Below are 50,092 nucleotides of genomic sequence, written 5' to 3'. Positions count from 1 at the left end.
GACCTTAAGGTGGTTATTGCGGCGGGGCTCACCTCTTCCCATCCCGAACAGAGTAGTTAAGCCCGCCTGCGCAGATGGTACTGCAGTTATGTGGGAGAGTATGTCGTCGCCTTTCTTTGAAAACCCTGTTTCTAACGAAACGGGGTTTTTTGTTTTACAACGATTTTGATAATTTTTGAATTAAAAATTGAATAATTCTAGTATAAACTAGTTGACCAAAAATATTAATATTCAGTCATAAAGTTTTTTTTAGGGTATTTGCAACAGGAATTTATAGGACATTCGAAACATTTAGGTATCGGTCGGCAGATTTCTCTTCCCAGAAATGAAATTGCCATACCAATTTCATTCCAGATTTCTCTAGGCAAAATAGTCATTAATTGTTTTTCAGCTTTTATTCCATCTTTTGTTGGACTTATTATTCCTATTCTTGGAGCTACCCGGAGGACATGTAAATCAGTAATTATTCCTTCTGATGGAATATTTGATTCTCTCATGATTACGTTGGCTGATTTTCTACCAATTCCTTTTATATCTGTTAATTCTCTTATTGTTAGAGGAATATTTTCGTCTTTTTTAATGGTTTTTGCCAGGTTGATAATCCATTCTGCTTTATTTTCATAGAATTTTACTTTATGGATATATGGAATTATTGCTTCAACTTTTGATTTGGCTAAACTTTTGATTTCAGGAAATGCATCAAAGAAATTTGGTGTTATTTTATTGATGTTTTCATCAGAATCTTGAGCAGATAAAATGACCATAATTACCAATTCGTATAAATTACGGTATTTTAGCGGGTGTTTGCTTGATTTGTATTTCTTCAGGATTGGATTTAATTCTTCTTTCCAATCTATTGCATCACTAAATAAGTCCATCTTCAAATTTAGTAAATTGTTTTATCGTTATCAAATTATTATCATTTGCTTTGTCCTGCTGATTTTAGAATTATAATTATATAATTTTAAGCAATAAATTATAAGAAAATAATGATTTTATAGCGGCTTTATTTTTGAATTATCAATTTCTATAATTTCAACAAAAAACAGGCATTTTTGAAAGGTTTTAATTATAAAAAAAGTTAATTTTAAAGGATAATATTTTTTAATTTTTGCTGTTATTGTTACTGTTTTTTACTATATTTAGAAAAAGTTAAAATGATATCATTAATGATTTTAATAGTGTTTGTGTTTATTTGATGATAATTTAACTAATCTTTTTTATTTTATATTTTTTTAACCCTAATTAAACTTAAATCAATAAATGGAAATATTTCATATTAGTGCAGAGTGCTATCCAGTAGCTAAAGTAGGTGGTTTAGCTGACGTAGTTGGAGCTTTGCCAAAATACCAAAGTAATACTGGTCATAAATTAAGGGTTGTAATGCCTTGTTATGAAACTAAATTCAGGGATGAAAATGATTTTGAGTGTGTGCATTGGGGAACGGTTCAATTAGGGAATTTTAGTTTTCCTTTTAGTGTTCTTAAAGAAAAGACAGATAAGCTTGGTTTTGAATTGTATTTAATGGAAATACCAGAGCTTTTTGATAGAAAAGATGTTTATGGGTATGAGGATGATATAGAGCGTTTTATGTCTTTTCAAATAGCAACTCTGGATTGGATTATTGGTAGAGAGGCAATGCCTGATGTTATTAATTGTCATGATCATCATACAGGTTTGATTCCTTTTATGATTCAATATTGTCATAAGTATCATAAGTTGCTTAATACACCTTCAATGATTACTATTCATAATGGATTGTATCAAGGGCAGTTTAGTTTTGAGAAATTGAATTATTTTCCAGAATTTGATTTGAGTCATGTTAAAATATTAGAATGGAGTAATTGTATTAATTCATTAGCTGTAGGAGTTAAATGTGCTTCGGCAGTTACTACTGTTTCTCCAAGTTATTTGGATGAAATAAATTATTCAGCTAATGGTTTAGAATCATTGTTTAACCTTGTTCGCTACAAATCAAGGGGTATTTTAAACGGAATTGATACGCAGGTTTGGGATCCGGCTAAAGATAAAATGCTGGAAAAAAACTATTCTATTCAAAATTTCGAAAAAGGAAAACAACAGAATAAAGAAATACTTAGTACTCTTTTTAATCTCGACCCTACAAAACCGCTGTTTAGTTTTATAGGTAGGTTATGGGATGAAAAAGGAGGAGATTTATTGCCACAAGCTTCGGCTTTAGCACTTTCTGAAAATTATAAAGAGATTAATATTTTAATATTAGGCTCAGGAAATTCAAATATTGAGAATCAATTGAATAGTTTATTGGTTGATTACAAAGGGAATTACAATACTTTTATTGGTTACAATGAAGAATTAGCCCATTTAATTTATGCCGGAGCCGATTTTTTAATGATGCCTTCAAGAGTAGAACCTTGCGGATTAAATCAAATGTACTCTTTGAGATATGGAACTATTCCTATTGTTAGGAGAACAGGAGGATTGAAAGATACTGTAATTGATTTTGGGGACAATGGAAATGGAATTTGCCATGATCAATCTTCGGTAGGAGATATATGTTATTCAATTCAAAGAGCAGTTAGCTTGTACAAGGATAAAGAGCATTTAAATCAAATTAGAAAAAAAGGAATGAGCACCGATCATTCTTGGGAAAAAGCAAGTCAGGAATATATAGAAATGTACAACTTAATACTTAACAAAATATGAAGGCAAAAAGAAAAAACGTTATTGCTATTATCCTAGGAGGAGGACAGGGATCCAGATTGTATCCATTGACTGAAACTAGATCTAAACCAGCTGTGCCGGTTGGTGGAAAATATAGATTGGTAGATATTCCTATTTCAAATTGTATGAATTCAGATATTTATAGAATGTTTGTATTGACACAATTTAATTCGGCTTCACTTAATGCACACATCAAAAACACTTATGTTTTTAGTGCATTTAGTCAGGCTTTTGTAGATATCTTAGCAGCTGAACAAACTCCTGATAATCCAACATGGTTTCAAGGAACTGCCGATGCAGTAAGACAATGTATGCCTCATTTTTTGAATCATAATTTTGATTACGCTTTAATTCTGTCGGGTGACCAATTGTATCAAATGGACTTTAATGATATGATTGAAGAGCATATGAGAAAAGAAGCCGATATTACAATTGCGACATTGCCTGTTAATGCTAAAGATGCTCCTGAATTTGGAATCTTAAAAACCAATAGTGATAGTTGTATTGAATCTTTTATAGAAAAACCAGCCAAAGAACTTTTACCTGACTGGGAATCAGATGTGAGTGATCAAATGAAAGCAGAAGGGAAAAATTATTTAGCCTCTATGGGTATTTATATTTTCAATAAGAAGCTTTTGGTAGATTTAATGGAGAATCCTGACACAAAAGATTTTGGTAAAGAAATTATTCCACAGGCTGTTGGAAATAAAAAAATCCTAAGTTACCAATACGAAGGATATTGGACTGATATTGGAAATATTGATTCTTTCTTTGAAGCTAATATTGGACTAACAGAGGATGTGCCTAAATTTAATTTGTTTGATAACGATAACAAAATTTACACAAGACCCCGAATGTTACCGCCATCTAAGTTTCAAAATACAATGATGGATAAATCATTAATTTCTGAAGGATGTATTTTGAATGCAAAAGAGATTGTACACTCCGTTATTGGAATCCGATCCAGAGTAGGTAAAGATTCAATTATCCATAATACTTATGTCATGGGTAACGATTTTTATCAAAGTATCGAAGACATGGAAGAAGATACTAAAAATAACAAAATATTAGTTGGAATAGGTGAAGGCTGTTATATCAATAATGCTTTAGTGGATAAGAACTGCCGAATAGGGAATAATGTTTACATTAATGGTGGTTCCCATTTAGAAAATGCTACAACCGATTTGTATGCTATAAAAGATGGAATTGTAGTAATAAAGAAAGGTGTGACTTTGCCTGATAATTTTAGAATTGAATAAAAGTTAGACAAACTGTTTTTTTATATCAATATTCTATTTTTTAAAATTTAGAATTATACCAATAATACTATGAGTAAAGTTATTTCGCACTCCCTTTTTACTGATTTTGATATTAACTTATTCAAAGCTGGAAAACATTTTAGATTGTATGAAAAGTTAGGGGCTCATTTAATTGAATTAAATGGTGTCCAGGGTGTTTATTTTGCTGTTTGGGCTCCTACGGCGCATTCGGTTTCTGTTGTTGGAGATTTTAATTTTTGGACACAAGGTGAACACGAACTTTATGTACGTTGGGATTCTTCAGGTATTTGGGAAGGTTTTATTCCTAATATTCAAAAAGGGACTAATTATAAATATAAAATTCTATCTAATAATGATGGTTTAGTGACTGAAAAGGCTGATCCATTTGCTTTTTATTGTGAGAAACCACCTCATACAGCTTCGGTAGTCTGGGATTTAAATCATGATTGGGATGATTCCAAATGGATGAAAACCCGAAAAGAACACAATGATTTGGATAAACCTTATTCTGTTTACGAAGTACATTTAGGTTCTTGGAAACGTGGTGAAGGAAATCGGTTTTTAACTTATCTGGAATTAGCTGAAGATTTGGTGAGTTATGTAAAAGAAATGGGGTTTACTCATGTTGAGTTTATGCCAGTGATGGAATATCCTTATGATCCTTCTTGGGGGTATCAATTAGTAGGCTATTTTGCTCCAACTTCCCGTTTTGGAAATCCACAAGATTTTATGGTCTTGGTAGATAAACTGCATCAGGCAGGTATTGGTGTTATTCTGGATTGGGTACCCTCTCATTTTCCAGATGACGCACACGGATTAGGCTATTTTGATGGTTCTCATCTTTATGAGCACCCTGATAGAAGAAAAGGTTATCACCCTGATTGGAAAAGCCTAGTGTTTAATTACGGAAGAAACGAAGTGCGTTCTTTCCTGATTAGTAATGCTTTATTTTGGTTGCATCATTATCATGTTGATGGTTTAAGGGTTGACGCTGTCGCATCAATGCTTTATTTAGATTATTCCAGAAATGACGGAGAATGGGAACCAAATATTTTTGGAGGAAATGAAAATCTGGATACCATTAGTTTTCTAAAAGAATTCAATGAGGTAGTTTATTCTAATTATGAAGGAGTTCAGACAATTGCAGAAGAAAGTACTTCGTTCTCAATGGTTTCCCGACCTACATCAGTAGGTGGACTTGGATTTGGGATGAAGTGGATGATGGGATGGATGCACGATACCTTAAAATATTTCCAAAAAGCAACTGTGTATAGAAAATACCATCAAAATGATTTGACTTTTTCTATGACTTATGCTTTTACCGAAAACTTTATGTTGCCGTTGTCTCATGACGAAGTAGTATATGGTAAAAAATCTATTGCTGATCGTATGCCGGGTGATGAATGGCAGAAGTTTGCCAATTTACGTTTGCTTTACGGTTATATGTTCACGCATCCGGGAGGGAATTTACTTTTTATGGGAGGCGAATTTGGTCAAATGGCCGAATGGAATTTTCAAGAAAGCCTAGACTGGCATTTATTGCAATATCCGGTGCATAATGGTGTGAAAGAGTTGATTAAAGATTTAAATAAATTATACAAATCAGAACCTGCTTTATACCAAAAACAATTTAGTCATGAAGGTTTTGAATGGATTAATTATTCAGATCATCAAAATGCGGTGCTTTCCTATATTCGAAAAGGGAATGATCCAAAAGACGATTTGATTGTTGTGTGTAATTTTACTCAAATCGTTCGTAAGAATTACAGAATTGGAGTTCCTAGAAAAGGAAAACTTACTGAAATTTTTAATAGCGATTTAGAAAAATATCAAGGAAGTAACTTACAGAATATAACCGAATTAAAGATAGAATCTTTCCCTTATGGCGGAAGAGATTATTCAGTTGAATTGCTTTTACCACCGTTGAGTGTGACTGTTTTTAAAATTTCTTAAGCATCATTTTTTTTATTTAAAAAATCGAGCTTCATAAAATTTAATTTTTTTGACTAAGAAGTATTAATATTATTGTTAATACTTCTTTTTTTTGATAATTAGTCAACTATTACGATTTCGTTAATAAAAATGCTATTGTTTATTTATAAAAAATATTTTTTGTATGTTTGAGAAAGAGCATAATAATTAACCAAAATGAATTGAGATGATTACAAATACAGAATTAGAATATAAAGGAGATTTATATCCATCAAAAATAGTTTCTTTCATGCATGATGTTGATTCTGTATATTTTTATACCGATAATAATGTCATATTAAAACTTACTGTTTTAAGAGATAGTTTGCTTCGTTTCCGATTTACAACTAAAGGTTATTTTAGCAATGACTTTTCGTATGCAATTGATGAAAGTCATTCTCATGGGTATAATCGTTTAGTAGTTAATGAAGAAGAAAGTTATTATCAAATAACCACAAATAAGCTTATTTGTAAAATTCAAAAAGCCGATTTAAGAGCTTCTATATACGATTTGAAAGGAAATGTATTATTAGAAGATGAATTAGGTTTTCATTGGGAAGAATGTTACGAATTTGGAGGGAATATCGTCAAGATGAGTAAGGCTTCAAAAGACGGAGAATGTTTTTATGGTTTAGGGGACAAGGCCACTCAAATGAACCTTAAAGGGAAAAGGGTAGAAAACTTTGCTACTGATCAATATGCTTTTCAAAAAGAACAAGAGCCTTTATACAAGGTGGTTCCTTTTTATATTGGATTGCATAATAAGCAGGCTTATGGAATTTTCTTTGACAATACTTTTAGAACATTTTTTGATTTTTGTCACGAAAGAAGAAATGTAACCAGCTTCTGGTCAGATGGGGGGGAAATGAATTATTATTTCTTTTACGGTCCTAATATGCAGGATGTAGTTACTTCATATACTGATTTAACCGGAAAGCCCGAATTACCTCCTTTATGGGCTTTAGGATATCATCAATGTAAATGGAGTTATTATCCGGAGAGCAATGTGAAAGAGGTAGCGGCTAAATTTAGAGAATTACAAATTCCTTGTGATGCTATTTATTTAGATATTGATTATATGGAAGGTTTTAGGTGTTTTACCTGGAACAAGGAATATTTCCCTGATCCTAAACGAATGGTTTCTGAATTAGCCGAAGACGGTTTTAAAACCATTGTTATTATTGATCCTGGGATTAAAATAGACAAAGAATACTGGGTTTATAAAGAAGCTTTAGCAAAGGATTATTTTTGCAAAAGAGCCGATGGTCCTTACATGAAAGGAAAGGTGTGGCCTGGAGAATGTAATTTTCCGGATTATACAAATCCCGAAGTAAGAGAATGGTGGGCTGGATTATTTAAAGAATTAATTTCAGATATTGGGGTAAAAGGAGTGTGGAACGACATGAACGAACCTGCGGTAATGGAAGTTCCTAACAAAACTTTCCCGAATGACGTGCGTCATAATTACGATGGAAATCCATGTAGCCATAGAAAAGCCCATAATATTTATGGAACGCAAATGGCAAGAGCTACTTATAATGGGGTAAAACGTTTTGCTTATCCTAAAAGACCATTTATCATTACAAGATCGGCTTATTCAGGAGCACAACGTTACACATCTTCATGGACAGGAGATAATGTGGCAACCTGGGAACATCTTTGGATAGCTAATATTCAGGTTCAAAGAATGTCTATATCGGGAATGGGCTTTACGGGTTCAGATATTGGAGGTTTTGCAGAGCAACCTACAGGCGAATTGTATGCAAGATGGATTCAGCTTGGTGTTTTTCATCCTTTTTGTAGAACACACTCTTCAGGAGATCATGGTAATCAAGAGCCTTGGGCTTTTGATGAAGAGGTTATTGATATCACTCGAAAATTTGTTAACCTTCGTTATCAGTTATTACCGTATTTGTATACCATGTTTTGGCAATATATCGAAGAAGGTGTACCTATGTTAAAACCTTTGGTATATTATGATCAAGAAGATATTCAGACTCATTATCGAAATGATGAATTTGTGTTTGGTAATCAAATTTTAGTGTGTCCAATTTTAGAACCTAACGCTTTAGGACGAAGAATGTATATTCTTAAAGGACAATGGTATAATTACTGGACTAATTGTTTGGTTAAAGGAGGGAAAGAAATGTGGGTTGATACTAAATTTGATGAAATCCCTATTTTTGTTAAGGCGGGATCTATTATTCCAAAGTATCCTGTACAGCAATATGTAGGCGAATTAGAATTTGATGAATTAACTCTGGATGTGTATTACAAAGAGGGGAAAGAAAAATCGGTGGTGTATGAAGATGGGCAAGATGGTTATGATTATAAAAAAGGACGATTTAGTTTTGTGTCTTTTCAATTGACAGGAAAAGAGAAAGAGTTAAATATCCATGTACACAAAGAAGGGAAATACGATACCAATTATACGAAATACAAAATCAATTTTATTGGATTGCCATTTGAAATTAAAATTTTAGAAATTGACAATGAAGAAGTGGCTTTTGATGCCAAAAGTTTTAAAGAAAATCAATATTTAATTGTTCCTAAGGGGTTTAATGTTTTGCATATTATAGGAGAATAATTGTACTTTTGTTAGTAAAAAAATAACTATCATGAAAAAGAATTTATTATTTGTAGGTATTGCAGTTTTAGGACTTATTAGTTCTTGTGCGACAAATCCGCTCACAGGAAAAAAAACATTAAATTTTGTTTCTAATAGCGAATTGTTTCCTTCTTCTTTTCAGGAATACGGAACTTTTTTGAAAGCAAACAAAGTGATTTCAGGTACTGCTGATGCTAAAAAAGTAGAAACTGTTGGAATCAAAATTAAAGTTGCTGCCGAGCGTTATTTGGCTTCTTTAGGTCAGAACGATTATTTGAAAGACTATCAGTGGGAATACAAATTAGTTGACAATAAAGAAGTAAATGCCTGGTGTATGCCAGGGGGTAAAATTGTAGTTTATTCAGGAATTTTACCAATAACAAAAAACGACGCCGGTTTAGCTACGGTAATGGGACACGAAGTTTCACATGCACTTGCTAATCATGGAGCTCAACGTATGAGTGCTTCTCAATTGCAAACCCTTGGAGCTGCTGGTGTTGCAGCTGCAACAGGAAGTCAAAGTGCCGAAAAACAACAAATGTGGCAACAGTATTACGGAATTGGTTCTCAGGTAGGAGTGATGTTGCCATTTAGCAGAAGTCACGAAACGGAAGCTGATAAAATTGGATTAATATTAATGGCTATTGCAGGTTACAATCCAGACGAAGCGATTAATTTTTGGACAAGAATGTCTGCAAATTCAGGAGGTCAGGCTCCAGCTGAGATGTTAAGCACACACCCGTCTGATGCTACCAGAATTGCTAATTTAAAAGCGATGGTTCCGGAAGCTAAAGCAGTTGCAGCTAAATTTGGAGTAGTATTTAAATAAAAAAAAAGGAAAAACTTATTTATAGCCAATTCTAACGAATTGGCTTTTTTTTGTGCTGATTAAAAAGATATTTTTAATTGATTTAAGTAGAAACTGTTTAAAAAACTATAAATTCGTTCCCAAAAAAGAGAGATATGATTCCATTGCAAAAAGGAGATAAAAAATTATTGAATGCTTGGGCATTTTACGATTGGGCAAATTCAGTTTATCCATTGGTAATTACATCAGCTGTTTTTCCTATATTTTATGAAGCTTTATTTTCAAAAACAGGACATTATATTGATGTGCTTGGTTTCAGTGTGAAAAATTCGGCGCTTATTAGTTTTGTTACTGCTTTTGCATTTTTAATGGTTGCTTTTTTGTCTCCACTATTGTCTGGAATTGCAGATTATGTAGGTAATAAGAGGTTCTTTATGAAGTTTTTTTGCTATTTGGGAGCCTTATCCTGCATGGGACTATATTGGTTTGATTTAGATAACATTTATTTAAGCTTATTGTTTTATTTATTAGGATTAATTGGTTTTTGGGGCAGTTTAGTTTTTTATAATTCCTATTTACCTGATATTGCTTTTGAGGAACAACAAGATGCGATAAGCGCTAAAGGTTATTCATTAGGATATTTTGGCAGTGTAATTTTGTTAGTTGTCAATTTATCGATGGTTATGAAACCGGAATGGTTTAATATAACTGGTGTCGATGGTATGCCTTCGGCTATGAAAGCTATGCGTTATTCCTTTGTAATGGTGGGTGCCTGGTGGATTTTATTTAGTCAGTACACTTATTATTATTTGCCAAAAGGGAATAATAATTCTGGAGAAGTTACACGGACTGTTATTTTTAATGGATTTAGCGAACTCAAAAAAGTTTGGTTCTTGCTTGAGGAGAATGTCCGTTTGAAGAAATATTTGGGGAGTTTTTTTGTGTACAGTATGGCTGTACAAACCGTAATGCTTGTTGCTACTTATTTTGGAGCACAGGAAATTGCCTGGGAATCTAAAGATCAAAGTACACTAGGATTGATTATTTGTATTTTGTTGATTCAAATAGTGGCTATTTTTGGAGCTTATACTACTTCGAAAGCATCTGAAAAATATGGAAATATTCCTGTATTAATCGTTATCAATAGTATTTGGATGGTGTTATGTATTGCCGCTTATTTTATCATTTTACCGATTCATTTTTATGTTATGGCAGCCTTAGTTGGTTTGGTAATGGGAGGAATTCAGTCTTTGTCCCGTTCAACTTACTCCAAGTTTTTACCGGAAACTCAGGATACGGCTTCTTTTTTTAGTTTTTATGATGTTGCTGAAAAAATTGGAATTGTGATTGGGATGCTAGTTTATGGAATTATAGATCAAAGAACAGGAAGTCCCCGATACGCAATTGTATTTTTAGCTGTTTTCTTTTTCATTGGAATTGTTTTGTTAAGAAAAGTACCTAAAAAATAGTAGGAAAAATAAAATAAAAAATTATATTTGGAGATAAATAAAAGCTCCAGACTATGAGGATATTTAAATATAAGTCACAATTTTTAGTTTTATTTTTGCTAACACTTTTAACAGCTTGTGTCTATGAGCCAATAGACGGAACGGTTGAACCAGATCCTGGTTCAAATTCAGGAGTTTTTAAAGCCGACTTTGGCGGAAAGACATGGACAGCGAGTAAAACTCAAGCTATAGTTTCGGGACATCTTATCGAAATCTCAGCAACTAATTCTAAAGGGGAAGGTTTTGCTATTATGATTGAAGGGGCTGCTGTGGGAACTTATGCTGCTAATGAGAACTTTGTTATTTATTCGCCAGCAGGAACTGAGTATGGTTTTTGGAGTGTTAATGAGGATAATCCAACGGAGGATACAGGCTCGGTTACTATAACAAGTATTAATACAGAAACTAAAACTATATCAGGGACTTTTCATTTTAAAGGTTATTGGTCAAATACGAATGATCCTAAAGTGGCAATTCAGTTTACAAATGGAACTTTTACAATACCTTATATTACTCAAGAAGAAACGGGTGATGTTTTTACTGCAAAAGTAGGTGGAACTAACTTTGTTTCTACTGATATTTTTACTGCTACAATCGGTTCCGGAACTGATGAATTTATAACTATAGGAGCTGAAGATGTAAATATGAATAGTATTTCAATTGGAGTAAGAAGTAGTTTGACTACAGGGACTTATTCAATTACAGCTAATACTTTATCAGATAAAGTTCAAGGGAGTTATGAGGATGTGAACGGAGAATACAAAGCTGTTTCAGGAAGTGTTACGATAACTTCAATTACAGCTGATCGAATTAAAGGGACTTTTAAGTTTACTACCAATGGTACAACGCCGTTTAATATAACCGAAGGTACTTTTGATGTAGAATATTAAATTTAAATAAAATAGATAAATCTTAGCCCTCAGTAGAAGTTTCTTTTGAGGGCTTTGTTTTGTTGTTTTATGGCACAATGATTGACTTATAAATACTAATAAATGCAATTTGTTTTTGTTATTGTTTGATTTTCAATAATGTAAAACACATAAATACTAACTTTGTTATTAGATGGGTAAAATATTTAATGACAAAAAGACTTAAATTACACTATGTCAAAACATAAAATACTTACTATTGACAATCTGTCACAACAAGAATTCGATTCAGAAGCTGAATTAATACCTTTATTGACACCAGAAGACGAAGAGGAAATGATGAAGGAAGAATTACCGGAATCTTTGCCAATTCTACCATTGCGCAATATGGTTTTGTTTCCTGGGGTTGTTATTCCTATTACTGCAGGGAGAGATAAATCGATTAAACTGATTGATGACACTAATGCCGGTGGGAAAATAATAGGTGTTGTTGCCCAAAAAGATGAAGAAATTGAAGATCCTACTAAAGAAGATATCAATTCCGTAGGTACAGTTGCGCGTATTTTGCGTGTTCTTAAAATGCCTGACGGAACTACAACAGTAATTCTTCAGGGTAAAAAACGTTTTGAAATCGAATCGGTAACTTCTGAAGATCCATATATTTCAGCGGTAATCAAAGATTTTTCAGAAGAACGTCCGGATAAAGACGATTCTGAATTTTTGGCAATTCTTGATTCAATCAGAGAATTGGCTATTCAGATTATTAAAGTAAGCCCTAATATTCCAAGTGAAGCTACTTTTGCTATAAAAAACATTGAGAGTCAGTCTTTTTTAATCAATTTTGTTACTTCTAACATGAATTTATCAGTTAAAGAAAAACAGGATTTATTAGCTATCAATAGTTTAAAAGACAGAGCTTTAGAGACTCTTAAGTATATGAATGTTGAGTTGCAGAAACTCGAACTTAAAAATGACATTCAATCTAAAGTGCGTTTTGATTTAGACCAACAACAAAGAGAATATTTTCTTCATCAACAGATGAAAACCATACAGGAAGAATTAGGTGGTTCGACTCAGGAAGAAGAAATGGACGAAATGTTAGTAAAGTCTAAGTCGAAAAAATGGGATGAAAAAACGCAGGCTATTTTTGAAAAGGAATTGGCAAAAATGCGCCGAATGAATCCGCAAGCTCCTGATTTTGGTATCCAAAGAAATTACATGGAATTGCTATTGGATTTGCCATGGAATGAATTTTCGAAAGATAATTTTGATTTAAAAAATGCTCAAAAAATTCTTGACAGAGACCATTTTGGATTGGAAGAAGTAAAGAAAAGAATGATAGAGCATTTAGCTGTTTTGAAGTTGAGAAACGACATGAAATCGCCTATTATTTGCTTAACAGGGCCTCCGGGAGTTGGTAAAACATCTATTGGTCGTTCGGTTGCAGAGGCTTTAGGGAGAGAGTATGTTCGTATTTCTTTAGGAGGTTTGCGTGATGAAGCCGAAATTCGTGGACATAGAAAAACTTATATTGGGGCTATGCCTGGTAGAATTATTCAAAGTTTAAAAAAGGCAGGAACATCAAATCCTGTGTTTGTTTTGGATGAAATTGATAAATTATCTAACAGTAATCATGGGGATCCGTCTTCAGCTTTGTTAGAGGTTTTAGATCCGGAACAAAATAGCTCTTTCTATGATAATTTTGTCGAATTAGGATATGATTTGTCTAAGGTGATGTTTATTGCTACATCCAACAATATGAGTGCTATTCAGCCGGCTTTGAAAGATCGTATGGAGATCATCAAAATGTCAGGTTATACAATTGAGGAAAAAGTAGAAATTGCCAAACAACATTTGTTTCCTCGTCAATTGAAAGAACACGGATTGACTTCGAAAGATTTGACTATTGGAAAAAAACAATTAGAAAAAATTGTTGAAGGCTACACCCGTGAATCTGGAGTTCGTGGACTGGAAGCTAAAATTGCCCAGGTAATTAGAAATGCAGCAAAATCGGTTGCAATGGAGGAGGAGTACAATAAAAAAGTAACTGATGAAGATATTGTAAAAGTTTTAGGTGTCCCAAGATTAGAGCGCGATAAATACGAAAGTAATGATGTTGCTGGAGTGGTTACAGGACTGGCTTGGACCAGTGTTGGAGGAGATATTCTTTTTATTGAATCCTTGCTTTCACCAGGAAAAGGCGGTATGAGTATTACCGGGAATTTAGGTACTGTGATGAAAGAATCGGCTACGATTGCTTTGGAATATATAAAAGCAAATGTGGATCAATTAGGTTTGAATTCTGAATTGTTATCCAAATACAATATTCATTTGCATGTTCCGGAAGGAGCTACACCAAAAGACGGACCAAGTGCAGGAATTGCGATGTTAACTTCGTTAGTATCTCTTTTTACGCAAAAAAGAGTGAAGAAAAATATTGCCATGACGGGCGAAATTACACTTAGAGGAAAAGTATTGCCTGTAGGTGGAATTAAAGAAAAAATATTAGCCGCTAAAAGAGCAAATATTAAAGAAATTATCTTGTGTCATGAGAACAAAAGTGATGTTGATGAAATAAAACCGGAATATCTAACGGGAGTTACTTTTCATTATGTAAAAGAAATGAGTGAAGTTCTGGCTATTGCCATCACCGACCAAAAGGTGAAAAATGCTAAGAAATTATAAAAACACAGATTTCAATAAGTGTGCAAAACAATATTTACCGCAAATTCACAAATTATTTAATTTGAGAATTTGCGGTTTATTTTTTCTAAAAATCTTGTGTTATTTCGGAATTAAATCACAATACCAAAAACCATAATCATAAGCAGTAGTGTCGTTTGTATCGCAAGCGGTGTTGGAAGATTCTTGTTTTGGCTTTTCATATTTTCGATACACAATTTCGCCTATTTCAAAATCGATCGGTTTTTGAAAAATAGGCCCATCAAAACTAAAAGTATGGAATTCGCCATTTTCTCCGCACACATCAACATTTTCGGGTAAATCATCAATAAATTGCTGGTCAATTATTCTTCCCACAAAACTTTTGTCTAAAAAGCGTTCGTTGACACATACCACAATTGTTTTAAAACCTAAAGAAATGAATTCCTGAATCAAATCATGAGTTGGTATTTTCCAAATAGGAAAAACACCTTCAAATCCCATGGTTGCTAATTTATCTTCACGGTATTTACGTAAATCTTCCAGAAAAATATCTCCAAAAACTGAATGGGTAATTCCTTTGGTTTTTAGTTTTTCCAATGTTTGCTGCATCACATTTTCATATACTTCCATCGTAGGCATTTCATGAATTTGCATAATATCTAATGGAATTCCGATACTTTGGGCTTGTTGTTCCAGTAATTCGACTCTCACGCCATGCATGGAAATACGCTGATATTGCTGATTGACACTGGTTAACAAACAGTTGATTTCAAATTCAGAATCTTGCAGGATTTTGTATAAGGCTAAAGCAGAATCTTTTCCGCTGCTCCAGTTAAAAAGGGCTTTCTTCAACTTAATTTTATTAAAAGTTTAAGAGGTAAACATACAAAATACTTCCAATAGTTTACTAAAGCTTTGTAACTTTGGATTTCCAGCTTAATTTGCTTTAAATGAAATACCTTTTTCTTTTTATTTCTTCTTTTGTTTTTGCCCAACAAACAAAAAAAGTCGATTTCACTTCGGTTTCAGCTCATTTGAGTTTAAATGCTGTCGAAAAATCGATTACCGGTAACGTAAATTATTCTTTTGAAATTTTGAAGCCTACAGATACTTTAAAAATTGATGCGCAAAACATGAATTTTTCTAGGGTAATGCTGAATCAAAAGAATGTTCAGTTCATAAATTCAGGGAAACAGTTGCTTGTTGTTTATCCGTTTCAAAAAGGGAAAAACGAACTGGTTTTTGATTACACAGTGACACCAAAACAAAGCCTGTATTTTGTAGGTTCTGCAAATTCAGAAGATACGCAAATCTGGACACAGGGACAGGGAAAATATACCAGTAATTGGTTTCCTAGTTTTGAAGATGTGAATGAAAAAGTAATTTTCAATCTTGAGATTAAATTCGATTCTGCTTATCAGGTCATTTCTAATGGTGTTTTAAATTATAAAAACAGCAATGGTCAAGAAAGTGTTTGGCAATATCAAATGAAAAAACCGATGAGTTCTTATTTATTAATGCTCGCCATTGGCAATTTCGAAAAGCGAACCCAATTTTCCAAAAGCAAGATACCTCTCGATTTATATATAGAAAAAAAGGATAGACCCCGATTTGAACCTACTTATCGCTATTCGACACAAATATTTAATTTTTTAGAGAAAGAAATTGGCGTAAAATACCCTTGGCAAGTGTACAAGCAAGTTCCTGTACGTGATTTTTTGTATGCCGGAATGGAAAATACTTCGGCTACTTTGTTTGCGACACGCTATGTTGTAGATTCAATTGGGTTTGAAGACCGCAATTATACTAATGTAGAAGCGCATGAGTTGGCGCATCAATGGTTTGGTAATTTAATTACAGCAGCGAGTGGAAAACACCATTGGTTGCAGGAAGGTTTTGCTACTTATTTCGCTTTATTGGCTGAAAAATCGATTTACGGAGAAGATTATTTTTATTCTAAAATGTACGAATCCATTCAGCAAATAAAATATGCCTCCAGAACGGATACCATTCCTGTTTTGAACGAAAAAGCGAGTTCATTGAGTTATTATCAAAAAGGAGCTTGGGCGTTGTTTGCGTTGCATCAGGAAATAGGAGATAAGGCATTTAAAAAAATCATTAAGAACTATTTAAAAAAGTATGCTTTTCAGGCTGTAACAACGGAAGATTTCTTAGCAGAAGTAAAAAAAGTAAGTCGTTTTGATACGGATACTTTTTCTGAAGAATGGCTGGAATCAACGGCAATTAATACTCAAAAAGTCAATGCGTTATTGGTTAAAAATAAAATAACTAAGATATTATTAGAACTGGATAAAATGAAGTCGAAACCTTTAGCTGAAAAAGAAGGTTTTTTTAGGCTAATTCTAATGTCAGATGCTTTTCATACAGCGAAAGAAATGGTTGTTGACCAACTTAGAAATGAAACTTTTGAAGCTAAAAAACAGTTTTTACAATTGGCTTTGGAAACTAATGATCTTCAGGTTCGTCAGGCAGTGGCTTATTCATTGCCTAAAATCCCTGAAGAGTTTAGAACTGATTACGAAAGTCTTTTGGATGATGACTCTTATCAAACACAGGAAATTGCATTGCTGTATTTATGGAGAAACTTTCCAAAACAGCGATTGGATTATTTAGAAAAATCAAAAAAATGGATTGGTTTCAACGACTATAACCTTAGAACTTTATGGCTGTCATTGGCTTTAATGACTCCTGAATATTCAAATAAAAAACAGCAGCTGATTGATGAACTAATCAATTATTCATCTGAAAAATATGAAGCTACAACCAGGCAAAATGCTTTAGAAAAACTAATTGGATTTCAGCTGATTAATGATGTGGTTTTGACTAATTTAGTAAAAGCAACCACGCATCATATGTGGCAATTTTCTAAATTTGGACGCGATACGATTCGAACTTTATTGAAAAATCAAGAACATAAAGATTCCTTTATTCGAATTTTACCAAGTTTGGACGAAAAAGAGCAGTTTCAGTTGAATCGATTATTAAATGAAAAAATATGAGAGCATTGGTTATTTCGGGAGGAGGAAGCAAAGGAGCATTTGCAGGCGGTGTTGCCCAATTTTTATTGGAAAACAAGAAAATCAAATACAATTTGTTGATTGGAACTTCTACCGGAAGTTTACTCATTCCTCATTTAGCTCTGGGAAATATCGAAAAAATACATCGTATTTACACCAATGTGGATATGCGGAAAATTTTCAATATCAATCCGTTTATCGTTAAAAAAAAGAATGGAATAGATACAGTCAGTATTAATCATTTTAATGTGTTATTGCAGTTTTTTAGAGGAAAAAGAACCTTTGGCGAAAGCAAAAAATTACGTTCTTACATTAAGAGAAATTTGTCTATTGTTGAATTTAACCAATTAAAAGCCTTAGAAACAGAAGTTGTGGTTACCGTTACGAATCTTACCACGAATCAATCAGAATACAAATCCATTAAAGACTGTACTTATGATGAATTCTGCGATTGGATTTGGATTTCAAGTAATTATATTCCTTTTATGAGTTTAGTCACTAAAAAAGGATTTGATTATGCCGATGGAGGTTTTTCCAGTTTGGTGCCTATTCAGGAAGCAATTAATCGGGGAGCAACTGAAATTGATGTTGTTATTTTAGAAACCGAAAAATCAACTCCCAGAGCAGCCATTGGAAGAAACCCTTTTTCACTATTGATTGATTTGTTTCAAATTGAGTTAGACCAAATTGAAAAACACGATATTTTATTAGGAACCTTGTCGGCTTCTTATAATAATGTTAAGTTGAACCTTTATTACACGCCAATTGATTTAACTAACAATGCTTTGATTTTTAATAAAGTAAAGATGAAGCAATGGTGGCAAGAAGGATTTCAATATGCTTTGAAAAAAAGCGAATCTATGGAGGCTGTTAAATAATTTACCACAATTCGGCTACTTCATTTTTTATAAAAGCCAAGGCGGTGTTGCTTGGTGATGTTTTGTCAAACAATTCTTTGATGACAAAAGTTCTCAATTCATCAGCATTGGTAACTTTTTCGTTTTTAGCTGCTGTGCGAATCATTTGTACAATTGCATTTTTAGCAGTTAAAATAACTGTCCAACATTTATCAGAAACATAAATTTGCTGCGCTATATTGTGATCAAATTCCTGTTCAATTTGGGCAATTACATAATTTTCGTAATCGTTTTTGTCATTAGAAATAGGATTGATACGCACCATCAATTGTGATGGATTAATGCGTTCCATCAATAATGTCAACCTTTCATAAGCCTGTAATCGCAAAGGCAAAGCAATTTTTTGATTGTCTTTTTGCAATAACCAACTTCGGGTGTTTTGTTGGTCTTTAAAATGTGATTGGAATAAAAAATAAGCAACTCCGCCTGTTATTAATGATGGGATTGTATAAGCCAGTATTTCTATGATATTTGTTGAATCCATTTTTTAAAATTTGAAAGCAAAAATAGAATTTTTGTTGGGAATTCCATTTTATTTATAAAGCAATAAACAAAATGGAATGGTATTTTTGCAAAAAATAAAACACCAATGGAATCATATATTCTTATCCTGTTATGTTTGGCGGCTTTTGCAGCTGGTTTTATAGATGCCATTGTGGGAGGCGGTGGACTGATTCAAACTCCGGTGGGTTTAATTTTATTGCCTAATTTACCGGTTGCAACAATTATCGGAACCCTGAAAATTCCAGCTTTTAGTGGTACTTCTTTTGCAGCTTTTCAATATCTGAAAAGAGTGAAGATGAACTGGAAATTATTATTCATCATGATGGGAGTAGCTTTGCCTTCTGCCTTTTTAGGTTCGACGGTATTGACTTACATGAGTAATGATTTCATGAAACCTTTATTGCTGTTCATCCTTTCGTTATTGGCTATTTACACCTATGTCAAGAAAAATTTCGGCCAGCATGTCGAAAACAATAACTCCGAAAAACAACAGATAGGCTATGCTATTTTAATCAGTTTTGTGGTTGGTTTTTATGATGGATTCATAGGGCCGGGTACAGGAAGTTTTTTTGTGGTGGCTTTTATCGCTTTGCTGGGATTTGATTTTCTTCATGCTTCCGCAAATGCTAAAATGGTGAATCTGTCGACTAATTTTGGTTCTATTTGTCTTTTTATATTAAAAGGAAAAATCATCTGGGCTCTTGCTATTCCTATGGCAATCAGCAATGCGTTGGGGGGCTGGGTTGGTGCCAAACTGGCTATTCATAAAGGAAACGGATTTATTCGTGTATTCTTTTTGGTCGTGGTCATCGGAACCTTGATTCGGTTTGCCTATGATGTGTTTTATAAATAGGAAAGCACTCTTTTTTTAATTCTTAAATTCTTATTTTTGCTTCATATAGAATAGCTCCATGCAAAATTACATCAATCAACTCAACGAAGCACAACGCGCACCAGTACTACAAAAAGAAGGCCCAATGATTATTATTGCCGGTGCCGGTTCTGGAAAAACCCGTGTGTTAACCATCAGAATTGCCTATTTGATGCATCAGGGAATTGATGCTTTTAATATTTTGTCGCTTACGTTTACCAATAAAGCGGCACGTGAGATGAAAAATCGTATCGCTGATATTGTAGGTGCCAGCGAAGCCAAAAATCTTTGGATGGGAACTTTTCACTCTATTTTTGCTAAAATTTTACGTTCGGAAGCGGACAAATTAGGATATCCTTCCAATTTTACTATTTACGATTCCCAGGATTCGCTTCGCGCCATTTCGGGAATCATCAAAGAAATGCAATTGGATAGGGATATCTATAAACCTAAGCAGGTTTTAAGCCGAATTTCGACGTTTAAAAATAGTTTGATTACCGTAAAAGCTTATTTTAACGATCCTGAATTGCAAGAAGCCGATGCGATGTCTAAGAAGCCCAGAATGGGAGAAATTTATCAGGCTTATGTAGACCGTTGTTTCAAGTCCGGAGCTATGGATTTTGATGATTTGTTGTTGAAAACTAATGAATTATTGACTCGTTTTCCAGAGGTTTTGGCCAAATATCAAAACCGTTTCCGTTATATTTTGGTTGATGAGTACCAGGATACTAATCATTCGCAGTATTTGATTGTTCGCGCCTTATCGGATAAATTCCAGAATATTTGTGTGGTAGGAGATGATGCGCAGAGTATTTATGCTTTTCGAGGAGCGAACATCAATAATATTTTAAACTTCCAAAAAGATTACCAGGGAGTAAACACTTACCGATTAGAGCAAAATTATCGTTCGACACGAAATATTGTTGAAGCGGCTAATACGGTTATGGATCACAATAAAACCAAATTGGATAAGGTAGTTTGGACCGCCAATGATTTTGGTCCAAAGATAAAAGTACACCGTAGCTTAACCGATGCTGAAGAGGGACGATTTGTTGCCAGTACCATTTTCGAACAAAAAATGCAGCACCAAATGACTAATGGTCAATTTGCTATTTTGTATCGAACCAATGCACAATCCCGTGCTATGGAGGATGCGTTGCGTAAAAGAGATATTCCGTATCGAATTTATGGAGGCTTGTCTTTTTACCAAAGAAAAGAGATAAAAGACGTTTTGTGTTATCTGCGATTAGTTCTTAATCCAAAAGATGAGGAAGCTTTAATGCGTGTTATCAATTATCCGGCGCGTGGAATAGGGGATACTACTGTTGAAAAACTGACTGTGGCGGCTAATCATTATAAAAGATCAATATTTGAAGTGATGCAGAATATTGATCGTATCGATTTGAAACTGAATTCGGGAACTAAACAGAAATTACAGGATTTTGTAACGATGATTCAGAGTTTTCAGGTAATCAACGAAAATCAGGATGCTTTTTATATTACCGACCATGTTTCTAAAAAAACAGGATTGGTTCAGGAATTAAAAAAAGATGCCACGCCAGAAGGAATGGCAAAAATCCAGAATATCGAAGAACTATTAAACGGTATTAAAGATTTTACTGAAGGACAAAGAGAAATTGACGGTGCTAGAGGTTCATTGGCTGAATTTATGGAAGATGTGGCTTTGGCTACTGATTTGGATAAAGATACCAGCGATGAAGATCGTGTCGCTTTGATGACGATTCACCTGGCAAAAGGATTGGAATTTCCTCATGTTTTTGTAGTGGGAATGGAAGAAGATTTGTTTCCGTCGGCTATGAGTATGAGTACCCGTTCTGAATTAGAAGAAGAACGCCGTTTATTTTATGTGGCTTTAACAAGAGCGGAACATCAGGCGTATTTGACATATGCACAATCGCGTTACCGTTGGGGAAAACTGACAGATAGTGAACCTTCGCGTTTTATTGAAGAAATCGATGCACAATTTTTAGAATATCTAACGTCAGCCGAAACCAATTATCGTTTTAAACCAATGATTGATAAGGATGTTTTTGGTGATGTGGACAAGTCTAAATTGCGATTGGCTAAACCTACTAATGCGACACCACCAAAATACATTACTGATAATCAACCCAAACCAGAAGCACAAATTAGAAAACTAAAACCGGTTTCGTCTAATGCGCCTTCAGGAGCGGCGAACTTATTCGATAATAAATTGGCTGCCGGAAATATTGTGATGCACGAGCGTTTTGGTCGTGGACAAGTATTGAACTTAGAAGGTGTTGGTGCCGATAAAAAAGCAGAAATCAAATTTGAAGTGGGAGGGATTAAAAAGCTTTTGCTAAGATTTGCTAAGTTGGATGTGATTGGGTAGAATAGAGACAGCAGAAAGAAAGCAGAAATTAGAAGGTACCTGAATTATTCAATAGATTTTCTTAACTTTAATAATGGTTCTAAGAAATAAAAACAACAAATGGCAGAATTTATAAAAATATACGAAGACAAACCCTCTGAAGCAGCTATTGCCAAAGTAGTTAAGATCTTAAGAGATGGCGGTTTGGTGATTTACCCAACGGACACTGTTTACGGTTTAGGTTGTGATATTACCAATTCGAGAGCTTTGGAACGAATTGCAAAAATTAAAGGAGTAAAGCTTGATAAAGCTAAATTCTCATTCATTTGTCATGATTTGAGTAATCTGTCGGATTATGTGAAGCAAATTGACACGGCTACTTTTAAAATTTTAAAAAGAGCTTTGCCAGGACCTTATACTTTTATTTTGCCAGGGAATAATAATTTGCCAAAAGAATTCAAAAAGAAAACAACAGTAGGTATTCGTGTGCCTGAAAACAATATTACTTTGGAAATTGTAAGAGTACTTGGAAATCCCATTGTTACAACCTCTATTCGTGATGAGGATGATGTAGTGGAATATACTACCGATCCGGAATTAATTTTCGAAAAATGGCAAAATTTAGTTGATGCTGTTATCGATGGTGGCTATGGAGACAATGTAGCTTCTACTATTATTGACTTATCAGGACATGAACCTGAAGTTATCAGAGAAGGAAAAGGGGATTTGGATATACTATAGTTCAGTTTTTAGAAAGCAGAAAGCAGCAATCAGTTTAAAACATAAAAAAAACGTCCCGATTTCTCAGGACGTTTTTTTTGTAAAGTGTAAACTAATCCCGATAACTATCGGGACTGTTTACTGCCTACTATTTTTGTTGTTTTTTCATTTCTTTTTCAACCATATCATAGAATTGGTCAATTTTAGGTAAAACAACAATACGGGTTCTTCTGTTTCTAGCTCTGTTTTCAGCAGAACTGTTGTCAACTAAAGGAACATAAGAACTTCTACCTGCAGCGATTAATTGCTCTGGTTTAACTCCTAATTCGTTAGTTAACACACGAACAATTGAAGTGGAACGTTTCACACTTAAATCCCAGTTGTCTAACAAGATATTGTTTCCAATGTAAGGTACATTATCAGTATGTCCTTCTACCATACATTCAAAATCAGGTTTGTCATTTACCACTTTAGCTACCTTAGCTAAAACTGCTTTTGCTCTATCAGTTACATTATAGCTTCCAGATTTGAATAATAATTTGTCAGCGATAGAAATAAATACCACTCCTTTTTCAACATTGATTTCGATATCCGGGTCGTTTAAACCAACAGCACTTTTTAAACTGGTAACAACAGCAAGTGTAACACTGTCTTTCTTAGTTAAAGCGTCTTGCATTCTGCTGATTTTCAAATCTTTTTCTTTGATAGATTCTAAAGCTTTTTCAATGTTTTCAGCACCTTTTGTAGTCAAAATTGTCATTTCCTTAGAAGTATTGATCAATGTTTGATTGTGCTCTTTTAAACCTTCAACTCTGGCTGATAATCCTGCTTTTTCTTCAAGACAAGCATTTAATTTAACAGTAGCAGTATTTAATAAATCTTGAGTCTCTTTGTTTTTGGCTTCTAAAGCAGTGTATTTCTTTTTAGATACACATGAAGTTAAAAGAGCGAGTACCGAAAGGGCAATTACAACTTTTTTCATAAATTTTATTAGTTTTTAAGTTTTGAGTTTTGACAAATTTAGTTTTTAATGTTTAGAATGTAAATATAAATTAATGTTAAAATTATTTTACAAAGACCTTGCCATTCTTCACATAGTAATCAATAACGATGCTTTTGAGTGTATAGTATTGTTTTGATTGAAAATTGTCTCTCTTTTTATAAGTTTTTGAAAATAAGGAGTAAAAAGCAAAATGAGCTTTTATAATTGCCCAACAATGGCTGAATTTTCCTTGAAAAACAAAATGAATTCCGGCCACTCCATCTAACAACATTCGAGTAAGTAAAACCCAATACAAACTTTCTTTGGGTAAATTTTTAACCAACATTAATAATGAATTTCGGAAATTCAGAAAAGTTTTTTTCGGATTTCCCTGTTTCAAAGTGGCACCACCCACATGATATACTACCGAATCAGGGTTGTATTTGATCTGGTGTCCTTTGTTTTTGGCACGCCAGCATACATCAATTTCTTCCTGATGTGCAAAAAAATCAGCATCGAAGCCTTTTAATTCATGGTAAACTTTGCTTCGAATAAAAAAACAGGCTCCTGAAGCCCAAGTTATTTCACGGGCATCATTATATTGTCCGTTATCTTTTTCGATAGTTTCAAAAATACGTCCGCGACAATAAGGATAGCCATATTTGTCAATGAAACCACCGGCAGCACCGGCATATTCAAAGTATTCCTTGTTTTTTAAATCCAATAATTTAGGCTGGATAATAGCTGTTTTGGGTTCGTTTTCAAAAGTTTCTAAAATAGGGTTCAGCCAATTTTCGGTTACTTCAATATCTGAATTTACCAATGCATAAATTTCGGCATCAATGTGTTGTAAAGCTTCGTTATAACCTTTGGCAAAACCATAATTACCAGTATTTTTTACAATTTTTATAGTTGGAAAATGTTTTTCAACAAAGGAAACAGAATCATCGGTTGAAGCGTTATCGGCAACATAAATACTGGCTTCAGGCGAATATTGAACCACAGAAGGTAAAAATTGTTCTAATAACTGGATTCCATTCCAATTGAGGATAACAACGGCTATTTTTTTCAAAGTATCTTTTTTGTTTTCTTAGTTATAATCTGGAAGTTCAGCTTGAAATTGGTATTTTTCATTCTCATAATCCATTTGGCAAAAATAATGATTCAATCCATTGCTTACCATCAAAAAACTGGATTTCATTGTCATATTGTAGCGGGCAATTTGGTCAAAAGTCCCCTGGGTGATTTTTACTTCGGGTGCTTTGCATTCGACTAAAATATGGATGGAGCCATCAGGGTTAAAAACAACCACATCATATCTTTTTCTTAATCCGTTGACCAATAATACTTTTTCGACATTGATTAAGGATTTTGGATATTTCTTTTCTTCCAATAAAAACCGAACCACATGCTGACGAACCCATTCTTCGGGAGTAAGAATGATGAATTTTTTCCTGATTTCATCAAAAATTGCCGTTTTATTTTCGCTATTTTTGAAACGAAAAGTATAAGCTTGAAAATTGAGTTTTTGCATGAGGCAAAAGTATTAAATAAGTTTAAAGATTGAAGTTTTCAAATCTGAAATCTGAAATCTAAAATCTGCAATCTAAAAAATGGACGAAGTCATAAAAATTGTAAACGATATAAAATCCGGAAACATCAAACCTATTTATTTTTTGATGGGAGAGGAACCTTATTATATAGATAAGTTATCGGATTATATTGAAGAAAATGTTTTATCTGAAGACGAAAAAGGATTTAATCAGACGGTGATGTATGGCAGGGATGTTTCGGTTGAAGATATTGTTTCGACAGCTAAGCGTTACCCAATGATGGCCGAACGTCAGGTGGTGATTGTAAAAGAAGCTCAGGATTTGACTAAAACCATCGATAAATTAGAAGCCTATGTCGAAAACCCAATGCTTTCTACCGTTTTAGTTTTTTGTTACAAATACAAAACCTTGGACAAACGTAAAAAAGTAACTAAGGCTATAGCTAAAAACGGAGTCGTTTATGAGAGTAAAAAACTCTATGAAAATCAGGTAGGCGATTGGATAAAACGAGTTTTGTCAGGAAAAAAATATGCAATCGAACCCAAGGCTTCAGCTATGTTAGTCGAGTTTTTAGGAACTGATTTGAGTAAGATAAATAATGAACTCGAAAAATTACAGATTATTTTACCCAAAGGGAGCACTATTTCTCCAAAAGATATTGAAGAAAACATTGGATTCAGCAAAGATTTTAATGTATTTGAATTACGAAAAGCCATTGGAGAACGCAATCAATTAAAAGCATACACGATTGCCGAAAATTTTGCCAGTAATCCTAAAGAAAACCCGATGGTTGTTACCACAAGTCTGGTTTTTGGATTCTTTGTGCAATTATTAAAATACCACGGATTAAAAGACAAAAATCCTAAGAATGTAGCGACTGTTTTAGGGGTAAATCCCTTTTTCTTAAAGGAGTATGATCTGGCTTTGAAAAATTATCCGATGCGAAAAGTAAGTCAAATTGTAGCTGCATTAAGAGAAATTGATGTTAAAAGCAAAGGAGTAGGAGCTAACGTCTTGTCTAATGCCGATTTATTAAAAGAAATGCTGTATCATATTTTTAATTAGCATTATAAATTAACGATATTTGCATTTTAAAAACTACCACAATAATGGGAATGAATAAGAATACCATCTTAGGATGGGCTACTTTTATAATGATTGTAATGGGATTAATCTTAATTGCTTTAGGTATCTTCAAATACCGGGATGTTTCAGGTATTGGATTTGCTGCCGTGGGAATAGGATTTTTTGCCATTGCATGGGTCTTTAGTTCATTAAAAGGAAGAGTTTAAAAAATATCAATTGCAAAATTCAATTGCAATTTCAATAAAATAATAAGTAATAAAATTAAATAATAAAAAATGTCAGACGATAAGAAAGTAATATTCTCAATGCAAAAATTGAGTAAAACCTATCAGGGAGCAGATAAGCCAGTGTTGAAAAACATCTATTTGAGTTTCTTTTACGGGGCTAAGATTGGTATTCTGGGTTTAAATGGTTCAGGTAAATCTTCTCTTTTAAAAATTATTGCCGGAGTTGATAAAAACTATCAGGGAGATGTTGTTTTTCAACCAGGTTACACTGTTGGATATTTGGAACAGGAACCTATTTTGGATGATTCTAAAACTGTTTTAGAAATTGTTCAGGAAGGTGTTGCCGAAACGATGGCTGTATTAGATGAATACAACAAAATCAATGATTTATTTGGTCTTGAAGAAAACTATTCCGATCCGGATAAAATGGATAAGTTAATGGAGCGTCAAGCTGCTTTACAGGATAAAATTGATGCTTTAGGTGCTTGGGAAATCGATACAAAATTAGAAATCGCAATGGATGCTTTGCGTACTCCGGATGGAGATACGCCTATTAAGAATCTTTCAGGAGGAGAGCGTCGTCGTGTAGCTTTATGTCGTTTGTTGTTGCAACAGCCTGATGTATTGTTATTAGATGAACCTACGAATCACTTGGATGCTGAGTCTGTACTTTGGTTAGAGCAGCATTTAGCACAATATTCAGGAACTGTAATTGCTGTAACGCACGACCGTTATTTCCTGGATAATGTTGCAGGCTGGATTTTGGAATTGGATAGAGGAGAAGGTATTCCTTGGAAAGGGAATTATTCTTCTTGGTTAGACCAAAAATCAAACCGTTTGGCACAAGAAGAAAAAGTAGCTTCGAAAAGAAGAAAAACCTTGGAGCGTGAGTTGGACTGGGTTCGTCAAGGAGCTAAAGGTCGTCAAACCAAACAAAAAGCGCGTTTGCAGAACTACGATAAGTTGTTAAATGAAGACCAAAAACAATTGGATGAGAAGTTAGAAATCTATATTCCAAATGGTCCACGTTTAGGAACTAATGTTATTGAAGCTAAAAATGTTGCCAAAGCCTTTGGAGATAAATTATTGTATGATAATTTGAACTTCACTTTGCCACAAGCTGGAATTGTTGGAATTATAGGGCCAAACGGTGCCGGTAAATCGACTATTTTCAAAATGATTATGGGCGAACAACAAACGGATAGCGGAGAATTTTCTGTTGGTGATACCGTAAAAATTGCTTACGTAGATCAGGCGCATTCTAATATTGATCCAAATAAATCCATTTGGGAAAACTTTGCTGATGGACAGGAGTTGATTATGATGGGAGGAAAACAAGTGAATTCAAGAGCTTATTTATCCCGTTTTAACTTTGGTGGTGGTGAACAAAACAAGAAAGTATCAATGCTTTCTGGTGGTGAGCGTAACCGTTTGCACTTGGCAATGACTTTGAAAGAAGAAGGAAACGTATTGTTGCTGGATGAGCCAACGAATGATTTGGATGTAAATACACTTCGTGCACTTGAAGAAGGTTTAGAAAATTTCGCCGGATGTGCCGTAGTTATTTCGCACGACAGATGGTTCTTAGACCGTATTTGTACCCACATTTTAGCTTTCGAAGGAAACTCTGATGTTTATTTCTTCGAAGGAAGTTTTACCGAATATGAAGAAAATAAAAAGAAACGTCTTGGTGGTGATTTAACTCCAAAACGTTTGAAATACAGAAAATTAATTAGAGGTTAATTTTTTATTAAAAAAGCTAAAACCGCAAATTTTAATAGAATTTGCGGTTTTTTTTATGATTTTTTCAGAGTTAATCTTACGATCTTTTGTTATTCAAATTTTTTGTAAGTAATAGTGCGAATGGATGTTATGGTATCATTTTTTAGGTCACATATTTTCACAATGTTATTATTTTTATCATATTCATATTTGGTTTTATACACATCTAATGATTTAAAACCACTTTCTGTTTGATTATTATTTTTATCATAAGAATAAAAATGAGTTGTACTCTTTTTACCATTAAATATTAGATAATTACCAATTAAATTTCCAATCTTATTATATTGGTATATTTCTTCTTCAAATAATTTTTCATTTGAAGAATAAGTCTTTGTCTTTATTAATTTGTTTTTCTTTGAATAAAAATATTCTTGTGTAAGCGAAAAATCTGTTTTATCTGACCGTTTGGTATATAGTGCTTTTTTAAAATTATTATTGTCATATTCGATTCTTCTATAAACTATATTCTTATTTAGATCAATTTGTTTGGTTTCAATGTTATTTCCCTTTTCATCATATTTGTAATTCGTAGTATAGTTAAAATCAAATGCTTTCCCTCTCTTTAACCAAATATTTGATTCTATTAATTGATCACTTTCATATCGATTACTTAAATAATTTATAGTGTCTTGTTCTGAAGAAAAGACCACACTAGTGAGTAAAAGTCCATTTCTACTGTATGTTTTATGAGATTTTAATATACTGTCTTTACTACTATTTACTTGATGAGTATATTCGAAACTTTCACTAATATTATTTTTACTTCTAATATTTATTTCCTTTTCTAAATATTCCGGATCACTCTTTTTGGTATTGTATGTTTTATATATTTGAGCAAACAGATTACTGTTAAGTGATAAAAGTAATACCAATAGAAATTTTGTTATTTTCATTTGTGTTTTGTTAGACTTTTTTGATAAATGTAATAAATTACTACTTAGTAAGAAAATATCTATTTCAATTGTTTTTTGAGATACTAAAAAAGGGATGATTTACAAGAAATCATCCCTTTTTTTATGTGTCCTTATTTAGTTATGAATGACTAAATTGTAGATTACTCAGGTTTTTATAAATTCCATTTTCTAAGGCAATTAATTCAGAGTGTGTGCCTTGTTCGCTAATAACACCATTATCAATTACTAAAATTTGGTCGGCTGAGCGAATCGTAGATAAACGGTGGGCAATAATAATGCTTGTTCTTCCTTCCATCAAAATTTCTAAAGCTTCCTGAACTAATTTTTCGCTTTCACTGTCTAACGAAGAAGTAGCTTCGTCTAATATTAAAATACTTGGATTTTTAAGTAAAGCACGGGCAATGGCAATACGCTGCCTTTGGCCACCTGACAATTTGATTCCTCTTTCGCCAACAACAGTTTCCATTTTTTCAGGAAAACTTTCGATAAAATTGTAAGCATTGGCTTGTTTGGCTGCCAGTAGAATTTCTTCGTCCGTGGCATTTGGTTTTCCGTAAGCGATGTTTTCTTTTATGGTTCCACCAAATAAAATCACATCCTGAGGCACAATACTCATGTTCCCACGAAGATTTTCCAAATCAAAATCATAGATATTTTTATCATCAATTAAAATTTCACCGCTATCAATATCATAAAAACGCAATAATAAAGAAGCAATGGTTGATTTTCCAACACCACTAGGGCCTACAATGGCAATTTTTTGACCAAAATTAGCCGTGAAATTGACATCTTTCAACACCTTAATTTCTTTTCTGGATGGATAACTAAAAGCAACATTTTTGAAAGTCACATTTCCTTTTATTTTTTCAATCGAAGCTGTATGTGGAGTAGCATTGATTTTTTCAGGAGTTTCTTCTAATAATTCGAAAACACGTTCTGTCGCTCCAATTGCTTTTTGAACCTGAGCATACAATTCGGCAATTCCTCCCGAAGAAGCTCCAACATAACTGGAATATAAAATGAAAGTAAACAATTCGCCCACAGTGATTTCACCACCAATACTTAATTGAACACCGTACCAAACCACAGCCACGATAGTTCCAAACAAACAAATGATGATGAAAGAAGCAAAATAACCTCTTAATTGCCCACCTTTGATAGCAATTTTGACTACTTCTTTAATTTTTCCTTGATAGCGGGCAATTTCGTACCATTCGTTAGCGAAAGCTTTTACAATACTAATTCCCTGCATGGTCTCTTCAACAACCACCTGACTTTCGGCAACCTGATCTTGCACTTTTTTGGAATATTTTCGAATAAATCGACCAAAAAGTACTGCAGCAACTCCCACCAAAGGCACCACAGAAACCATCATAATTGTCAACTTGATATTGATACTGGCAAGCATAATAAAACTACCAATAATCAATATAAACTGACGAAGAAATTCAGCAATTGTTGAGGTTAAAGTATCCTGAATTTGGGTGATATCATTACTGATTCTACTGTTCAATTCTCCAACTCTTTTTTGTGAAAAGAATGTCATAGGGAGTTTTACTAAATTAGTGTATAATGCCAATCGAACGTTGGCCAGGGTATTTTCGGTAAAATTGACAAACAAAGACAATCTGAAAAAAGAAAACACCGATTGTAATATTAAAACCAATCCTAATCCTAAGGCAATTTGGTTTGCTAAACCGGAATCTTTTTTATTAACGCAGTCTACAAGCATTCCCATGAATTTTGGGAAAGCCAATGCAGTGACACTGGTAAGCAGTAAAAAAATCAAACCTATGTAAAATTTCCAACTGTTGTTGCCTGCATATTTAAAGATAATTTTTGCCTTATTAAGCGAGCTTGCCGTTATTTTTGATTTTGGTAAATCATTCTCTTTGTATCTAGCCATTCTTAATTTTATTTTAGAATGCAAATGTACTACTATAAGGCAGTGTTAGCAAAAAAATATGCCAAGCCTTAGTTTGTTTAAAAGACTGGATTTGAGACTTAAAGAAAATAAGCCTGATTTTTTATTGATTTATTTTCAAATTTTGCTTGCAAATATAAAATCTAGCTGTATATTTGCACTCGCAATCAACAATGATAGCAAAACAAAATAGGGCGATTAGCTCAGCTGGTTCAGAGCACCTCGTTTACACCGAGGGGGTCGGGGGTTCGAACCCCTCATCGCCCACAAGTTTAATAACAAATGGTTTCAAAAGCCGATAAATCTTATGATTTATCGGCTTTTTTCTTTGTGGCATATACCAAATTATTCATTCAATCTTAATCGGAAAGGGATAAAATCGAGACCCTGAAAAAAACACAATTCAGGGTCTCGCTAAATCTTCTCAATCCTTGCAAACAGTCGTACTAACAACCAGTTCAATGCTTGTTCAGAATATGTACATCTTGTTTGTTATCCTTTAGAAAATTAAATTGAATACTAATTAAAAGGTCACCACCATGAAAGCTAAAATCACTTTACACATTTATGCGAAAACCACAAAAGCTAATGCAGCCGGACAATTACCAATTTATATTCGATTAACCGTTGATGGACAACGCTTCGAATTTAGTTCCAAGAAATTTATTGAAAAATCCAAATGGTCTCCAGAACTATCCAAAATGAAAGGTAACTCGGAAGAAGCCAGAACAATAAATAATTATCTTGATTTAATGAAATCTAAGGTTTTTGACATTCAAATGGAGCTAATTCATAAAAACGAAGAATTATCCCTGGAGAATTTCAAGTCAAGAATATTAGGAACTCACCAACGTGAGCGAATGATAATTCCAATTTATCAAAATCACAATGACAAAATTGAGGAACTTATAGGAAATGGATATGCTTATGGAACTTTAGAACGCTTCAAAATATCTTTGAAACATCTGCAAGAATTCATTTTGTGGAAATATAATATTACTGATATAAGTATCAATAAGATTGATTTTGCCTTTGTAACCGAATTTGAATTCTATTTGCGAAGCGTTAAAAAATGCAACAACAATACAGCTGTAAAATATGTTAGAAATTTCAGGAAAATAATAAAGATTTGTTTGGATAACGATTGGTTAGATAAAAATCCTTGTAGCCGATATGAAGGAAAAATGAAAGAAGTGGAACGAGATTTTCTTACTGAACAAGAACTAAGTAGAATTTACAACAAACGGTTTTCATCAGAGCGATTAACACTAGTTAAGGATATTTTTATATTCTCGTGTTACACCGGTTTAGCTTATGTAGATGTAAAAGGATTAAAGAAAGATCATATCGGAATTGGAATTGATGGCCAGAAATGGATATTCAAAAACCGCCAGAAAACAGATACCAAGTCCAAAATACCTATACTACCAATCGCAGAAGAATTGATTCAAAAGTATTCCAATCATCCAAAATGTTTAAATGAAGATAGTATTTTCCCAATTTTGACTAACCAAAAGATGAATGCTTACCTAAAAGAAGTTGGAGATCTATGTGATATTTCAAAAGAAATAACTTTTCATATGGCTCGACATACATTCGCAACATCAGTAACACTTACAAATGGTGTTCCCATTGAAACTGTAAGCAAAATGCTAGGACATAAAAATATACAGACTACACAGCATTATGCCAAAATATTAGATAAAAAAGTAAGTGAGGATATGAAAATTCTTCGAGATAAATTTAATCCTAGAAAAATTGTAGATGGAACTAACTTATAAGAATTTACAATTTAACATCAGATTTCAAGACGACACTATTCTAAAATTAAATGATAATTAGCATTAACTAAAAAACCTCGTTTAAAATAACTTAAACGAGGTCTTTATTTTATTTAAAATTTATATTGAAATCATTTAAGTTTTCAATATTGTAAACTGTTATAACCAAAATTTTAACCCCACCATTCAATATAAATCCGTCTATTGGTGTGTAAACTTCTCTAAATTGAGTTTTTTGAACTGTACCTTACATATTCTCTCATTTTGATTGTAAGTTTACAAAGCAAAAAATTAGGATTACAATAACCCTGATTTTTTGTTTCATTTTATTTATAACCGTCTGTTAGCGTTTTCATAAAAGCTACAATATCTTTTTCTTCTTGAAGCGTCAATCCTAGATTTCCCAACTCGTCATGATTCACTGTTTCTGGAATTTCTGCTGTGGGGAAAGTTTCAACATCCCTACGATTATAAAAATGTACTACCTCTTCCAATGTGTTGTAAAATCCATTGTGAAAATAAGGAGCTGAAATTGCCACGTTTCTCAAAGAAGGAACTTTAAATTTCCCATTATGGCTGGCATCATTTACAATCGCTCCAAGACCATAGTCTACTGCATTTGCACCTAATGGATTATTTGAGGCTGGAATAGTATAAAACGGATTGTTTGGGTTCTTGGGAACTCCAATGTTATCATAGGTAAAATCGGTAAACAATACTTTTCCGCTATCTTCATCAGGATCGGAAATATGACAAGCTGCACAATTTCCTTTATCTGCTGTATTAAATAGTTGCAATCCTCTAAGTTCCTGCTGAGTGAGTGTTGCCTGATCTTTGAGATAATAATCGTATTTGGAAGAAAAAGGATTCACTTCCTTTGATTTTTCAAAAGTAGCAATAGCATCTGCAATATTGTCGAAAATCGTTTGTACATTCTCACTATTTCCATATACCTTTTGGTAGAGTGCATAGTAAGGTGCCTGTCTTAGTTTTGTAACCAGCATCTCAACACTTATAAGGTTCATTTCCAACGGATTCATAAACGGCTTTTTAGCTTGTTCTTCAAGTGTGTTTACTCGACCGTCCAAAAAGAAACCTCCAATATATGTTCCATCCACTGCGTCATAATGCAAGGTTGGTGCAAACATAGTGTAGGCTACATTGGGAGCATTTCGGTTGCCAAAAAGACCATCTAGCGCTCCTTCTGAAACAATGTTGTGGTTTAGATCAGAAAAACCCGTCTGCGGATTATGGCAGGTAGCACAGGATTGTCCTCCAGGATTAGATAAGTTCTTGTCAAAAAAAAGTTCTTTTCCTAAGGCAACTTTATCAATAGGGGTAACAAAAGTATAATCCCTGTCGTCCTCACAAGATAGTAGCATTGTTGTACCTAATATTGCAATAAATAATCTCAGGTAATGGTTGGCATTTCTCATTATACTAAAAGATTATGTGAATTAAAAATGAGCATTAAAACCGACATAGAAACTTCTTCCTACAGCAGGGATAATTCCAGGTCCAGGATATTCATCGGTTCTTCTTGTAAAATAAGCTTTATCGGCAATATTGTTAACTCCAAATTTAAGTCCGAAATTATTAAACTTGTAATTACCACTAAAGTCCAATACAGTATAAGAAGGAATACGTCCCGCAATAGGGTCATCACTTTTTTCAACATTGGAAGCGTCACCATAAGCATCTCCTATAAAGTTTGCCTGAAGAGTACCTGATAATTTTTTACTGTTAAAAATAAGACCTATTCTGTTGATTGTTTTTGCCGCAGCTTCAACTCTTTTTCCTTTAAATTCTCCAGAGGTATATTGAGCATCAATGTAAGAAAATGAATTAAATACATTCAATCCGAATTTTGAGTTTTCATCCAAACATTTTAAGATATTTAGCTCCACATAACTCTCAATTCCTTTATGAACACTATTGGCTACATTGGTACGAACAGAATATTCATCTCCGGTAACTTCATCAGTTCGCAAAACAAGCCCCACACGGTTATTATACCTCATATAAAATCCACTGATATCAAAGTTTAAATAGCTTTTGATAGTACCTCGGTAACCCAAATCGGAATTATAGCCTTTGGCATCCTTCAAATTGGGGTCAACATAAGAAACAACACCGATTGGCTCTAATTGTGAATAGTCCATCGGGCGGTATGCCTGACTGAAATTCGCATAAAAAGAAGACGTTTTATTCGTTTTATATTCTAATCCTGTTCCGAATAACATAAAATAACGGTTTCTGCTTTGGTCAGTGGTTAACTTGTCCAAGTCTTCAATTTTATAACCCTTTGCTGTACTTTTTAAATATTCAAATCGAACGCCCGGAGTAATAGTAAATTTATCTGAAACCTTAAAAATGTTTTCCACAAAAGGAGCTATATTGGTAGTTGTAAAATCAAAATTGTATTCCCAATCTCCTGTAATAGACAGATCAAAATCACTATTTGTAGTACCCTCGCCACCACCTAAACGTTTAAACCAAGCATAACTATGTCTAATTCCCGCAGCTAGGGTTGATTTTTGATTTCCTAAACTGTAGTTTTGAGAAACACGCAGTTCAGTAGTAATATTATTCATATCTTCCTTTTCTACCTCACGAGGAACAAAAGCTCCTGTTGCAGGGTCAATAGTATCATCAGCACCTGGGCCTCCGTCTTCATTTCTCCAAACCAATGAACGGTTACTGAATAAGTAAGATGTTTTTAAACTGATTTTAGTATTTTCTGCAGGATTAAAATTAGCATAACCCGTCACAATGTTCCAAGGACTTTTCAACCAGTTTCTTGTTCTTGTAGATTGTTTAGGATCGTTATTGAATTGTCCATCAGACAAACCTCCAGGCATTTTCAATTGGTTGCGAAGTAAAGAGTATTCCACGCCCATTTTAAACCTATCCGAAGCATTATACTGAATTTTACCAAAAGCGGACAATTGCCATTGCTGACTGTTGGCTCTATAACCATCCATGTTCCTGTATTGCACATAACCGTAATAGCTTATCTTGTTATAATTTCCACCCATGGAGTTAAAGGAATTAAACATACCAAAACTGCCCATTGTCTGAGAGGTTTTAAATTCAAATGGCTTTTTTAATGGGGCATCATCTAAAACGTAATTTACCAATCCTCCAAATTGAGAACCAAACTGCAAAGAAGCTGCTCCTCTAACCAATTCAATACGCTTGACAGCTTCCATTGGTGGTAAATAATAAGCTTCATTGTAACCGTAAACATCAGCACTGATATTATAGCCATTCTGACGGGTATTCATTTCAATACTTTGGGTAGGATTCAATCCTCTAGTGGCAATACCATTGGCAGTAAATCCACTACTTTCTGTTTCAACGATATTAAGCCCAGGTATTCTTCCTAATATTTGGCGTGTATTGTTTATGGCTTTATTAGCGTCTAAACTATCCACAAGAATAACTTCAGTTTTCTTTCCTGCGTAAATAATACCGTCCTTTTCGTCTAACAAATGACCGATACCATTTAATGTTTTATACCCCTTAACGACAACTTCCTCTAAATCGGTTGATTTATCTTTTCCTGTTTCTTGTGCCGTTCCAATTACAGAAAATAGTATTGCGCTTGCAAAAATTATTTTTCTCATTCTTATTTAGATTAATTCTACAGCAGCAAATGTAACAGGTTGATTTTATTTATACTAATTATAAATAAAATATTTTTTCACTTTTATTTAACAAAAAAATAATCAACTGATATTCAATATGTAATATCTGTTTTTAGATTTTAAACTGATTATTAAATCTTTTTTAGATAAAAAATATTTAAGTTTTTTCGGATGCAGTTGAATGTAGTACATGTTATATTTCTCAAATTTGGCTTTCTTATTGCCTAAAAAAATCAAAAAAAGATATAAAGATTGCTTAGGGAAATTATTATTCTATGATCACTATAAAACAGAAAAAGATGCCTAACAGCATCTTTTCTTACATAATTATTACGGTCTTCAAATCTCACAGCTTAAAAATAGTACTTTTTAAAACCACCTCCAATTCCGTTCAACTGGAGTTTCATTGTTAGTTTTTCAAGACCAACGAACTCTGGTTATTGTTTACAGTGCTTATATCGATGCAATTAGATCCTAATTTTCACCCCACCATTCAATATAAATCCGTCTGTTGGTGTGTAAACTTCCCTAAATTGTGGATTTTGGATTGTTCCCGAATACATATTCTCCCATTTCGATTGTCGGCTGTCCAAAAAGTTTTCGAGGTTTAAGAACACACTAAAATACTTGAACTTGTATTCTCCCGAAACCCCCATAACCCAATAATCCCTAACTTTTTCGTTACTTGTCAAATACTGGTTTCCTACATAAAAAACTTCATAAGCAATTCGTAATTTTTCTTCCCATTCATACATCAAATTTGCGTTTATTCTATGTTTTGCTGTTAATGGATTAACTGTTGAATTATTATTAAAATTTCTCTGCGCATCAATATAAGTGTAACCAATGTAACAAGAAATGTCTTCAAAACGAAGCTTCACGTTTGTTTCAAATCCTTTGGTTTCAATATCTCCATTTGCATTTTCAAAGGCATAATTTGTAGAAAACGAAACTGAATTAAGAACTAAAGGTTTTTTAATAATGGTGTAAAAAAACATTTGGTTAATAGTAAAACTTACTTCGTCAAAAATGGTAGTTTTATAGTTTACATCCCCATTTAATCCATACGATTTTTCAGGACTAACTTTTGAAAAGTCAAGTGGATTTATATTTTGAAATGCTTTCTCTTCGGTTTCTTCTGAGAAAATGGTCGGTGATTTGTATCCTAAACCACCGCCAAATCTTGAAGATAATTTTTCGTTGATTTTATACAATAATGATAGACGAGGTAAAACAAAAACATTACTTCTATTTGTAATGTCTAATCGTAAACCGCTTTCCAAAATAAATTTTTCGTTTAAGTTCAGATTGTTTTGAGCAAAAACTCCAAAAGCTGCATTATAATAATCTAACATGTTAGTGACTAAATTCTTTTGTTTGAAATTGTCCGAAACCAAATTCGCCCCCAAATTCCATTCTGATTTTTCGTTTGGGATTAGATAATTGGCTTCTGTAAAAGTGGCTATTTGCTGTCCTTCAAAATTATACGCTTGTTTTTCAATTTTTCGATTAAAATAACCAACACTATTTTTAATTGTCAATATGTTTTTATCATCAAATATCTTTTCAAACTTTGACTGTGTTGAATAGCGTTTACTATTGTTTCGCTCAAAAAATGTATGTATAGTATCTACTTTGTTATCAATCACTTGCATATCTCCACCTATTCGCTTTTCAAATCCTGCGTTTACACCTAAACTAAATGTAGTTTTTTCGTTTGGATAATAGAAAAACTTGGGGTTTATAGTATATCTGTCAAATTTTGGAATATCTGAAAAACCATCATTATTCACATCATAAGCATTTTGAGAATTACCTGAAACGTACATAGTAAGTCCTGATTTTCGGTATCTTTCAGCATAAAAACCACTTAAATCTAAGGCCTGTGTCTGATTTATGTTTGCTAAAAATGAAATTTCTCTTTTGTCTGTTGGTTCTTTTGTTATGAGGTTTATTAATCCTGCAATTGCTCCACCTCCATAAAGTGTTGATGTGGAGCCTTTGATAACTTCTACACGTTTTAGATTCAATGGTGGAATTTGTAAAATACTCAAACCACTTGCAAAACCAGAATACAAAGGAAACCCGTCTTGTAAAAGTTGAGTATATTTTCCGTCCAAGCCCTGAATACGAATACTCGCACTTCCTGAAACTTGAGATGTTTGTTGCGTTTGAATGCCGGTGCTTTCAGTGAGCAGCATTTTTATGTTTCCAGGCTGCATTGAAGATTTTTCTTCTAGTTCTTCAGCAGCAATCACTTCGATTCGGGTTGGGGTGTTTTTTATTGTTCGGCTACTTCTTGTTGAAGTAACTTTAACTTCTTCAAGTTCTTCTGAAGTGGGTTCTAAAAATATTTCAATAATTTCATTTTGAGGAAATAAAATGTTCTTTTCAACTTTTCGATAACCAACAAAATTGAAAACAATGGTTTGTTTACCGTTAGGAATGTTTTCAAGTACTACAAAACCTTTCCCGTTGGAAGTGGAACTGTTTTGAGTTCCGTTTAGAAATACAGAAACGCTGTCGAGCGCTTCTTTTGTTTTTTCATCTTTGATGATTGCTTTAAAAGTGTTTTGGGCGGTTGCTAAAAATGGAAATAGCAAAAGAATGAATATTATTTTTTTCATTTTGGATTTAAATAGAATTGTTCTGAAATAGTAAAATGGACAACTGCGTAGCAATTGCCTAAAAAAGTCAAATCAGAAAAATATCAAATCAAATAGGAAGAATACAGAATAAAAAGCTTATCCCGTTTTGGAAAGAAAGAGTTTTTGTAAAATGAAACACATTTAGTAGATACGGATAAAATTCCGTTCAAATGGAATGGAATTGCTGTGTCCCAATTGATGTCGCCGTGTGGAATACTTTGTGTTATTCCGTCTGTAAATATTTGATTATCGAACTGTTGGATATAAATACGGCTCTCGTTTTCAAAATTAGCCTTTTCCTCAGTATCCGAAAATTCAAATACAGTATTGACATAGCAACACGAAATCAAAATTAGAAGTACTATTTTAGTATATCCTTTCATCGACACAAATGTACAAACTATAATTTTCTTTTACAGATAATAGAAATGTTCATTATGTAATATATTTGACGAATCCATATCTTTTTCAATTAATGCACTGCCATCACATTTACTTTCTCAATTCCTTTTAAATGCAATTCGATATGTCTGTAATGGGCCTTATTGTGATATTCACTTATAATCTCTAAAATATCGTAGTCAATGAAATTACATTCACTGCCATCAATTGTCAGCACGCTATATTCTGATACCTCGTCCAGTACTTTTCGTAATCTTACTTTGTTTAGAAAAGTAACATTGCTATTAAGCTTGATATAGTGCGTTTCAATTCCTTCATGTTTTGTTTTGGTGATTTTGTATTCTGCCCTGAAATTATTTTGGATGATGAAATAAACAGAAATTAAAAGTCCAATACTTACCCCTATGAGCAAATCGGTGGAAAGAATTACAATAATGGTGATTAAGAAAGGAAGAAACTGTTTCCATCCCAGGTTCCACATATTGCGAAAAAGTTTGGGTTTTGCCAGATTGTAACCCGTTACCAGCAATATTACTGCAAGAGAAGCATATGGAATTTTATTTAACAAAAACGGAAGAAATAACACGGCAAGCAGTAGAAAAATTCCGTGAGTAAAGGCTGAAAGTTTTGTTCTTCCGCCTGCATCTACATTAGCGGCACCTCTTACAACAACTGCAGTCATAGGGATAGCACCTAAAAGCCCGCAAGTCATATTTCCAATACCTTGTGCGATGAGTTCGCGGTTAACCGGTGTTATCCGGTTCCGCTTGTCTAATTTGTCGACGGCTTCAATGCAGAGTAAAGTCTCTAAAGTCGCAAGCAATCCAATAATAAGCCCGTCTTTCCAAATTGCTGCAGTAGAAAATAGTTTCGTAAAATCAGGAAAAGAAATACTTCCAAAAATATTGGAAGGAATATTTACTAATTGAGTTCCATTAAGTGAAAAATCAGGGGCTAAGCTCTTAAAAAAAATATTGATGATAATTCCAATTACAACAACCAAAAGCGGGACAGGAATTACCTTCATTTTTTTTGCAAAAGATTGTTGGAGTAAAACAAAGACAATTAAGGAAATTACTGTAATAAGAATTGCTCCCTTTGTAATATGATGATTTAAGCGGCCAAAATTTTCAAATGAATACTGCAAAGAAAGCAAATTGAAGAAACCACTTGTCCAAAAGTCAGGCTGGTCATAACCGAGAGCTAAAGGAATTTGCTTTGAAATAAGCATAATTCCAATTGCTGCCAACATTCCCTTAATAACTGATGACGGAAAATAATTGGCAATCGCCCCCAATTTTAAAAGCCCAAGAATGATTTGAAACAAACCTGCAACCATAACAGCAAGGAGAAATAACTTATAGTTACCAAGCGAAATAATGGAAGCAGCAACCAAAGTGGTCAAACCCGCAGCAGGTCCGGAAACAGCAAGCGATGCCCCACTGATTAAAGCCACAACAAGCCCGCCAATAATGCCTGATAAAAGCCCCGCATAAAGAGGCGCTCCTGATGCCAAAGCAATTCCTAAACAAAGCGGTAGTGCAACAAAGAAAACGGACAGACCAGCCGGAAGGTCGTGCCTAAACCAAATTATCCGATAATATTTAATGACACGCTTCATCTGGTTATCAAAATTATTCCATTAAAGACAAAAGACTAAAATTGTTTTGAATGTTTATGTTTCCTTATGGAGTTATTTTATTAAAACGCATCATAGGAACATCATCGATCATCAAGTTTAATTTTCCCTCCTTATCGATGTTGTACTTGTTTATTTTTTTTATGGTATTTAAAAAGAATTTTTCTCCTTCACCACAATACATCATTGTTGTTGGCCCCGGATCTCCGAATGAGATTTTGTCACCGCTGAATGTGTAGTCTGCGGAATAACCGTTACAACTGTCATTGCCTTCCACTTTTTTTGACGTGGGGTTAAATGAAATTTGTGGTTTTTTGTCAGGAAACAAACCGTCGAAAGCAATCCGGAGTCCCGAAAGGTATTCCAACTCCCAGGCACTTTTAAAGAGGTTCTCGCTTGTCATCTGTTTGGTTGAGGAACAGGAAGCAAAAAAAAGTGTCAGCATAAATAAAAAAATATATTTTTTTGGTTTCATATATTAAGTGGTTTTTGAATTATTTTTTTTAATTCCAATTAAGGTTAAAACACTCATAATAAAGACTATTAAAATCAAGATTAATGTAGTGTTTATAAGGGTATTCCCAAAGCCGATTTCAGATATATTCAAAAAAGGATAGGGATAAAAATCAGAAAAATAACCCCTTATAAAAATAAATATAATGAAAATTATCGGGTAGAAGAGCCAAATAATTACAGATTGAATTTTGGAATCGCTTTGTTCCGCATAAAAGAACCAACAAATAAATGTACACAACGGAATGATTGTATGTAATAATTCATCTACAACTAGTTGAAGCCCTGTTGGTTCCCAAGCACTTCTCAATACTACTTGGTAAACAAGACTAACTATAAGAATAAACGTGGTTAGGGCAGTAAATGTCCCATTTTTATAAAATAAGCCGAAACTCTTTCTTGAAAGGTTAAAGAATTTGACTGTAAAAAATAATGCGACAAGTATATTTGTCAATATAGTAAAGAAACTAAAAAAACGCAGAATGGTTTCAGGAATGTCAGCCTGCCTATTTTGAATAATCAGGACAAATTGCGCCACAATGGAAAACCACCCAAGAGAAAAAATAATTATTTCATATACTTTTTTCATTTTTTTGTTTAAATATATGCTCACCTTTATAGAGTGAGCATTTTATTTACTACTAAGATATAAAATTTAATCATCTAATACACTCTTATTTTGGTACATCCAAAGGGAGTCTTTTGCCAAACGGCCAGTTGTTACTAATCTAAAATCTCATCTGATCGATTAAAAAAATATAATATTAATTATAAATTGAAATAAATTATCTGGGTTTTCTGCAATACGATTGCACAACTACGATACTTTTCTATGAGCAATATATTGGCGACTGGGTGCATTCGTTCCAGTTATTAAGAATGTGCCTTGGAATATAAAACCAAAAAATGAAGGGAGCACATAAAATCTTACTTATTATCCCTTTATTTCATTTTCTGCTTTATCTTTTGAGTTTTGAATAAAATGATTCAGCTCATGTGTAAACTCTTCAAGATCAATTGCGGATTGTTTCATGTAATCGACTATTTTTTTAAATTCCACTGGATTATTTATTGACTCATCGAGTGCATCTGATAGGCCTAAAATATTTGCAATAGGTTGTCTCACTCTATGAGAAATCATAAAAATCATTTCTTTGAGCTGGGTTATATGATCTTTTAGGTTGGTAATATCAGCTACAGCTCCCACTATCCTAATGGGTTTTCCGTTTTGGTCGCGGAGCAAATAACCCTTATCATAAAAATAATAAACTTTTCCTTTATTATCAAGATAACGATATTCGCCAGACCAAAAAATTTCTTCACTTTCAAAAAAATTGGAAAGGTCATTCATTACTCCATCACGGTCATCAGGATGAATAGAATTTGTCCAACTTGAATGTTCTGACCACTGTTCCTCTTTTTTAATCCCCATTAAATTGTAATAGGCATCATTCCACCAAACAACGTCATCGTTTATTTTCCATTCGTAAATAATATTATTGGAAGCACGGGAGGCTAGGGAGAAGCGTTCATTAACTTCTCTATTTTCTTTCTTTTCTTTAGCTTCTTCCAGTGCGCGGATTATTTTGGGAGGTAATGTGAATAATCGATCCTTTATTGTATAATCAGTGATGCCTTTTTTTATGAGTTCTACCGCATTTTCTTCACCAATAGCACCTGAAACAATAATAAATGGGATATTGGAACATTTTTTTTTCTTAATGAGGAAAGCAGTAATGCCATCAAATGAGGGAAGATTATAATCGGATAATATGATATTGGGTTTAAAGTTATGAAGTGCCTTCTCAAATGCATCACGTGTTTCAACAATTTCCGAAATAAAAACCAATCCGGATTTCTTCAGTTCACGCTGAAGCAAATCGACATCGTGTTTATTGTCCTCAAGTATTAATATTCTTAATGTATCATCCATGGTATGTGTATTATTGTGGTGGTTGGTTTAATATCATCCAATATAATCCCAAATCGCTTATCGCTTTGATGAAATGGTCAAACTCTACAGGTTTTACCACATAACTGTTTACGCCCAATCGGTAGCATTCCTGGATATCTGGATCTTCTTTTGAAGAGGTGAGTACCACAACAGGGATTCTTTTTGTGTGCTCATCCGATTTTATTCTCCGTAATACTTCAATGCCGTTTACTTTCGGCATTTTCAAATCCAATACAATTACACTTGGAAGGTTGTCTCTCTCTCGATAAGAATACTCGCCTTGTGCAAAGATAAAATCCAATGCTTCTGCTCCATCCTTAACATGAATTAACTTATTTGCCAGATTGTTTTTTTTCAGGGCACGAATAGTTAATTCGGCATCGTTTATATTGTCTTCCACTAAAAGAATTTGAAAGGTGTTCATATTGCTTAGTTTTTTGTTAATGAAAAATGAAAGGTTGCTCCTTTGTTTACGATTCCCTCTGCCCAAACTTTTCCTCCGTGTTTATTGATAATTCGATGCACAATCGCCAGACCTACTCCTGTGCCTTTAAACTCCTCATAGGAATGCAGGCGCTGGAATACACCAAACAATTTATCGGAATATTTCATATCGAAACCTACACCATTATCATTTATTGAAAATATAATTTCACCGTTTTTCTCTTCCGAAGAAATTTTCACGATAGGATTTTCTCCCTTTGAAGAATATTTAATGGCATTCGAAACAAGATTGAACATTACCTGGTGAAGCAAACTATAGTCTGCATTCACTTCATGGAGATTGGCTGCATTGATTTTGGCCTTGTGTGTTATTGATTTATTCATTTCATTGATTACGCTTTCGATTAGTTTATTCATATCTACTTCTGTTTTTAGTATCTCTTTTCGTCCGAGACGGGAAAAAGCAAGCAGATCATCTATGAGCGTCCCCATTTTGGTTGCACTGGATCGTATCGTTTCAAGAATGCGTATTCCTTCCTGATCCAAATTTTGTCCATAATCTTCATTGAGTATTTGTGAATATCCATTGATAGCACGCAGTGGAGCACGTAAGTCATGAGAAATCGAATAAGAGAAAGACTCCAATTCTTGATTTATTTCAATCAGTTTTTTTTCCGATTTTTTGAGTTCTTTGTTTGCCATAGCTAACTTCATTGTCTTTCTTTCTTTCATATCATTAAGCTCTTTTTGTAAGCGAATAGAATTGAGGAGATAAGATTTTGCTTGATATTGAAATCGGAATACAAAAAACCATCCAACTGAAAGGATAAATATTATGAATCCCATTATCAATAATTCCGAATGAAAACTTTTTTTCAAAGTATTTTGTTGCTCTTTAAAAAAAACATCCAATTGAGAAGCAAGTTGATCCATACCTGCTTTATATATTATTTTCTGTTTCTCGTATTCATTACTAAACAATATTGTACGTGCTTTGTCAAGCTGATTTTTATGAATAAAATAAAATGCATTGTTCTCCATTTTGACTAATTTAGTATTGGCAGAATCAGTATTGCTGACAAACTTTTTTATCAATATAGAAGGAACATTCATTTTTAATTTGTTTAAGATACTATCTAATTTTATTTCATACAGTCGATACCGTTTTTCCCAACGAGAATTCCCTGTTTCAGCCGCCATCCGAGCAGACATGGTAAGCACTTCGTCTAAATGAATTATACTTCCTTTTAATTTGATGATTTCAAAATTCCTTTCCGATAAAAAAGCATTTTTTTCATTTGAATGATAGTTTCTATATACCATCACTGATAATAAAATAACAGTGATAAAAATGGCAATTATCAGAAACCAACCAGAGAAATCTTTTTCTTTAGTTAATTTAGTTTCCATAAATTTAATTTGTAAAATCGGTTTTAATCAGATTATAGAGAATTTTTTCATGATTTGTCCCTTCCTAAAAAAACAGTACAGATTATTATCTAAAATCCAACATAAGTAATTACTTATGTTATAAAAGTACGCATTGTTTTTTTAAAACATACAATTTTGATTACAAATTATCATTTTTTTTCATTGCCTGAACACTTAACATAGTGAACCAAAACGATTATTCAAGAAATTGTAAGAGAATTGAAATACTAATATAGTTAGACAAAAATAAATCCAGCTGTATTGTTTTTATTCAATTTTAAGCTGCTAATTGAATTTTAGGAAATGGGAACAGCTTGTACCAATTTTTAGTATTTCCTAGTCATAAGCTAAATATAAATAATAGGCATCTACAGTGTTGTTTTTATATATGGCCACAATCATGCAGTGTTTATATTCTTGTCAAAAGGCTTATCACGTCACGCTTCAGCGATTATTGTGGTAAATTAACATTGAATTCAGCCTTAATCGTTTTTTGTATATATGGAGAGTCTTTAGGCATTTTTTTCTGGAAATATTCGTTACATTAAAAGGGATATATGATGCGATTGAAGCTTATAAAACTTCAAACTTACTTGAAAGTTTGAAAAACACCATGGAGATAAAGTAGTTACACTTTTCAAAACTTGGACTGAGACTTGAAAAAATGCTGAATATAGGAATTGGAATATTAAAATGCTTAGACACAAAAACCTGAGAACTACACAGCATTACGCAAAAGTATTAGATAGTAAAGTAAGTGAGGATATGAGAGTTTTAAAAGATAAATTCAATAATATTGAAATACAAAAAAAGAAACAAGTACAATAAACCATTTAAGATAAAACAATTTTATTGTATTTGTTTCTATACTCTATAGGAGTTAATCCTGTGATTTTTTTAAACATAGTTCTAAAAGCCTTACTATCAGTATAACCAATTTCAAGCATAACATCATTTATATTTTTATTACTGTTCTCAAAACTGCGCTTGGCAGCTTCGATTTTAACTCTATGAATATATTCTAGAACTGAATTGTTAGTCGCTTTTCTAAATCGTCTTTCAAAAGTTCTTCTACCTAAAAGTGACCTATCCGCTAAAACCTCAACGTTAATTCGATCTTCAATATTATTTTCAATGTATTCTTGAGCTAGTTTAATAATTTCATCATTATGATTTTTTTGTCCTCTAAATATCGAAAATGCAGACTGACTTTCTCTGTCAATATCTATAGCAAAAAATTTAGAGGCTAAAATTGATATCGAACGATTAGTATGCTTTTCAGCTATGTGTAATAATAAGTTCCAATAGGAACTGGCTCCACCACTCGAGTAAATACCTTGATCTTCAGTTATAATTGCATTATCAACTAATTCAACTTGTGGGTATAAAAAACGAAATTTATCCGCTAAAAACCAATGTGATGAACATTTTTTATTATTTAACAATCCTGTAGAAGCAAGAAAAAATGAGCCTAAACATAATGAAACCAATTCAGCTCCATTTTCGTACTGTTTGATTATCCATGGAATGAATGCTTTATTGAGCTGTAAAGCTTCATTCATGTCGCCACTCAATGGAGTAACAAAAACAATATCAAAAGATTTATCTTCTTCTAATAATGTGTCAACTGTTACACTGTACTTTCCATTATTCAGCTCAACGACTTTGTTCAAGCCTACTAGTTGAATAGTAAAAACCGGTTCCATTCTTCTATTTATTAAAATTTGATTGATTACTTCAAAAAAATGCTCAACATCAGTAATGACATTTATCAGTGTAGTTTCAGGTACTAATACAGCAATCTTTTTCATACAATTAACTTTAAATTGTTTATAAAATATATTGTTCTTGCAATTGTAAAGTTAATAAAAAACATTGTCGCAAAACACCTTTATATTATCATAAATACACATTTCTAATCAAATCTTATATTCTAAATTTGATATAATAAAACAAACAAATACAAATTATCACAAATTGACATTTACACAAGAGTAGTACTTATCATATATTTTGTTGTTATTTCAATTTTAAAATAACCAACTTTTAATACTTGAAAAATGAAATACGTCTTAATAATCCACGAAGTTGAAAATTACATCACTTGGAAAAAAATATTTGATAGCGCTAGTCAAATTCGAAAAGAAGCTGGTGAAATATCCTATCAGGTACTTAAATACGAAAATGAACAAAACAAGATTGTACATTTCTCGATTTGGTCTTCGCTTGAAAAAGCAAAACAATTCTTTGAATCTCCCAAACTAATCGAAATTAGAAAAGAAGCAGGAGTAGAATCACCTGAATTTATCTATTTAGATGAATTGGAATCTGGAATCTTATAATAAATAGCATCAACCTAAAAAAATAACAATATGGATATTAATTATTTAGAAAGTGCCAAAAAGCAATTTGAGTACTATAAAATCTTAGGTGATAAAACCTTTGCACAAATTCCAGATGAGAAATTGTTTTGGAAATTTAATGACGAAAGTAACAATATTGCCATTATTATAAAACACTTGAGCGGAAATATGCTATCCCGTTGGACAGATTTCTTGAATTCTGATGGAGAGAAAGAATGGAGACAGCGTGATGCTGAATTTGAGAATGATATTAAAACTAAAGAAGAACTTATTCAAAAATGGAATGAGGGTTGGGATTGCCTTTTCAAAGCATTAAATGCTTTGAAAGAAAAAGATTTATCAAAAACAATTTACATACGTAACCAAGGACATTCGGTTACAGAAGCTATCAATAGACAACTGGCACATTATCCTTATCACGTTGGACAAATAGTATTTATTGGTAAAATGATTTGTAACGAAAAATGGACTTCCCTTTCTATTCCAAAAGGCAATTCAACTAATTATAATGCAGAAAAATTTTCTAAACCCAAACACAACGAACACTTTACCGAAGAGTTCCTTAAAAATAAACCTAAAGATGAATAAAGAGGAGATTATTAACCATTTAAATACTGTGCATTTATCATTTTGGGAAACAGCTAATAAATTATCTAATGTCACCATTACAGCTGATGATAAATGGTCTGTAGAACAAAATACTGATCATCTTAATAAAGTTTTATTCCGGTTAAACAGCTTTTTGGAAATGCCAAAAGACACTATAAAACTCAATTTTGGATTATCAAATAGAAATTCAATAACCTTCAAATCATTAATTAAAGTTTATGAAATGGCTTTGAAAAATGGAGTAAAATCAACTGCTCCATTTCTTCCTGATTCAAGTTTGAATATTTCTGAGTTAATCAAACAAGGAAAATCAATACTCTCTACTTTGATTTTAAACATGCAAAATTGGGAGGAAACCGATTTGGATCTGTACAATTGTCCGCATCCTGCTCTGGGTGAAATTACAGTTAGAGAAGTTTTGTTCTTTACAATTTATCATGCACAACATCACGAGAAGATGATTAAAAAATACACCTATGAATTGTATTAAAAATTTAATTTCTGGAGAAAAAGAAAATGATTTCGTTTAATCATATTTAAACCATATTTTTTTTAACTAATTAACTATGAAAAGCCAATACGAAAAAGCAGTACTATTTAAAAAACTGCACGATGACAAATCTACTTTTATAATACCAAACCCTTGGGATATTGCTTCAACTAAAATTTTATCATATTTTGGTTTTAAAGCATTGGCAACTTCAAGTGCTGCATATTCATTTTCGCAAGGAGTAGCTGATAACAAATTACCAATTGATAACGTTCTGGTTCATTTAGAAGAAATTGCATCTGCAACAGATTTACCTGTTAGTGCTGATTTAGGCAATGGCTTTTATGATACTCCAGAAAAAATATTCGAAACGATTAAGAAAGCTGCCAAAACTGGAATCGTGGGAGCCTCAATAGAAGATGTCAATTCTAAACTTGCCTATCCATTAGAATTCGCGACTGAAAGAGTTAGTGCTGCAGTAGAAGCATCTCGAAAATTAGATTTTCCTTTTATTCTTACCGCTCGTGCGGATAATTATTTTATTGGTAACCCAGACATAAAAGACACCATAAAACGGCTACAAGCCTACCAAGATGCTGGTGCCGATGTACTCTTTGCACCTGGGATTAAAACTCTAGAAGACATTCAATCAATCCTCCATGAAATAGACAGACCGTTAAATGTATTAATGGGAATAAAAGAAAGTAATCTAAACTTTGATGATTTGTCAAATATTGGAGTAAAAAGAATTAGTCTAGGAGCATCACTATACAGAAATGCCATGACAACTTTCATTGAAACTGTAAAGCACATTAATCAATATGGAGAATTTGATTATGCAGACAAATCAATTAACGCTAATGAAATTTACAATCTATTTATT

40 protein-coding genes, 1 tRNA gene and 1 rRNA gene (1 of these 42 running past the window's edge) are annotated in these 50,092 nt (G+C 33.1%); 23 read left to right on the top strand and 19 right to left on the bottom strand.

Features of this window, described 5'->3' with window-relative positions; all coding sequences use genetic code 11:
* Positions 1-5 precede the first annotated feature (5 nt).
* Positions 6-115 (top strand): 5S ribosomal RNA (gene rrf / locus EOD40_RS11760).
* Between the two features lie 109 nt (positions 116-224).
* Here rrf and EOD40_RS11755 read toward each other — a convergent pair.
* On the bottom strand, positions 225-878 hold the full coding sequence (locus EOD40_RS11755; protein ID WP_128195748.1) for an endonuclease III domain-containing protein: 654 nt from the start codon (positions 876-878) through the stop codon (positions 225-227).
* A 385-nt stretch (positions 879-1,263) separates the two neighbouring features.
* Here EOD40_RS11755 and EOD40_RS11750 point away from each other — a divergent pair, with 385 nt between their 5' ends.
* The 8 genes from EOD40_RS11750 (at position 1,264) to lon (ending at position 14,432) form a co-directional block, all read left to right on the top strand.
* Positions 1,264-2,685: a glycogen synthase gene (locus EOD40_RS11750; RefSeq protein WP_128195746.1), complete on the top strand. Its 1,422-nt coding sequence runs from the start codon at positions 1,264-1,266 to the stop codon at positions 2,683-2,685.
* The gene (locus EOD40_RS11745; RefSeq protein WP_128195744.1) at positions 2,682-3,962 is read left to right on the top strand and encodes a glucose-1-phosphate adenylyltransferase; all 1,281 of its coding nucleotides are present in this window, start codon (positions 2,682-2,684) and stop codon (positions 3,960-3,962) included. The genes EOD40_RS11750 and EOD40_RS11745 overlap by 4 nt, the downstream gene beginning before the upstream one ends.
* Positions 3,963-4,031: 69 nt before the next feature.
* Entirely contained in the window at positions 4,032-5,936 is a 1,905-nt protein-coding gene (gene glgB, locus EOD40_RS11740; protein ID WP_128195742.1) for a 1,4-alpha-glucan branching protein GlgB, read from the top strand.
* 205 nt (positions 5,937-6,141) lie between these two features.
* A complete protein-coding gene (locus tag EOD40_RS11735; RefSeq protein WP_128195740.1) occupies positions 6,142-8,541 on the top strand; it encodes a glycoside hydrolase family 31 protein in 2,400 nt (799 codons plus the stop codon).
* A gap of 31 nt (positions 8,542-8,572) precedes the next feature.
* Positions 8,573-9,391, top strand: coding sequence for a M48 family metallopeptidase (locus EOD40_RS11730; protein ID WP_128195739.1), 819 nt, complete (start codon positions 8,573-8,575; stop codon positions 9,389-9,391).
* Positions 9,392-9,525: 134 nt separating this feature from the next.
* Positions 9,526-10,839 carry an MFS transporter gene (locus EOD40_RS11725; RefSeq protein ID WP_128195737.1) on the top strand — a complete coding sequence of 438 codons (1,314 nt, stop codon included), beginning with the start codon at positions 9,526-9,528 and terminating at the stop codon, positions 10,837-10,839.
* 53 nt (positions 10,840-10,892) lie between these two features.
* Positions 10,893-11,768 carry a DUF6252 family protein gene (locus tag EOD40_RS11720; RefSeq protein ID WP_128195735.1) on the top strand — a complete coding sequence of 292 codons (876 nt, stop codon included), beginning with the start codon at positions 10,893-10,895 and terminating at the stop codon, positions 11,766-11,768.
* 213 nt (positions 11,769-11,981) lie between these two features.
* On the top strand, positions 11,982-14,432 hold the full coding sequence (lon, locus tag EOD40_RS11715; RefSeq protein WP_128195733.1) for an endopeptidase La: 2,451 nt from the start codon (positions 11,982-11,984) through the stop codon (positions 14,430-14,432).
* 99 nt (positions 14,433-14,531) lie between these two features.
* Here the strand turns inward: lon and EOD40_RS11710 are convergent, their stop codons facing one another.
* Complete coding sequence (locus EOD40_RS11710; protein WP_128195731.1) at positions 14,532-15,263, bottom strand: Dph6-related ATP pyrophosphatase; 732 nt, start codon at positions 15,261-15,263, stop codon at positions 14,532-14,534.
* A gap of 98 nt (positions 15,264-15,361) precedes the next feature.
* Between EOD40_RS11710 and EOD40_RS11705 the strand changes: the two genes are divergently transcribed.
* Positions 15,362-17,431 (top strand): M1 family metallopeptidase, encoded by a 2,070-nt coding sequence (locus EOD40_RS11705; protein WP_128195729.1) that lies wholly within the window; start codon positions 15,362-15,364, stop codon positions 17,429-17,431.
* On the top strand, positions 17,428-18,327 hold the full coding sequence (locus EOD40_RS11700; protein ID WP_128195727.1) for a patatin-like phospholipase family protein: 900 nt from the start codon (positions 17,428-17,430) through the stop codon (positions 18,325-18,327). Before EOD40_RS11705 ends, EOD40_RS11700 begins: the two co-directional genes overlap by 4 nt.
* Before the next feature lies 1 nt (position 18,328).
* Here the strand turns inward: EOD40_RS11700 and EOD40_RS11695 are convergent, their stop codons facing one another.
* The gene (locus tag EOD40_RS11695; RefSeq protein ID WP_128195725.1) at positions 18,329-18,850 is read right to left on the bottom strand and encodes a DUF7935 family protein; all 522 of its coding nucleotides are present in this window, start codon (positions 18,848-18,850) and stop codon (positions 18,329-18,331) included.
* Between the two features lie 105 nt (positions 18,851-18,955).
* Here EOD40_RS11695 and EOD40_RS11690 point away from each other — a divergent pair, with 105 nt between their 5' ends.
* From EOD40_RS11690 to EOD40_RS11680, 3 genes are all read left to right on the top strand, one after another.
* Entirely contained in the window at positions 18,956-19,723 is a 768-nt protein-coding gene (locus tag EOD40_RS11690; RefSeq protein WP_128195723.1) for a sulfite exporter TauE/SafE family protein, read from the top strand.
* Between the two features lie 58 nt (positions 19,724-19,781).
* Positions 19,782-22,115, top strand: coding sequence for an ATP-dependent helicase (locus tag EOD40_RS11685; protein ID WP_128195721.1), 2,334 nt, complete (start codon positions 19,782-19,784; stop codon positions 22,113-22,115).
* 99 nt (positions 22,116-22,214) lie between these two features.
* The gene (locus tag EOD40_RS11680) at positions 22,215-22,835 is read left to right on the top strand and encodes an L-threonylcarbamoyladenylate synthase (protein WP_128195719.1); all 621 of its coding nucleotides are present in this window, start codon (positions 22,215-22,217) and stop codon (positions 22,833-22,835) included.
* A gap of 127 nt (positions 22,836-22,962) precedes the next feature.
* Here EOD40_RS11680 and EOD40_RS11675 read toward each other — a convergent pair whose 3' ends face one another.
* The 3 genes from EOD40_RS11675 to EOD40_RS11665 all read right to left on the bottom strand — a co-directional run bounded on the left by EOD40_RS11675 (position 22,963) and on the right by EOD40_RS11665 (position 25,330).
* Positions 22,963-23,796, bottom strand: coding sequence for an OmpA/MotB family protein (locus EOD40_RS11675; protein WP_128195717.1), 834 nt, complete (start codon positions 23,794-23,796; stop codon positions 22,963-22,965).
* A gap of 82 nt (positions 23,797-23,878) precedes the next feature.
* Positions 23,879-24,868: a glycosyltransferase family 2 protein gene (locus tag EOD40_RS11670; protein WP_128195715.1), complete on the bottom strand. Its 990-nt coding sequence runs from the start codon at positions 24,866-24,868 to the stop codon at positions 23,879-23,881.
* An 18-nt stretch (positions 24,869-24,886) separates the two neighbouring features.
* The gene (locus EOD40_RS11665; protein WP_128195714.1) at positions 24,887-25,330 is read right to left on the bottom strand and encodes a type I restriction enzyme HsdR N-terminal domain-containing protein; all 444 of its coding nucleotides are present in this window, start codon (positions 25,328-25,330) and stop codon (positions 24,887-24,889) included.
* A 79-nt stretch (positions 25,331-25,409) separates the two neighbouring features.
* Here EOD40_RS11665 and holA point away from each other — a divergent pair, with 79 nt between their 5' ends.
* The 3 genes from holA (at position 25,410) to ettA (ending at position 28,405) form a co-directional block, all read left to right on the top strand.
* Positions 25,410-26,414 carry a DNA polymerase III subunit delta gene (gene holA, locus EOD40_RS11660; protein ID WP_128195712.1) on the top strand — a complete coding sequence of 335 codons (1,005 nt, stop codon included), beginning with the start codon at positions 25,410-25,412 and terminating at the stop codon, positions 26,412-26,414.
* A 44-nt stretch (positions 26,415-26,458) separates the two neighbouring features.
* Positions 26,459-26,641, top strand: coding sequence for a CAL67264 family membrane protein (locus EOD40_RS11655; RefSeq protein WP_026713689.1), 183 nt, complete (start codon positions 26,459-26,461; stop codon positions 26,639-26,641).
* A gap of 69 nt (positions 26,642-26,710) precedes the next feature.
* Positions 26,711-28,405 (top strand): energy-dependent translational throttle protein EttA, encoded by a 1,695-nt coding sequence (gene ettA, locus EOD40_RS11650; RefSeq protein ID WP_128195710.1) that lies wholly within the window; start codon positions 26,711-26,713, stop codon positions 28,403-28,405.
* An 89-nt stretch (positions 28,406-28,494) separates the two neighbouring features.
* Here the strand turns inward: ettA and EOD40_RS11645 are convergent, their stop codons facing one another.
* Together EOD40_RS11645 and EOD40_RS11640 are read right to left on the bottom strand one after the other, a co-directional pair.
* On the bottom strand, positions 28,495-29,340 hold the full coding sequence (locus tag EOD40_RS11645) for a hypothetical protein (protein ID WP_128195708.1): 846 nt from the start codon (positions 29,338-29,340) through the stop codon (positions 28,495-28,497).
* Positions 29,341-29,479: 139 nt separating this feature from the next.
* Complete coding sequence (locus tag EOD40_RS11640) at positions 29,480-31,267, bottom strand: ABC transporter ATP-binding protein (RefSeq protein ID WP_128195706.1); 1,788 nt, start codon at positions 31,265-31,267, stop codon at positions 29,480-29,482.
* A gap of 210 nt (positions 31,268-31,477) precedes the next feature.
* Here EOD40_RS11640 and EOD40_RS11635 point away from each other — a divergent pair.
* A tRNA-Val gene (locus tag EOD40_RS11635) sits at positions 31,478-31,552 on the top strand.
* 272 nt (positions 31,553-31,824) lie between these two features.
* Entirely contained in the window at positions 31,825-33,066 is a 1,242-nt protein-coding gene (locus EOD40_RS11630; protein ID WP_128195704.1) for a site-specific integrase, read from the top strand.
* A gap of 326 nt (positions 33,067-33,392) precedes the next feature.
* On the opposite strand, the gene EOD40_RS11625 is transcribed toward EOD40_RS11630, so the two are convergent.
* From EOD40_RS11625 to EOD40_RS11575, 11 genes are all read right to left on the bottom strand, one after another.
* Positions 33,393-34,502 (bottom strand): cytochrome-c peroxidase, encoded by a 1,110-nt coding sequence (locus tag EOD40_RS11625; protein ID WP_128195702.1) that lies wholly within the window; start codon positions 34,500-34,502, stop codon positions 33,393-33,395.
* Between the two features lie 21 nt (positions 34,503-34,523).
* Positions 34,524-36,695 (bottom strand): TonB-dependent receptor family protein, encoded by a 2,172-nt coding sequence (locus EOD40_RS11620; RefSeq protein WP_128195700.1) that lies wholly within the window; start codon positions 36,693-36,695, stop codon positions 34,524-34,526.
* 488 nt (positions 36,696-37,183) lie between these two features.
* Positions 37,184-39,343 (bottom strand): TonB-dependent receptor, encoded by a 2,160-nt coding sequence (locus tag EOD40_RS11615; RefSeq protein ID WP_128195698.1) that lies wholly within the window; start codon positions 39,341-39,343, stop codon positions 37,184-37,186.
* An 83-nt stretch (positions 39,344-39,426) separates the two neighbouring features.
* Positions 39,427-39,747, bottom strand: a complete 321-nt coding sequence (locus EOD40_RS11610; protein WP_128195696.1) for a hypothetical protein — start codon at positions 39,745-39,747, stop codon at positions 39,427-39,429.
* Positions 39,748-39,836: 89 nt separating this feature from the next.
* On the bottom strand, positions 39,837-41,387 hold the full coding sequence (locus EOD40_RS11605) for a SulP family inorganic anion transporter (protein ID WP_128195694.1): 1,551 nt from the start codon (positions 41,385-41,387) through the stop codon (positions 39,837-39,839).
* A gap of 64 nt (positions 41,388-41,451) precedes the next feature.
* Entirely contained in the window at positions 41,452-41,808 is a 357-nt protein-coding gene (locus EOD40_RS11600; protein ID WP_231129620.1) for an META domain-containing protein, read from the bottom strand.
* A 75-nt stretch (positions 41,809-41,883) separates the two neighbouring features.
* Positions 41,884-42,507 (bottom strand): Pr6Pr family membrane protein, encoded by a 624-nt coding sequence (locus EOD40_RS11595; RefSeq protein WP_128195690.1) that lies wholly within the window; start codon positions 42,505-42,507, stop codon positions 41,884-41,886.
* Between the two features lie 345 nt (positions 42,508-42,852).
* Complete coding sequence (locus EOD40_RS11590; RefSeq protein ID WP_128195688.1) at positions 42,853-43,851, bottom strand: PAS domain-containing protein; 999 nt, start codon at positions 43,849-43,851, stop codon at positions 42,853-42,855.
* A 10-nt stretch (positions 43,852-43,861) separates the two neighbouring features.
* Entirely contained in the window at positions 43,862-44,296 is a 435-nt protein-coding gene (locus EOD40_RS11585; protein ID WP_128195686.1) for a response regulator, read from the bottom strand.
* A gap of 5 nt (positions 44,297-44,301) precedes the next feature.
* Positions 44,302-45,726 (bottom strand): sensor histidine kinase, encoded by a 1,425-nt coding sequence (locus EOD40_RS11580; RefSeq protein ID WP_231129619.1) that lies wholly within the window; start codon positions 45,724-45,726, stop codon positions 44,302-44,304.
* A gap of 854 nt (positions 45,727-46,580) precedes the next feature.
* Positions 46,581-47,558, bottom strand: coding sequence for a GlxA family transcriptional regulator (locus tag EOD40_RS11575; protein ID WP_128195684.1), 978 nt, complete (start codon positions 47,556-47,558; stop codon positions 46,581-46,583).
* Between the two features lie 249 nt (positions 47,559-47,807).
* Here EOD40_RS11575 and EOD40_RS11570 point away from each other — a divergent pair, with 249 nt between their 5' ends.
* The 4 genes from EOD40_RS11570 to EOD40_RS11555 all read left to right on the top strand — a co-directional run.
* Positions 47,808-48,089: an antibiotic biosynthesis monooxygenase gene (locus tag EOD40_RS11570; protein ID WP_128195682.1), complete on the top strand. Its 282-nt coding sequence runs from the start codon at positions 47,808-47,810 to the stop codon at positions 48,087-48,089.
* 30 nt (positions 48,090-48,119) lie between these two features.
* Positions 48,120-48,698, top strand: coding sequence for a DUF1572 domain-containing protein (locus EOD40_RS11565; RefSeq protein ID WP_128195680.1), 579 nt, complete (start codon positions 48,120-48,122; stop codon positions 48,696-48,698).
* Complete coding sequence (locus EOD40_RS11560; RefSeq protein ID WP_128195679.1) at positions 48,691-49,209, top strand: DinB family protein; 519 nt, start codon at positions 48,691-48,693, stop codon at positions 49,207-49,209. Before EOD40_RS11565 ends, EOD40_RS11560 begins: the two co-directional genes overlap by 8 nt.
* Before the next feature lie 76 nt (positions 49,210-49,285).
* Positions 49,286-50,092: the 5' portion of an isocitrate lyase/PEP mutase family protein gene (locus tag EOD40_RS11555; protein ID WP_128195677.1), read on the top strand. The gene runs 21 nt beyond the window's last position; 807 of the gene's 828 nt are visible here — the first part of the coding sequence; the start codon lies at positions 49,286-49,288; its stop codon lies beyond the right edge, outside the window.

This window comes from Flavobacterium sufflavum, from assembly GCF_004016525.1.
GTDB classification, from domain to species: Bacteria; Bacteroidota; Bacteroidia; order Flavobacteriales; family Flavobacteriaceae; genus Flavobacterium; species Flavobacterium sufflavum.
This window is presented reverse-complemented; position numbering and strand designations above follow the sequence as displayed.

Bases quoted from the DNA above. Each gene is read 5' to 3' on its own strand.
- EOD40_RS11755 (WP_128195748.1), bottom strand. From the start codon at position 878: ATGGACTTATTTAGTGATGCAATAGATTGGAAAGAAGAATTAAATCCA.
- EOD40_RS11750 (WP_128195746.1), top strand. From the start codon at position 1,264: ATGGAAATATTTCATATTAGTGCAGAGTGCTATCCAGTAGCTAAAGTA.
- EOD40_RS11745 (WP_128195744.1), top strand. From the start codon at position 2,682: ATGAAGGCAAAAAGAAAAAACGTTATTGCTATTATCCTAGGAGGAGGA.
- glgB (WP_128195742.1), top strand. From the start codon at position 4,032: ATGAGTAAAGTTATTTCGCACTCCCTTTTTACTGATTTTGATATTAAC.
- EOD40_RS11735 (WP_128195740.1), top strand. From the start codon at position 6,142: ATGATTACAAATACAGAATTAGAATATAAAGGAGATTTATATCCATCA.
- EOD40_RS11730 (WP_128195739.1), top strand. From the start codon at position 8,573: ATGAAAAAGAATTTATTATTTGTAGGTATTGCAGTTTTAGGACTTATT.
- EOD40_RS11725 (WP_128195737.1), top strand. From the start codon at position 9,526: ATGATTCCATTGCAAAAAGGAGATAAAAAATTATTGAATGCTTGGGCA.
- EOD40_RS11720 (WP_128195735.1), top strand. From the start codon at position 10,893: ATGAGGATATTTAAATATAAGTCACAATTTTTAGTTTTATTTTTGCTA.
- lon (WP_128195733.1), top strand. From the start codon at position 11,982: ATGTCAAAACATAAAATACTTACTATTGACAATCTGTCACAACAAGAA.
- EOD40_RS11705 (WP_128195729.1), top strand. From the start codon at position 15,362: ATGAAATACCTTTTTCTTTTTATTTCTTCTTTTGTTTTTGCCCAACAA.
- EOD40_RS11700 (WP_128195727.1), top strand. From the start codon at position 17,428: ATGAGAGCATTGGTTATTTCGGGAGGAGGAAGCAAAGGAGCATTTGCA.
- EOD40_RS11695 (WP_128195725.1), bottom strand. From the start codon at position 18,850: ATGGATTCAACAAATATCATAGAAATACTGGCTTATACAATCCCATCA.
- EOD40_RS11690 (WP_128195723.1), top strand. From the start codon at position 18,956: ATGGAATCATATATTCTTATCCTGTTATGTTTGGCGGCTTTTGCAGCT.
- EOD40_RS11685 (WP_128195721.1), top strand. From the start codon at position 19,782: ATGCAAAATTACATCAATCAACTCAACGAAGCACAACGCGCACCAGTA.
- EOD40_RS11680 (WP_128195719.1), top strand. From the start codon at position 22,215: ATGGCAGAATTTATAAAAATATACGAAGACAAACCCTCTGAAGCAGCT.
- EOD40_RS11675 (WP_128195717.1), bottom strand. From the start codon at position 23,796: ATGAAAAAAGTTGTAATTGCCCTTTCGGTACTCGCTCTTTTAACTTCA.
- EOD40_RS11665 (WP_128195714.1), bottom strand. From the start codon at position 25,330: ATGCAAAAACTCAATTTTCAAGCTTATACTTTTCGTTTCAAAAATAGC.
- holA (WP_128195712.1), top strand. From the start codon at position 25,410: ATGGACGAAGTCATAAAAATTGTAAACGATATAAAATCCGGAAACATC.
- EOD40_RS11655 (WP_026713689.1), top strand. From the start codon at position 26,459: ATGGGAATGAATAAGAATACCATCTTAGGATGGGCTACTTTTATAATG.
- ettA (WP_128195710.1), top strand. From the start codon at position 26,711: ATGTCAGACGATAAGAAAGTAATATTCTCAATGCAAAAATTGAGTAAA.
- EOD40_RS11645 (WP_128195708.1), bottom strand. From the start codon at position 29,340: ATGAAAATAACAAAATTTCTATTGGTATTACTTTTATCACTTAACAGT.
- EOD40_RS11640 (WP_128195706.1), bottom strand. From the start codon at position 31,267: ATGGCTAGATACAAAGAGAATGATTTACCAAAATCAAAAATAACGGCA.
- EOD40_RS11630 (WP_128195704.1), top strand. From the start codon at position 31,825: ATGAAAGCTAAAATCACTTTACACATTTATGCGAAAACCACAAAAGCT.
- EOD40_RS11625 (WP_128195702.1), bottom strand. From the start codon at position 34,502: ATGAGAAATGCCAACCATTACCTGAGATTATTTATTGCAATATTAGGT.
- EOD40_RS11620 (WP_128195700.1), bottom strand. From the start codon at position 36,695: ATGAGAAAAATAATTTTTGCAAGCGCAATACTATTTTCTGTAATTGGA.
- EOD40_RS11615 (WP_128195698.1), bottom strand. From the start codon at position 39,343: ATGAAAAAAATAATATTCATTCTTTTGCTATTTCCATTTTTAGCAACC.
- EOD40_RS11610 (WP_128195696.1), bottom strand. From the start codon at position 39,747: ATGAAAGGATATACTAAAATAGTACTTCTAATTTTGATTTCGTGTTGC.
- EOD40_RS11605 (WP_128195694.1), bottom strand. From the start codon at position 41,387: ATGAAGCGTGTCATTAAATATTATCGGATAATTTGGTTTAGGCACGAC.
- EOD40_RS11600 (WP_231129620.1), bottom strand. From the start codon at position 41,808: ATGACAAGCGAGAACCTCTTTAAAAGTGCCTGGGAGTTGGAATACCTT.
- EOD40_RS11595 (WP_128195690.1), bottom strand. From the start codon at position 42,507: ATGAAAAAAGTATATGAAATAATTATTTTTTCTCTTGGGTGGTTTTCC.
- EOD40_RS11590 (WP_128195688.1), bottom strand. From the start codon at position 43,851: ATGGATGATACATTAAGAATATTAATACTTGAGGACAATAAACACGAT.
- EOD40_RS11585 (WP_128195686.1), bottom strand. From the start codon at position 44,296: ATGAACACCTTTCAAATTCTTTTAGTGGAAGACAATATAAACGATGCC.
- EOD40_RS11580 (WP_231129619.1), bottom strand. From the start codon at position 45,726: ATGGAAACTAAATTAACTAAAGAAAAAGATTTCTCTGGTTGGTTTCTG.
- EOD40_RS11575 (WP_128195684.1), bottom strand. From the start codon at position 47,558: ATGAAAAAGATTGCTGTATTAGTACCTGAAACTACACTGATAAATGTC.
- EOD40_RS11570 (WP_128195682.1), top strand. From the start codon at position 47,808: ATGAAATACGTCTTAATAATCCACGAAGTTGAAAATTACATCACTTGG.
- EOD40_RS11565 (WP_128195680.1), top strand. From the start codon at position 48,120: ATGGATATTAATTATTTAGAAAGTGCCAAAAAGCAATTTGAGTACTAT.
- EOD40_RS11560 (WP_128195679.1), top strand. From the start codon at position 48,691: ATGAATAAAGAGGAGATTATTAACCATTTAAATACTGTGCATTTATCA.